Below are 57,671 nucleotides of genomic sequence, written 5' to 3' on the forward strand. Positions count from 1 at the left end.
ATCCCGTACGCCGCGGCCCCCACGGGCGCTCGCCGCTTCCGGGCCCCGGCCCCGGCGGCTCCCTGGCAGGGCGTCCGCGACGCGGCCGAGTTCGGCCCGGCCGCCCCGCAGGACAGGGGCCAGTTCGTCGGCGTCGACCGACGCACGCCCCTCGACGAGGACTGCCTCACCGCCAACGTCCTGGCGCCCCGCGGGGCGCGGCCGGGCGACCGCCTGCCGGTGCTCGTCTACGTCCACGGAGGTGCCTACAGCGTCGGCTCGTCGCGCGAGTACCCGAGACAGGGCGAGACCCTCGTGCGCGACTCAGGGCTCGTCTACGTCAGCATCAACTACCGGCTGGGCGCGCTCGGCTGGCTCGACCTCTCCCACTGGTCGACGCCAGAGCGCCCGGTCGAGTCGAACCTGGGGCTCCGCGACCAGGTGGCGGCGCTCGAGTGGGTGCGCGACAACGTCGCGGCGTTCGGGGGAGACCCGGACGCGGTCACCCTCTCCGGCGAGAGCTCGGGCGGCAACGCGGTGACGACTCTGATGACGGTGCCGTCGGCCCGTGGCCTCTTCGCCCGGGCGATCGCGCAGAGCTCGCCGACCAACGCCGTCTACCTGCCCGCCGTCACGCAGCGCTGGGCGGGCGAGTTCCTCGAGCTGCTGAGCCACCAGGTCGGCGACGACGACCTCGAGTCGACCTCGCTCGACGACGCGGCGCGGATGCTCGAGGAGGCGCCGGTCGCGTCGATCGTGCGGGCGGCGGCGGAGCTGCAGCTGCGCACCCCGGACGAGGAGCCGGGCACGATCTGCTTCTGCCCGGTGATCGACGGCGACGTGCTGCCGGAACGGCCCCTCGACGCCTTCAAGGCGGGCCGGGCCCACCCGGTGCCCCTGATCATCGGCACGAACGACCGCGAGGGATCGGTCTTCACCGGCCGCAGGGACATCCTCGCGACGACGAAGCCGCGCATCCGTGCGATCTTCGCCGCAACCGCGAAGCCGTCCCGCAAGGCGCTGAAGAAGCTGTACCCGGGGCTGCCGGACCGGCCGGCGGCGCTCGACTTCGGCGGCGACTACGCGTTCTGGTTCCCGTCGATCAAGGTGGCCGAGCGGCACGCCCGCCACCAGCCCGTGCGGTTCTACCGGTTCGACGCCGCGCCGCGAATCCTCCGCGTGGCCGGGGTCGACGCGTTCCACGGCCTCGAGCTCTGGGCGCTCTACGACCGGATGCGCACGCCGTTCGGCTGGGCGATGAGCCTCCTCGGCGGCCGACGGGCCTTCCTCCGCACCGCCGCCCGCATGCGCGCCCGCTGGGTCGAGTTCGTCCAGACGGGAGTGGTCGCCGACTGGCCCGTCTACGAGCCGGAGCACCGTCGCACGCTGGTCATCGACGACGTCGACCGCATCGAGGAGGATCCGCGCGGAGACCGCCGCCGCGCCTGGCAGGAGTTCGTGCCGCACGTCTGAGGGGAGCGGGAGAGGACACCGCCCGGCGGAGCGGGTCGCTGCTCGCGCCGCGCGCTCGGCTCGCAGTCGTCGGACACCTGCCGTCCACCTCCTCGATGCGCGCCGTGCACAGTCGAGTTGACCGCCGTTCACCGGGGTGCGAGTGTTGCCCGGTGGATCTCACGCTCATCGTCGTCCTGGTCATCGTCCTGGCCCTCTTCTTCGACTTCACGAACGGGTTCCACGACACGGCCAACGCCATGGCGACCCCGATCGCGACGGGGGCGATGAAGCCCAAGGTCGCGGTGACCGTGGCGGCCGTCCTCAACCTGGTGGGCGCCTTCCTCAGCACCGAGGTGGCGAAGACGGTCTCGGGCGGCATCATCCGCGAGGGCGACGGCGGGGTGCAGATCTCGCCGGAGATGATCTTCGCGGGCCTGATCGGCGCCGTCGTCTGGAACATGTTCACGTGGCTGCGCGGCCTGCCGTCGAGCTCGTCGCACGCGCTCTTCGGCGGGCTGATCGGCGCGGCGGTCGTGGGCGCCGGCCTCAGCTCGGTCGACTTCTCGGTCGTGCTCTCGAAGGTCGTGCTGCCCGCACTGCTCGCACCGCTGATCGCGGGCCTCGTGGGCTACACGGCCACGCGGCTGGCCTACCGGATCACGCGCCGGCGCGACGACAAGAGCGAGCGGGGCGGGTTCCGCTACGGCCAGATCTTCACGTCGTCGCTCGTCGCGCTGGCGCACGGCACGAACGACGCCCAGAAGACGATGGGCGTCATCACCCTGACCCTGATCGCGTCGGGCGCCCTCGGAGCAGGCTCCGGCCCGCCCCTCTGGGTCGTCGTGGTCTGCGCCTTCGCGATCGCGCTCGGCACCTACACCGGCGGCTGGCGGATCATCCAGACCATGGGAGGCGGCCTCACCGAGGTCAAGCCGACCCAGGGCTTCTCCGCCGAGGCCTCCACCACGGCCACCGTGCTGGCGTCGAGCCACCTCGGCTTCGCGCTCTCGACGACGCAGGTCGCGAGCGGCTCGATCATCGGGGCCGGGCTCGGACGCCGCGGCGCCAAGATCCAGTGGAGCACCGCCGGCAAGATCGTCGCCGCCTGGTTCATCACCCTGCCCGCGAGCGCCGCCGTGGGAGCCGTCGCCGCCTTCATCGCCTCCGCGGGCATCGTCGGGCTCGTCGTCGACGCCGTCGTCGGGGTCGCGGTCATCGGCGGGATCTTCCTGCTCTCGCGCCGTCGCCCGCACGACCAGTCGGCCGCCATGGAGGTCGACGTCGCCGCGACCAGCGTGCTGTCACGCCGCCGTGCCCGCCGCGCCGAGAAGAAGGGCCGCGTCGACACGCCCGCCGGGGGAGTGGAGGCGCCGTTCGTCCGGCTCGACGACCCGCCCGCCGCCGCCGCCGCGACGGCGACCGCTGACCGTACCGACCGCACCGACCGCACCGACGACGGGACGACCCGATGAGCATCGACTGGTCCGCCTTCCTCACCGTCGCGTTGGTGTCGCTGTTCTCCGCAGCGGCCCTGGTGGCGGTCTACTCGCTGGGGCTCCGCCTCCTCACGGTCGACGACCGGAGCCCCGTGCGCACGGTCGCCGGCTACGCGTGCTTCGTCCTCTGTGGCCTCGGAGTCCTCTACGGCATCTACCTGATCGTCCCTGCGCTGCACCGCTGACCGCGTCGCGACTCGCGCGTCTGCCTGCCGCACGCCCGCTGCTCGAGTGCCGGTCCCTGACGTCCAGGGCGGGTCGCTCGCGTCGAGGGCGGGTCGCTCGCGTCGAGGGCGGGTCAAACGGGTCGAGGGCGGGTAGCTGACGACCCGCCCTCGACCCGGAACACCCGCCCTCGGCGGCTACGAGGCATCCGGGCAGCACGCTCCCTCAGGACCGTGCGCAGCCGCCTCCTCGCAGACCTCGCTTGATTCAGGACCAGGGCATCGCGATCTCCTGTGTCGTGCACGATTCAGGACTCGCGATCCTGGGCAACGCGTTCTCAGGATCGATGTCCCTGAGAAGGGGAGAGCAGCGGCGGCACCAGGGCGAAGGACCGAGCGGGAGCTTCGCTCAGACCTCGCACAATTCAGGACCCGCGCGTCATGAAGTCCTGAGTCGTGCATCGTTCAGGACCCACCTGCCCCTGCCCGCGCGGATCAGGAGCGATGTTCCTGAATGAGGAGAGCGCAGGGGCGCACACGCAGGGCAGAGCCGAGGAGGCGCGGGTCAGCGCGTGCGCACCGGCCCGGTCGGCAGCGCCGCGTCCGCGTACACGGGCCCACGCCGCGGGATCGCGACGGCGAGCAGCACGCTGAGCAGCGCCACGGCCCCGCCGAGCACGAACGTCAGGCGGAACCCGGCCTCCGTCGGCACCGAGGCGTCCCCGAACGGCATCGAGTTGGCGGTGAGCAGCAGCCCCACGACGGCCGAGGCGCTGGTCGTGCCGAGCGAGCGCATCAGGGTGTTCAGGCCGTTGGCCGCGGCAGTCTCGGTCGCGGGCACGGCGTGCATGATCAGCGTGGGCATGGCCGCGTAGGCGAGTCCGATGCCGAAGCCGATCAGCACCGAGACGAGCACGATCTGCCAGACCTGGTCGAACGCGACCGCCGCGACGGCGTAGCTCACGACGATGATCGACCCTCCGACGACGAGGCAGATGCGGGCGCCGAAACGCGCCGTGGCCCGTGCGGCGACCGGCGCCATCAGCATCATCACGACGCCCGACGGCGCGAGGCAGAGCGACGCGACCATGATGCTCTGGCCGAGGCCCACGCCGGTCTCGGCGGGCAGCTCGAGCAGCTGCGGCAGCGACACGTTGCTGCCGAAGAGCGCGAAGCCGAGCGCGACGGACGCCAGGTTCGTCAGCAGCACCGCGGGTCGCACGGCGACGCGCAGGTCGACCAGCGGGCTGCTGACCCGCAGCTGGTAGAAGCCCCACAGCACCAGCACGGCGAGGCCCACCAGGCCGGAGGCGAGGGTCGAGCTGCTGAGCCAGCCCCAGTCGTTCCCCTTCGAGACCGCGAGCAGCACGCCGGTGAGCCCGACGGCGAGGCCGATCGCTCCCGGCAGGTCGAAGCGGCCCTCGGTCCGGAGCGTGCTGGCGGGCACGAGCCAGGCCACGAGGGCGAAGACGACGACGCCGAGCAGGGCAGCGGTCCAGAAGAGGACGTGCCAGTCGAAGGTGACCGAGATCCAGGCGCTGAGCGGCAGGCCGACCGCGCCGCCGAAGCCGAGGGTGGCGCTGACGAGCGCGACGGCCCCGCCGAGGCGCTCGGCGGGCAGCGTGTCGCGGAGGATGCTGATCGCCAGGGGGATGATGCCGAGGGCGGTGCCCTGCAGCGCGCGTCCGACGATCAGGGGCACGAGCTCCGACGTGGAGGCGGCGACGATCGACCCGACGATCATCACGACGACCAGGGCGAGCACGATGCGGCGCTTGCCCATCAGGTCGCCGAGGCGTCCTGCGATCGGGGTGACGACGGCTCCGGCGAGCAGGGTCGCGGTGATGATCCACGTCGTGTCGGCGGGGTCGGCGTCGAGCAGCTCCGGGAACGACGGGACGATCGGGATGACGAGCATCTGCATCAGCGCCGCGACGAGGCCGGAGAAGGCCAGCACGGCGGTGACGACACGAGGATCGGGCGTCCGCGTGAGTCGGCGGCGGTCGGCGGGGGTGAGCGCCGACGAGCCCCCGGGCGCGGGGTCGCCCTCGGGGGCGTCGGGGCGGGCGTCGTCGTGTGTCGTCGTGGTCATGCGTCTTCTCGGCTGGCGGCCCGGAGGCGGCGGTCGGGTGGGCGGCACGCGGCGCTGCGGTCCTGAGGTGGGCGGTGCTCGTCGAGCGTGCGGCAGCACGTCTGTCGACCGTGCGGCGGGCATCGGTGCAGGGGCTGCAACGCGGGCGGCGTCGAGAAGCTTCCCACGGTCCGGGACGCTGGTCGACACCTGTCGACGATGTGCGCTCGGCCCGGCCTGCGCCTCCTCGGCTCGGTAGGCTCGGCAGCGGCCGACCGTCACGGCTCACGAGGTCGTGGCGGCGAACGACGACGACGACGGAGGCACGACACCGTGACGACCGACAGCACCCGCACCGACGACCACCACGGTGCCGGCACCGACGACCTCGACGGACGGCCCGGTGAGCGGTCGGCCGACCAGACGGGCGAGCAGCCGACGTCGCGCGGGCGACGCGCGGCAGGCCCGAGCACGCGCACCGAGACCGACTCCCTGGGCAGTCGTGAGGTCCCGGCCGACGCCTACTGGGGCATCCACACGGCGCGGGCGCTCGAGAACTTCCCCATCAGCCAGCGGCCGATCTCGGTCTACCCCGACCTCGTGATCGCGCTCGCGCTCGTCAAGCAGGCCGCCGCACGGGCCAACGTCGAGATCGGCGTGCTCGAGCGCCACAAGGCCGACGCCATCGAGCAGGCCTGCGTCGAGATCCGCGGGGGAGCGCTGCACGACGAGTTCGCCGTCGGGGTGATCCAGGGAGGCGCGGGCACGAGCACGAACATGAACAGCAACGAGGTGATCGCCAACAGGGCCCTGGAGCTGATGGGCCACCCCAAGGGCGACTACGTCCACCTGCACCCCATCGACGACGTCAACCGCAGCCAGAGCACGAACGACACGTACCCGACCTCGGTGAAGATCGCGATGGTCCTGACGCTCCGCCGCCTCCTCGACGAGCTCGACCTGCTCGCCACGGCCTTCGCGACCAAGGGCGCCGAGTTCCACGACGTGCTGAAGGTCGGCCGGACGCAGCTGCAGGACGCCGTGCCGATGACCCTCGGCCAGGAGTTCGTCGGCTTCGCCCACACCCTGGGCGAGGACGTTCAGCGCCTCCGCGACGTCGTCCCCCTGCTCGGCGAGATCAACCTCGGCGCCACCGCGATCGGCACCGGCATCACGGCCGACCCGCAGTACGCGGACGCCGTGCGCCGCCACCTCAGCGAGCTGTCGGGCATGGAGCTCGTCACGGCCCCTGACCTGATCGAGGCGACGAGCGACACCGGCGTCTTCATGACGCTCAGCGGCGCGCTCAAGCGAAGCGCGATCAAGCTCTCGAAGATCTGCAACGACCTGCGCCTGTTGTCGTCCGGTCCGCAGGCCGGCATCGGCGAGATCACGCTGCCGCCGCGCCAGGCCGGTTCGTCGATCATGCCGGGCAAGGTGAACCCGGTGATCCCCGAGGTCGTCAACCAGGTCGCGTTCTCGGTCGCCGGCGCCGACGTGACGGTCACGATGGCGGCGGAGGCAGGCCAGCTGCAGCTCAACGCGTTCGAGCCCGTCATCACGCACTCGGTGATGCAGAGCCTCCAGTGGATGACGTACGCCTGCCGCACCCTGCGGGTGAACTGCGTCGACGGCATCGAGGCGAACCGCGCCCGCCTCACGCAGCAGGTCGAGACGAACGTCGGCAGCGTCACCGCGCTGACCCCGTACATCGGCTACTCGGCCGCCGCCGCGATCGCCCACACCGCCCTCACGACGAACGCGCCCATCGCCCGGCTCGTCGTCGCGGCCGGCCTGATGAGCGAGGCGCAGGTGCAGAAGGTGCTGTCGCCCGCACGCCTGTCCGGTCTCGAGGCCGTGACGAGCGCCATCCCGATCATCGACGTCGACGACCCGGCGGCCGCCGTGGCCCGCGCCGCGAACGCGACCGGGGTGCGCAACCCGGGTGACGAGACCGCGGGCTGAGGGCCGGCCCGGGGGCTGCCCCGGGCTGGACCACGGGCGCTTCTCGGCGGGGATCGCCGGCGGTACGGCATGATGCCGGGGGAGACCCCGACAGGGGAGCGACGGGCGAGGGGCCGGACATGAGCGACGACAGAGCGGCAGAGAGCACGGGCGGGGTCGCCCGGCACGGGCGTCTGAAGAGGCGCGGACCAGCTGGCTTCGTCGTCCGCGCGCTCGGTGCCGCCCTGGCCGTGGCCCTGGTCAGCTCGACGTCCGTGGCCGCGATCGCGACGTGGCAGGTGCTCGGCGCCGCGGGGCCGACCGTGTCGCTCGCCGTCCCCGGGACGACGGCCGATCCCGTCCCCGAGCTCACCGCTCAGTCCGGCGAGGTGAACATGCTCCTGGTCGCGACGGACACCCGCCAGGACCAGGGCGCCGGCTTCGACGACCCTGCGAACCAGGCCGCCAGCCTGGGCGTCGGCAACAACGACACGACCGTCCTCGTGCACATCTCCGAGGACCACACGAACATGGCCGTGATCAGCTTCCCCCGGGATCTGATGCTCCCGGTGCCCGCCTGCACGAACGATGCCGGCGAGACGACCCCCGCCTCCTCGAAGGCCATGCTCAACACGGTGCTGGCCCGAGGCGGCGAGCAGTACGGCCTCGCCTGCGTGGCGAGCACGATCAGCCAGCTCACCGGTCTGCAGATCGACTACGCCGGCAGCATCGCCTTCGGCGGCGTCGTCTCGATGGCCGACGCCGTCGGAGGCGTCGAGGTGTGCCTGGCCACACCGATCAAGGACAACGACGTCACACCTGCCCTCGACCTGTCCGCAGGCACGCAGACCCTGACCGGTGCCGAGGCCGGAGCGTTCCTGCGGTCCCGGCACGGCGTCGGCGACGCGAGCGACCTGGGCAGGATCAGCAACCAGCAGACCTTCATGTCCGCGCTCGCCCGACAGGTCGTCTCGGCGGGCACGCTGACGGACCCGACCAAGGTCCTCCGCCTGGCGCGGACCGCGTTCGGGGCCATGACCCTCTCGGACACCCTCTCGAGCCCCACGACCCTCGCGCAGATCGCCATCGCCGTGAACACCGTCGGCCTGTCCGACATGGTGTTCCTGCAGTACCCGGTCGCCGACGACCCGGCCAACAGGAACCGCGTCGTCGTCGACGGGACCGCCGCCGAACTCCTGAACGCGACGCTCCAGGCCAACCAGCCGATCGTGCTCGCCGAGGACAGCCTCGGCCGATCTGCGATCGTGGACCCGAACGCGCCCACGCCTACGCCCGCACCCTCCCAGGACGGCCCTGCGCCCGAGCAGGACCCCGCCACGGGAGACCCCTCCGCCTCTCCCGACACGGCTTCCCCCGCAGCGCCGGCGCCGTCGGCTGTCCCGCTCCCGTCGTCCGTCTCCGGCCAGAGCGCGGACCAGGTCACCTGTGCGGTCAAGAAGTGAGCCGGGACCCGGAGGGCATCGAGGGCACCGCGCTCGACGTGTCCTGATGGCCGGCCCCGGTGGCCGGCGACGCCTCGCAGTCCGGATCGCGGCAGCCGGCCTCTGCCTCGCCCTGACGTCCTGCAGCTCGACGGTGCCGTCACCTGAGCACGACGCCGTGATCGACCTGCTGCAGCAGGACTGGCAGCACGTCCCGGGGATCGTCGCGGACGGCGACGAGCTCCGGGTGACGGCGACCGGCAGGAGCATCGTCGAGCAGGACGGCGGGGGCGGCCAGGCGGACCCGCCGATGGACCTCGCGGGGACTCATCTGGTGGGCGTGGCGGACTTCTCGTTCCGCGCCTCCTTCGCGGACGTCACCGCCGACGCCACCCTGTCCCTCCTCGACAGCCCGCCCGTGATCGCGGACGAGTTCCGACTGGAGCCCGCCGGCCTCCACCTCACCCTGAGCGGCGACGACCTGCGCATCACCGTCTTCGACGGCGCGTCCCCCGACGACGTGAGCGAGCCCCGGCCGGCCGAGGACGAGCACGTCACGCTCTCCGATCCCGAGGCTGAGCTCACCGTGGACCGTCGGGGCGGCCAGCTCGAGGTCGCGAGCGACGGCATGACGCTGTCGACGCTGCCGCTCGGCGACGTCTTCGGCTCGGGCGAGCTCTGGCTGGGCCTGTCGAGCGACGAGGGGACGTTCACGGTCGACTCGCTCACGGCCGCGGGAGGCGCCTCCCTGGCCACCGCAGGACCCGTCGCGGCCGACGCCGAACCGTCCCCGGACGGCCTCCAGGCGCTCGCCGCCCGCTCACGTCCGGACTTCCTCGTCGGCGCGGCCGTGGCACTCGGTCCCCTCGCCTCGGACGCGCACTACGCGGACGAGCTCGTGGGCGAGTTCGGCGCCCTCACCCCGGAGAACGCGATGAAGCCGCAGGCGCTCTCCCCGCGCCAGGGCGAGTACGCCTTCGCGGAGGCGGACGCCCTCCTCGATCTCGCCGAGAGCAAGGGCATCGCCGTGCACGGCCACACGGTCGCCTTCACCGAGGCGATGCCGCGCTGGATGCAGGACCTGCCCAGCGACACCGAGGACGAGCGCGAGGCCAGCGCCGAGGTCCTCCTCGGCTACGTGACGACGGTGGTCACGCACTTCCGCGGTCGGCTGGACTCGCTCGACGTCGTGAACGAGCCGTTCGACGTCGACCAGGGGACGGAGCTGCAGGAGAACACCTGGCTGCGGGTCTTCGGGCAGGACTACCCCGTGGTCGTCTCGCAGGCGGTCCACGACGCCGACCCGGAGGTGCGGCAGTTCGTCAACGAGAACGGCGCCGACGTGCCGGGGCCGCGCCAGGACGCCCTGCGGCAGCTCGTCCTCGACACGAACGCAGCGGGCGGCCACATCGACGGCGTCGGGCTCCAGACCCACATCTACGACCTCGACACGGACGCCGTCTCGGCTGACGACCTCGACACGACGCTCGACGCCTTCGAGGACGCGGGGCTGATCGTGCGCATCTCCGAGAACGACGTCACGGACGCTCAGGGCCAGGCCGCCCAGGCGGAGCAGTTCGCCACGATCCTCGCGACCTGCCTCGCCTCGGAGACCTGCGTCTCGTACACGACGTGGGGCGTCGACGACCGCTACGACTTCTTCGCCGACGACGACGGCCTCGAGCAGGGCCACGACCTGCTCTTCGACGACGGCGAGCCGACGCCCGCCTACGACGCGGTGCGGGCCGTGCTCGCGGACTGACCGGAGCGCCGCACCCGCGCCCGGCGGCGGAACACCCCGTAGTGGACGATGCACCCCGGAACGACGGGGTGCATCGTCCACTCCGGGGTGCAGGGCATGCGCACGACGCGAGAGCCGAGCCGTCCCCCCTAGCCGTGTTTGCGCAAACATCGTAGGGTCGACGAGAGGGTCGACGACGACCCCACGGTCGACGTCAGGGTCGGCCGTCAGTTCGACAGAGGGGCTGCATCGACGATGATGCGACGATCACGATCTGTACGACGCGCTGTGACGCGGCTGCTGGCGGGGGCGAGCGCCACGGCGCTGGTCGCCGTCGGGCTGGCGACGGCGCTGCCGACCACCGAGCCGGCAGGCGCGGCCACGGCGGCCGAGGGGGTGACCCTCACGCCGAACCCCTGGTACGCGGGCGACCCGTTCCAGGGGTGGGGCACGAGCCTCGTCTGGTTCGCCAACGCGACCGGCGGCTACCCCGAGGAGCTCCGCGAGGACCTCTACCAGGCGGTCTTCGGCGAGGAGGGGCTCGACCTCAACATCGCCCGCTACAACATCGGCGGCGGCAACGCGAGCGACGTCGTCGACTACCTGCGTCCCGGCGGCGCGGTCGACGGCTGGTGGGCCCCGGACGCCGACGGCAGCGAGAACACCTACGGGGGCGCCTCCACGGCGTACGCCGACCGCGAGGCCGTGCGCGCGGCCTTCGACCCCGACGACCTGTCTCAGTACGACCTCGACGCCGACGCGACGCAGCGCTGGTGGGTCGACCGCCTCGCGGCCGACGACCAGATCACGCACTGGGAGACGTTCGCGAACTCGGCGCCGTGGTTCATGACCGAGAGCGGCTACGTGTCGGGCGGGTTCGACTCGACGGCGCAGCAGCTGAGCACCGCGTCCGAGGCCGACTTCGTGACGTACCTCACGCGGGTCACCGAGCAGCTCGAGCAGACCTCGGGCATCGAGGTCGAGTCGATCGACCCGTTCAACGAGCCGAACACGAACTACTGGGGCACGACGATCCGCGACGGGCAGCCGACCGGCCGCCAGGAGGGGATGCACGTCTCTCCCGACCAGCAGGTCCGCGTGATCGCGGCGCTGCAGGCCGAGCTCGCCGAGTCCGGCACGACCACCGACGCCTTCATCGCGGCGATGGACGAGACGAACCCCGGCATCTTCGCCACGAACTGGGCGGCGTACCCGCAGGCGACGCGTGACGCGGTCGAGCGCCTGAACGTGCACACCTACGGAACGAGCGGTCGCCTCGGCGTGCGCGACCTCGCGAAGCAGGCTGACTCACCGCTCTGGATGAGCGAGATCGAGGGCAGCTGGGTCGATGGCTGGGACCCCGCGAACATCGAGAACGGCCTCGGCATGGCCGGCCGCGTGATGGACGACCTGCGCGAGCTCGAGCCCGACGCCTGGGTGCTCTGGCAGCCCGTCGAGGACCTCTACAACATGGAGCCGCAGGGCGAGGACCTCAACTGGGGCTCGATGTTCATCGACCTCGACTGCGTCCCGTTCACCGAGGACGGCGCCGAGGTCTGGAAGAGCGAGCGCCGCGTCGCGGACGCCGGGGGCGACTCCACCGCGGTCGAGCCCTGCTCGGTCGAGGTCAACTCGAAGTTCTCCGCGCTCCGCAACTTCACGAAGTTCATCCACGAGGGCGACCGGCTCGTCGCCGTGGACGACGTCGACACCACCGCGGCCGTGCGCCCCGACGGCGACGGCGCCACGCTCGTGCACCGCAACACGACGGACGCCGACCGCACGGTCACCATCGACCTGTCGCGCTTCGGCGCCGTCGACCAGGAGGCGTCGGTCACGCCCTTCACGACCACCGAGGCTCCCGAGGGCGCCGACGTCACGTCCACGGGCGTCGTGCCCGGCACGCCCGTCGCGGTCGACGTCGCCGCCGGCACCGCGACCTTGACCGTGCCCGCGAAGTCGGTCACGACGTTCGAGGTGAGCGGCGTCTCCGGCGTCGCGGCGGACGCTCCCGCCTTCGTCGACGGCCACGAGTACCAGTTCGTGGGCGTCCAGAGCGGCAAGGCGCTGGGGGCCGCGGCCGGTTCGACCGGCCCGGCGCTCGCCTCCTCGGCCACCACGGGGGAGGCGGCGGCCGGCCAGGCCTGGACCGTCCGCGCGGCCCCCACCGCGTCCGGCGACGTCCGCCGGGTGACCCTGCAGGCAGGCGACGGGCGGTACCTCGCCGCGACCTCGCGCGGCACCGAGCTGCGCGCCGTCGACGCCGCCGCGGCTGCGGCCGATCCTGCCACGCGCTGGTGGGTGACGACGACCGACGGCGAGACCTTCTCCTTCGTCGGCGACGGCGTCGCGCAGTCGCTCGACGTGGGCGGCCAGTCGACCGCCGAGGGAGCCCCGGTCGGCGTCTACGGCACGAACGGCGGCGCGAACCAGCGCTGGGCCGTCCGCGACCTGGAGCCGGCCGCGGGGCAGACCGTGGCGGTCCGGACCGACGCGGGCGTGCCTCCTGCGCTGCCCGCCACGATCGTGGCGCGCTACTCGTGGGGCACCGGAGCTGCGGCGCCCGTCACCTGGGACGCCCTCGACGCCTCTGCCTGGCAGGAGCCCGGACGGGTCGACGTGGCCGGCACGGCGACCGACGTGTTCGGGCAGTCGTTCGCGGTCACCGCGCTCGTCGACGTCGGCGGCCTGACGGTCACCGACCCGGTGTCGCTCACGGTCGCCGTGGGCAGCCCGGCGGCGGGAGTCGTCGCGGCCCTGCCCGAGACGGTGCCGGCGCGGGTGGCCGCGTCCGAGCAGACCTTCGACGTCCCGGTCGCCTGGGACGCCCAGGGGCTCACCGACGCCGACCTCGCCGCCGTGGGCGTCGTTCCCCTGACCGGCACGGCCACGGTCGACGGAGGCGCGCTGCCGGCGCGCCTGTCGTTGGTCGTCACCGAGTCGACCCTGCGCAACTTCGCCCCCGACCCTGGAGTCGCGGCCACGGCCTCGTCGACCGAGTCGGGCTACCCCGCCGACCGCACCCGCAACGGGGTGTCGGGCGACAAGGGCTGGTCGAACTGGGTCTCCTCGGGCAAGCCGGCGCAGAGCACGCTGACCTACTCCTTCGACGCAGCGCGTGACGTGTCCCAGGTCGCCGTGCAGTTCTACGCCGACGGCTCGGCCCGCAGCTGGGCCGAGAGCCTCCAGCTGCAGCAGCGCGCGGCCGACGGCACCTGGCAGCCGCTGCCCGGGTACGAGACGCCGCAGACCGTGCCGGTGCCGGCCGGCGGCGCCCCCGTCGTTACCGCGGAGTTCCCGACCGTCAGCACCTCCGGCATCCGCGTCGTGATGAACGCCTTCGCGAACACGCACCTCACCGTCAGCGAGGTGCAGCTCTTCGAGCCCGTCGCCTCCGACTCGTCGGTGAGCACGGCCGCGACCGTGCGCGTCGACGGCGTGGAGGTCGAGGGCTTCAACCCCGAGGTCGGCTCGTACGAGGTGGTCACCGCCGGTGCGCGCTGGCCGCTCGTCTCGGCGATCGCCACCGACACGACGTCGGCCGTCACGACGACGCAGGCCGACGCCGGGAACGGCGGGATCGCCACGGTGCGCATCACGTCGCCCGACGGGTCGACGACGACGGAGTACGCCATCCGCGTCGAGCGTCAGGTCGCGACGAGCTCGGCGGTCGTGGTGGGGGAGCCGCGGGTCGGCTCCGAGCTGCGGGTGAGCGTCGACGTCGACCCCGGTGACGCCGCCGTCGCCGTCGAGTGGTTCGTCGACGACGAGTCGGTCGCCCCGGTCGCCCCGGCGGTCCCGGCTGCCCCGGTCGATCCGTCGACCAGGGCTGCCGTCCTGGCCGGCGCGTTCACCGTGCCGGCGGGTGCCGAGGGCAGCGTCGTCACGGCACGTGTCACGGCGACCGCCGCCGGCTTCGTCGCCGCCGAGCCGGTCGAGACGGCGGGCGTGACGATCCTGGCGGCGCCCGTCGACCCGCCCGTCGGGGGAGGCGACCCGACCGCACCCGGCACCGGCGGAGACCCGACCGCACCGGGCACGGGACCGGGGACCGGCTCCGGCTCAGGCTCCGGCAGCTCTCCGTCGGTCGGGAACGGGCAGTCCGGCACGTCGCCGGTCGTCACGGCCGACGACGGACGACTCGCGTTCACGGGGGCGGGCCCGGCGCTCGGCGTCGTGCTCGCGGCGGGCCTCGGCCTGCTCGTCCTCGGCACGGCCCTGGTGGTCCGGCGACGGGCGAGCCGGAGGAGCTGACGCGACCCCCTCGAGGAGGCGCGGTGCCGGTCGACCGGCACCGCGCCTCCTGCGCGTCCGGCCCTCGGCGAACACCCCTGAGTGGACGATGCACCCCGATGCGACGGGGTGCATCGTCCACTCCGGGGTGCAAGGCCCGCGGCGCCGACAGCTACGGCGCCGACAGCTACGGCGTCGAGGGCTCAGGCGAACGGGCGGCGTCGACCTCGGGCGTCCGGTCGGGCCCGCGGGTGCCGTCGCCGTCCAGGTCGAGCTCGAGCGCGGCCGAGTGCGCGTGGTCGCGGTCGGTGATGTGCAGCCGCTCGCCGCGGACGTGCAGGTGGCGCAGCTCGTCGGCGTCGAGCACGCCGCCGTTCTCGCGCAGGGCCCGTTCACGGAGCGCGCGCCCGACCCTGACGTCCCACGCGCCGTTGCGGGCGAGGATGTGGTTGCGGGCGGTGTCGCGCATGGGCAGGGGGATGACCTCCTCGGCCTTGACCCCCCGGCGCAGCTGACGCATCCGGAGCACCTCGCTGTCGAGCTCGCCGCCGATGACGAGCACGAAGTTGCTGATGTACGAGTAGAGCAGCACGACCACGACGCCGCCGAGCCAGCCGTAGAAGCGGTCGTAGTTCGAGACGGTCGACACGTAGAGGGCGAAGCCGAGGGTGCAGACGGCCCAGATCACGAGCGCGAACATGGCGCCGTACGAGACCCAGCGCAGGCGGGGCGGGCGCACGTTCGGCGTGAAGTAGTAGAGCATCGCGACGGCGAAGACCGCCAGGGCCGCGATCACCGGCCACTTGACCACGTTGTAGAGCGTGAACCAGGGCTCCCCGAAGCCCGCGGCCTCGCCGATGCCCACGAACAGCGTCGGGGTCACGAGCAGCAGCGCCGCGATCACGGCGAACGACACCATCAGCACGAAGGTGACGATCATCATGTGGCCGCGGAACTTCCAGATCCGGCGCCCCTCCTCGACCTCGTAGGCGGTGTTCATCGCCCGGCCGAAGGCGGTCGTGTACGACGACAGCGACCAGAGCGTGAGCCACAGGCCGATGCCGAACGCGACGCCGGGGTTCGAGAGGCTCAGCATCTGCTCGAGCGGCCGACGCAGGGTGTCGATCGCGTCCGCGCTCAGCACGAAACGGGCGACCTCGAGGATGTCGTTCACGGCCGCCTCGCCGTCCTGGAACAGCGCCACGCCCGAGACCAGGGCCAGCGCCGTCGGCAGGATCGCCAGGGTCGAGAAGAACGTCAAGGAGGCGGCGGCGTCGATCGTGCGGTGCCTCAGGAAGTCGTGCCAGACGCGCATGACGACGTACCGGGTCGGCGACGGGTTCTCCGGGAGGGACCGCGTCGCAGACATCCCCCGAGAATACAGCGGCAGGGGTGCGGAGCGCGTCGCCGTGCGCGCGCCGGCCAGAGCGGGGTCGGGCGCTGGCCGGCGCGTCCTCGGCGCCCGGCCCGCGCCTCCTGCAGGCCCGTAGGGTCAGGGGCATGACGTGGCACGACTCCGCACCGCAACACCTGCCCGTCGGGCAGCCCGCACGGGCGCCGGAGCCCGTCTGGTGGCCCGCGCAGCCGGTCTTCGCGCAGCCTGCGCCCCGGCGTCGACCCGTCGCGAGCGGCGTCGCACTCGCCGTCGGCTTCACGGTCATCGGCGTCTTCGTGCTCGCCCTGGTCGTGTACTTCCTGATCTTCCTGTCTCCGGGCGTGATCCTCGCCGCGAGCCTGCTCGCCTTCGTGCCGCTCGCGATCGTGATGGTCGGCATCCGGCTGGTCGACCGCTGGGAGCCCGAGCCCCGAGTCGCCCTGCTCTTCGCGTTCCTCTGGGGCGCCGCCGTCTCGGTCGGCACCGCGCTCATCGTCGACCTCGTCGTCGGCTCCGTCCAGGGCCTCGTCGGCATCGGTGCGGAAGGAGGCGCGGAGGTCTTCGGCGCAGTCGTCCAGGCGCCGATCGTCGAGGAGGTCGCCAAGGGGTTCGGCGTCCTGCTGGTGCTGTGGATCTTCCGCCGGCACTTCGACGGGCCCGTCGACGGCGTCGTCTACGCCGCGACGGTGGCTGCCGGCTTCGCCTTCGTCGAGAACATCCAGTACTTCGCCCTGCAGGTCGTCGACGACCTGACGCTCGGCAGCGACGGGCTGGTCTTCGTGTTCGTGGTCCGCGCGCTGATGTCGCCGTTCGCCCACGTGATGTACACGGCGTGCACCGGCATCGCGCTCGGCTGGGCCGCCCGCCGCACGGGCCGCCTCGGCGCCATCGGCTGGTTCGCCCTGGGGGTCGTGCCCGCCGCGGCCCTGCACGCCCTCTGGAACGGCGCGCTCGTCGTCGTCGGCGACGGCTTCTTCGTCTACTACCTGCTCGTCCAGGTGCCGATCTTCGTCGCGATGGTGCTGCTGGTCGTGTTCCTGCGCCGCAACGAGCGCCGGGTGACGCACGCTCGACTCGCCGAGTACGCCGCGGTCGGCTGGTTCAGCGCCGACGAGGTCGCGATGCTCTCGACGAGCGCCGGTCGTCGCCGTGCCCGACGCTGGGCGACCGCGAACGGGACGGGGCCCGCCATGGGTCGCTTCGTCTCGGACGCCACGCGTCTCGCCTTCACGCGACAGCGGCTCGTCAAGGGCAAGAGAGGGCACGACGAGGGCGCACGCCGCGACGAGGCCGACCTGCTGGCGGCGCTCGCCGCGAGCCGGGCCGCGCTGCAGGCCCCGCCCGCGGCGTTCGTCGGGTGGCCGCAGCAGCCGGCGCTGGCCTGGCAGCAGCAGCAGCAGCCGGCGCAGCTGCAGGTGCCGCCGCAGCCCGTGCAGCAGCAGTACTGGCAGGACGGCCCTCCGACGCACGACCCCTGGGGTCGCCCCCTCCGGCCGCCCGGCTGGTGAGGTCGGCGGCGGTCGCCGCCTGCGGGGCTAGGGCGTCGGGTGCAGCGCGTCGTACTGGCGGAACGACGGCGTCAGCCGCGCCACCACCGCGATCAGCACGACGATCAACGCCCCGCCGAGCAGTGGTGGCCACGCGACGCCCGCCGCGACGACGAGCCCGACGAACAGGTCGCCGACCCGCGGTCCGCCGGTGACGACCACGATGAAGACGCCCTGGAGGCGCCCCCTCATGTGGTCGGGAGCCGCGGTCTGCAGGATGGTCGAGCGGAAGATCGAGCTCACGTTGTCGGCGGCTCCGGCTCCCGCCAGGGCGAGCGCGGCAGCGGCGAGCGCGACGAGGTCGGCCTGCCCCAGCCCCTCCGTCAGGCCGCCGTCGCCCCGGGGCGACGTGAGCGCCAGGACGAGCCCGAACGCCGCGATGCAGATCCCGTAGACGGTGATCGCCCGGTCGACGGCCCTGCCCTGGAGGCGCACGTGGCCGAGTCGACCGGAGAAGACGCTGCTCAGCAGCGCCCCCACGGCGTAGGAGGCGGTGAGCACGCCCACCGTCACCGCACCTCCTCCGATCACCACGGCCCCGACCACGGGGTAGAGCACGCGCGGCTGCCCGAAGGTCATCGCGATGATGTCGACCACGAACGTCGTCCGCACCGTCGGCGCTCGCCGCAGGAACCGCATGCCCTCGACCAGCGAGGCCAGGCCGGGCCGCTGCGCGTTCCCCTCCGGGCGGATCGGCGGCAGGGTCACGATCCCGAGGAACGCGAACGAGAAGAGCACGACGTCGACCGTGTAGGTGGGGGCGAAGCCGATGCCCGCGACGAGCACCCCCGCGAGCGCCGGCCCGACCGTGAGCATCAGCCCGGTGCCGATCCCGCCGAGCGCGGCGGCGGCGGGCAGCAGAGAGGCCGGCAGGAGGCGCGGCACGATCGACGCGCGCGAGGTCGCGATCATCGTGCCCGCGACCGCGTTCACGCAGGTCAGCACGTAGAGCAGCCCCACCTCGTGCAGGCCGAGCCAGGCGTGCAGGGCGATGGCGGCGGTCGAGAGCCAGGCGAACACGGCGGCGACGAGGGCGACCTTGCGCCGGTCGAACGCGTCGGCGAGCATGCCGCCCCAGAGCCCCGCGACGATCATGGGCACGAGCGAGACGACGCCGACCAGCGCGACGGCGACGGTCGAGCGGGTGATGTCGTAGACCTCGAGCCCGACGGCGACGAGGGTCAGCTGCGTGCCGATGCCGCTGACGGTGTTGCCGACGAAGAGCCGCGCGAAGGCAGGGCTCTGCCGCAGGGGAGTGACGTCGACGAGCACGGGGCGGCGGGACGGAGCCGGAGCAGGCGGGGGCGGGGAAGTGGTCAAGGCTCCATCATGCGCGATGCGCACCGTTCCCGGATCGACGCGCGGACGTCGCCCGACGACCCGAGGAGGCGGTGGTTGGATGGACGCATGACTCACGACCCCAGCACCAAGCCCGAGATCGACGCCCCCACCGCTCCTGCTCCCGCCGAGCTCGAGATCACCGACATCACGGTCGGCGACGGCGACGAGGCCCAGTCCGGCTCGACCGTCAACGTCCACTACCTCGGCGTCGAGTTCGACTCCGGAGAAGAGTTCGACGCGTCGTGGAGCCGCGGCGAGCCCATCAACTTCCCCCTCGCGGCGCTCGTCCGCGGTTGGCAGGAGGGCATCCCCGGCATGAAGGTCGGCGGCCGCCGCCAGCTCGTCGTCCCGCCGCACCTCGCCTACGGCCCCGCCGGCGGCGGGCACCCCCTCTCTGGCAAGACCCTGATCTTCGTCATCGACCTCCTCGGCGTCAGCTGATGACGGCCCCCTCGATCGGCCTCGCCGACGGCCGGACCATCCCGGCCCTCGGCCTCGGCACGTACGGGATGGACGGCGACGAGGGCGCGGGCCAGGTCGCCACGGCGATCGAGTCCGGCTACCGCCTCCTCGACACCGCCCTCAACTACGGCAACGAGGCGGCGGTCGGCGAGGCCGTCCGTCGGGTCGACGTGCCCCGCGACGAGCTCGTCGTCACGTCGAAGCTGCCGGGCCGCCACCACGGCTACGACGAGACGCTCGCGAGCTTCGAGGAGACGCGCAAGAACCTCGGCCTCGACTTCGTCGACCTCTACCTGATCCACTGGCCGCTGCCGCGTGTCGACAAGTACGTCGACTCGTTCCGCGCGTTCGTGAAGTTGCAGGAGGACGGCCTCGTCGGCAGCGTCGGCGTCTCGAACTTCACCGAGGAGCACCTGCAGCGCGTCGCCGACGAGACCGGCGTCGTGCCCGTGGTGAACCAGATCGAGCTGCACCCGTACTTCCCCCAGGCGGGGATGCGCGCGGTGCACGAGCGCATGGGCATCGTCACCGAGAGCTGGAGCCCGCTCGCCAAGCAGAGCGAGCTGCTGCAGGAGGCGGTCGTCACCGAGATCGCCCGTGCCCACGGCAGGACGCCCACCCAGGTCGTGCTGCGCTGGCACGTCCAGCTCGGCGCCGTGCCCGTGCCGAAGTCGGCCGACCCCGGCCGGCAGCGCGAGAACCTCGACGTCTTCGACTTCGAGCTGTCCGACGACGAGGTCGCCCGCATCAGCGGCCTCGAGCGCGGCCGGCTCTGGGACGGCGACCCCGAGACGCACGAGGAGTTCTAGATCCGGCTGCCGGCCGGCTCGCTGCCGGCCTCGGCCTCCCTGCGCGACACGCCCGCGTCCTCTCCGGAGGGCGCGGGCGCCGTCGCGTGTGGGGCGGACGAGCGCCCCTGCACAGGTAGACTGGCGTGCCGTCTTTCCCGAGGGGTGGAGCAAACCTGGTGTCATCTGAGCTGGAGCGCGAACGCGCCTACGTGGCCACGCTGTACGCGCGTCTGGACGAGTTGAAGGCCGACGCCCGCGTGCGGCTCGAGAGCACCCGGCGAGAGGCCGTGGGCGGCAACCACCAGAGCCGCAGCGAGCGGGACGCGTTCGCGAAGCTCTACGAGGACACGATCACGCAGCTCGGCGCCGTCGACGAGCGTCTCGCCTTCGGCCGCCTCGAGCTCGAGCGGCCCGACGAGACCGGCAGCGCGCTCCGCTACATCGGCCGGGTCGGCCTGCGCGACCGGCAGCACCACCCGATCCTGCTCGACTGGCGGGTGCCCGGCGCGAGCGCCTTCTACCAGGCGACCGCGGCCACGCCCATGGGCGTCCGAGCCCGCCGTCACCTCACCCTCGCCGGGCGTGCCGTCACCCGCCTCGAGGACGAGGTCTTCGACCCCGACCTGCTCGACCGCGACGACGTGCAGCTGCAGGGCGAGGGCGCGCTGATGGCCGCCCTCACGGCCCAGCGCACCGGTCGGATGACCGACATCGTCGCCACGATCCAGGCCGAGCAAGACCGGATCATCCGGTCCGAGCTCGACGGCGTCCTCGTCGTCCAGGGCGGGCCCGGCACGGGCAAGACCGCCGTCGCTCTACACCGCGCGGCCTACCTGCTCTACTCGCACCGTGACCGTCTGCGCGGCTCCGGTGTGCTCATCGTCGGCCCGTCGCGGTCGTTCCTGCGGTACATCGAGCAGGTCCTGCCGTCGCTCGGCGAGAGCGGCGTCGTGCTGTCGAGCCTCGGCGGGCTCTACCCCGACCTCGAGACGCAGGTCGACGACGCCCCCGACGTCGCAGCGCTCAAGGGCTCGGCCGAGATGGCCGAGCTGATCAAGCGTGCGGTCCGCTCGCGACAGGTCCGGCCGAGCCACGCGACGACGATCGACATCAACGGCGAACGGCTCGTCGTGCAGCCCGAGCTGATCGGCGACGCCATGCGGCGGGCGCAGGAGCGGGGCAAGCAGCACAACCTCGGCCGCGTCACCTTCAACAAGGCGGCCCTGTCGGCCCTGACCCGCCTGCTCGTGTCGCAGATGCGCGAGCACGGCACGACGGTCGACGAGTCGGACGAGGCGGTGCTCCGCGAGGACATCCGGCAGTCGCACGACGTCCGGGTGCTGCTCAACACCGCGTGGATGCCGCTGTCGGCCGAGAAGCTGATCGAGGATCTGTTCGCGCGGCCGAACTGGCTCGCGACGATCACCCAGCGCTGGACGCCCGAGCAGCGGGCCCTGCTCCAGCGTCCGCGCGGCTCGCAGTTCACGATCTCCGACGTGCCGCTGCTCGACGAGGCGGCCGAGCTGCTCGGCGAGTTCCAGGCGGGTGTCGACCCCGACAAGCTGGCCCGCAAGCAGCAGCGCAAGCGCGACATCGAGAACGCCGAGCGCGCGATCGAGAACATGGGCGTCGAGGGCATGGTGTCGGCCGAGCAGATCGCGGGCGGGTTCGCCGAGCGCGCCGCGTCGATGACCACCTCCGAGCGCGCCGCCGGCGACCGGACCTGGGCCTTCGGCCACGTCGTCGTCGACGAGGCACAAGAACTGTCGCCCATGCAGTGGCGGCTGCTGTCCCGCCGCTGCCCGCTGCGCTCGTTCACCGTCGTCGGCGACATCGCCCAGGCGTCCAGCCCGGCCGCCGCCTCCTCGTGGGACAGGGCGCTCCAGGCCCTGCTCGGCCGTCGCCGCGGCTCGAGCGTCGCCGGCACCACGGCGCCCTGGCGCCTCGAAGAACTCACGGTCAACTACCGCACGCCGAGCCAGATCGTCGAGCACGCCGAGCGCCTCGCCGTCGAGAACGGCCTGACCATCACGGCGAGCCGGTCGGTCCGGTCGAGCGAGTGGCCGGTCCGTGAGATCGCGGTGCCCGCCCTCGCCGCCTCGGGCGACAGCCGAGGAGGCGCCGCGCGCGACGCCCTCGTCGCCGCGGTCGTCGAGGCGGTCGCCGCCGATCGCGGGGTCGACGCCGACGGCACCCTCGCGGTCATCGCGCCGCAGCACCTCGTGGCCGATCTGGTCTCAGGGCTGGACCCGCTGTTCCCGGGGCAGGTGGCGCCGGGCACGGCGTCGCTGACCCGCCCGATCTCGGTGCTCAGCCCGGCGACGTCCAAGGGGCTCGAGTTCGACAGCGTCGTGCTCGTCGACCCCGAGGGCATCCGCACCGGCGCCGCGCGAGGCGCGGCCAGCCTCTACGTGGCGATGACCCGGCCGACGCAACGCCTCACAGTCGTCGGCTAGCGCCGCGCCGCCGCCGCATGGTCGCAAAGCGACGCGGAGACGACAAGACGACGCGATGTCCCAGGTCGCTTTGTCGCTATCGCGTCGTTTCCCGGCGGCCGGCGGCCCGCGCCGCTGCCTCGACCCGGTCGTGGTGCGCTCGCCAGCCCTCGTCGTCCAGGATCGGCACGTTCGGGTCGGCCGGTCCGTTGCCGAGCCTGCCGTCGACCAGCTCGCGGACGAGGTCGGCGTGGCCCGCGTGACGCGCCGTCTCGACGCACAGGTGCACGAGGACCGAGTGCAGCGTCACGTCCCGTCGGTCGGCGGGCCACCACGGCACGACGCCGGGGGAGTCGAGGTCGAGCGCCGCGACGGTCGCGTCGGCGTGCTCGGCGGAGTGGCGGGCGAAGGCGACGATCGCCTCCCGCGTCTCGTCCTCGGTCGCCCAGAGGTCCGCCTCCGGCTCGCTGGTCTCCGTCAGCCACGGCATCTCGCGGTCCGACGGTCTGCCGAAGACCTCGCCGAGGTAGCCGAGCTGGACGCTCGCGACGTGCTTGACGAGGCCGAGCAGGTTGGTGCCGCTCGGCATGAGCGGACGCCGTACGTCGTACTCGTCGAGCCCGTCGAGCTTCGCCAGCAGATCGGCGCGCTGCTTCGACAAGTAGCGCTGCAGGGTCTCTTTCTCGTCCATGTCCCCAGGGTGCCGCCTCCCTGCCTCTGCCGCCACCACCTGCCGCGCCGCCGCCGCCCGCGCCTCTGCCGCTTCCTCTCCTCCGCACACCTCACCTCCTCTTCCTCGAGCAAGGCCGCTCAGGCTGGATCGTCGACACCCGTCGAAGCCGCGCGGGCCCCTCGGCGCGCGGCAGGGTGCGCGCGGGTCCTGCGGGTGTCGACGCCGACGCGCTATCGGTAGTCGGGCGGCCAGGCGAACGCAGGAGGCGCGGTGACGACCTCGCCCCGGGGCGCGAGCACGAGCGCGACGTCCTCGAAGTCGCTCAGCCGGATGCCGGCCGGGTCGCCCGACCAGCGACTCCCGTCCACGAACGTCGTCAGCTCGAGGCCGTCGTCGGGGCCCAGCGAGCCGATGCTGACGGCGTCGAGGTGCACGTCCCACTCGGTGAAGAGCTGGCCCAGCACGAACGACTCCCGTCGGGGCGACTCGACGTGCACGATGCCGGACGTGTCGTGGGTGTGCAGGGGAGCGGCGAGCTTCGTGTCGGCGTCGTGCCCGATGTCGCCGGGGATCGTCACGGCCTCGCCGTCGACCGTGATCGAGAGGTGCGCGTGCACGTGCATCGCGAGGTCCTCGCCCCAGACGTTCTGCATCCCCGCGAGCTCGGCGCGGCCGAGCCGGTCGCCCACGGCGGGCACGGGCCAGGGCGGGGCGCTCTCGGCGCCGACGACGCGGGACGGCTGTGCCGATCCGACCAGGCCGATCCCCACGGCGCCGCCGACGACGACGACCGCGGCGACGGACCCGAAGAGGACGTCTCGGGAGGGCACGTGGCTAGCCCTCACGTCCGGGCGCGTGCGAGTCGGGCCGGGTGCCGTGTCCGTCGGCTGCACGCTCGGCGTCGCTCACCTCGCGCACCCGATCGACCAGCTCGCGCCAGGGCCCGGTCACCTGCTGCTCGGGCAGCTTGGCCTTCTTCGCCGGCGTGGTCTCCGCAGAGATGACCCACACGAAGCGGTCGGGCTGCACCGGCTGGGTCGGCGTCGGCGCGTCCGACCAGGGCACCAGTTCGAGAAGCACGAGCCAGGACTCGGTGTCGGGCTCGGCATCGACGTCGACCTGCCAGGTGCGAGTGAGCCCGGCGAAGCCGCCGGACCTCTGGACGGTCACCATCATGGCCGCGATGCTACTCCGCGGCGCCGTGCGGCCCGGCTGCCGAGCGGCCGAGCAGCAAGCGGCCGAGCGGCCGAGCGGCAGAGCTCAGGCTGCCGGTTCGACGCCCACGCCCTGCCAGCCCGCGGTCGTCGCCCGTGCCTCCTCGGAGTCCGCACCGTACCGGGCGGCGGCCGCCGACACCGTCGCCGCGGCGAACTCCGCGAAGGAGGCGGTCGGCGAGATCTGCCCGCCGACGAGAGTGTCGTACCAGACCTGCCCCGCGCGCTCCCACGCGTGGCCGCCGAGGGCGTCGGCGACGAGGAAGAACGCACGGTTGGGGATGCCCGAGTTGAGGTGCACGCCCCCGTTGTCGTCGGTCGTCTCGACGTAGTCGTCCAGGTGGGCCGGCTGAGGGTCCTTGCCGAGGACGTCGTCGTCGTAGGCCGTGCCGGGCGCCGACATTGAGCGGAGCGCCCGGCCCTCGACGGCCTCGGTGAACAGCTCCTCGCCGATCAGCCAGGTCGCCTGCTCGACCGTCTGGTCGAACAGGTGCTGCTCGACCAGTGCGCCGAAGACGTCGCTGACCGACTCGTTCAGCGCGCCCGACTGCCCCTGGTACTCGAGGTTCGCCGTGTACTGCGTCACGCCGTGGGCGAGCTCGTGGCCGATGACGCTGACCGAGGCGGTGAACCGGCGGAAGACCTCGCCGTCGCCGTCGCCGAAGACCATCCGCTCGCCGTTCCAGAAGGCGTTGTCGTAGTCCTGTCCGTAGTGCACGGTCGCGTCGAGGGGCAAGCCGGCGCCGTCGATGCTCGACCGCCCGTAGGCCTCGAGGAACAGGGCGTGGGTCGCGCCGAGCGCGTCGTACGCCTCGGTCACCGCGACGTCGTCGCCCGCGGGTTCGCCCTCGCCGCGGACCCGCACGCCGGGCAGCTGCTCGGTGCCCTGCGCGTCCGAGATGGTCCGCTCGACCTCGGGCCCCCGGGCGACGGCGCCCCGTCGCACCGGCGGTGCCTCGCTGCGCGCCGCGCGCACCTCGTCGATCTGCAGGAGCCCCTGACGGGCCGCCTCGGGAGCCCGCGTGAAGCGGTCAGTGTCGGCCGCGGCGAGGTGGGCGAGCAGGTACGGGGGAACGATGAAGCGGGTCATGTCCAGACTCTGGCACCTGCCTCCGACATCGGGGCCGTCCGTTCACACGATCGTCACGAGCGAGCGAGCGAGCGAGCAGGTCGGCCGCCACGGGCGGGCTCTGGTCGCAGGAGGTGCGGCGCGACCTCGGCGAGCCGGTAGCGTCGACCGGATGACCGCCTCCGACGCCTCCGCCCTCGTCGACCGCATGATCGCCGTCGTCCCCGACTTCCCCGTCCCCGGGATCCTGTTCCGCGACGTCACGCCGCTCTTCTCCGACGCGGACGCCTTCGCGACCGTGACCGCCGCCCTCTCCGAGCCTTTCGACGGGGCCTTCACCGCCGTGGCCGGCATCGAGGCCCGGGGCTTCGCGCTCGCCGGCGGCATCGCGATCGAGCAGGGCGTCGGCGTCCTCACCGTGCGCAAGGCCGGCAAGCTGCCCGGCGAGGTCCTGAGCGAGAGCTACGCGCTCGAGTACGGCGAGGCGACGCTCGAGCTGCGGCCGAGCCAGCTGCCCGCGGGCACCCGGGTGCTGGTCGTCGACGACGTCCTCGCCACCGGCGGCACGGCCGACGCGACCGTCACCCTGCTCGAGCGCGCGGGCTACGAGGTCGTCGGCATCGCCGTGCTGCTCGAGCTCGAGGGCCTCCCCGGCCGCGAGCGCCTCGCGTCGCGCATCCCCGTGCACGCCCTCGGCAGCGCGCCCGCCTAGGGCGCCAGCCACCCCGGGAACAACAGCAGCGACGCCGCCACGAGGCACGCCGCCGCGACGCCCACGAACACGGCGACCCAGAGGACGCCCGGCAGGTGCGTCAGCCGCGCGAGCTGGTCGGCGTCCGACTCGGTGCGCCCGCCGTGGCGGGCCGCCCGACGACGGCTCGCCTGCAGCTCGACGGAGGCGCGCAGGGCCCCCAGCCCGAGCACGCTCACCAGCACGAGCCCGAACACCTGCTGCCACTCGACCGGTGCGAGCCACGTGACGCCCGCGACGACGGCCCCGCCGACGAGCACGACCCACAGGCCGAACCAGTTGCGGATCTGGACGAGCATCAGCGCGAGCAGCAGCAGCAGCGCCCAGAGCAGGCCGGCCGCGAACCCCGCGCCGAGCAGCCAGGCGGCGCCGAGCGAGGCGAGCGCCGGGGCGGTGTAGCCCGCCAGCAGGGTCAGCACCATGCCCGGCCCCGACCGCGGACCGCGCGAGACGGTCAGCCCGGACGTGTCCGAGTGCAGGCGGATCCCGGTCAGCCGCCGACCGGTCAGCACGGCGGCCAGGCCGTGGCCGCCCTCGTGCACGACGGTCACCGCGTGCCGCACCGTGTGCCAGGTGCCCGGCAGCAGCACGAGCGCGGCCCCGGCGGCCACGGCGAGCAGCATCCACGAGAGGGGGAGCGGGTCGGCGCGCTGCGCGACCCGGGCCCAGAGAGCGGCCAGGGAGGCGGTGGTCTCGTCCATCCCGTCAGCCTAGGAGGCGCCTCCCGGTCCTCCCTCCCCAGGCCCGACCTCCTCAGCCGAGAGGATGGTCCTCGGCTCCGGGCAGCGACTTCCGAGCCGGCGTGCCCCACCATGGACGGATGCGCCGCGCCGTCCTCCTCCTGTTCACCCTCGCCTACCTCGGCCTGGTGGCGTGGATGACCCTGCGTCCCGAGGTCTACGGCGACCGCACCAGCAACCTCCTGTGGCGGGCACTGGGCTTCTTCTCGCGACACGACGAGACGGCGTGGATCACCTTCGACCGGGTCGAGTTCGCCTCGAACGTGATCATGTTCCTGCCGATGGGCGCGCTCGTGGTCCTCCTGCTGCCCCGTCGGTTCTGGTGGCTGGGCGTCCTGGTCGGCTTCGCCGCCTCGTGGGGGATCGAGTCGTACCAGAGCGCGTACCTCGACGGCCGCGTCTCGGACGTGCGCGACCTCGTCTCGAACACCCTCGGCGCGACGATCGGGGCCGCGTTCACGGCGCTCCTGCTCCCTCGGCGCAGGCGCAGGAAGGGCCGCCGGCCGCAGCCGTCCGCCCGTGCCAGGGTCGCCTCCTGAGAGCAGCCCGTCTGGTAAGCTCGTCAGGTTGCCGTCTGAACGGCCGCGGAACAAGAGAGCTCGCACATCCTGTGACGGGCGCCGCGCAACGAACTGGAAGGGGATCCTGAATGGCACTCGCACCTGACGTCAAGACCCGGATCATCGAAGAATACGCGACCCACCCCGGCGACACCGGATCCCCCGAGGTCCAGATCGCCGTGATGACGCAGCGCATCCTCGACCTGACCGAGCACCTGAAAGAGCACAAGCACGACCACCACTCGCGTCGTGGCCTGCTCCTCCTCGTCGGCCAGCGCCGTCGTCTCCTGGGCTACCTGTCCAAGGTCGACATCGAGCGCTACCGCACGCTGATCGGTCGCCTCGGCCTGCGTCGCTAGTCGACCCAGCGCCGACGACCTCCGGGTCTCGACTCCGGCCCCCGTCCTGCTCTGCAGGCGGGGGCCGTTCTCGTCCGCGGCACCGCCTGCGTCGAGGAGGGGACCGGGGCGGTCGGCTCAGTACCAACCGGGGCGGTCGGCTCAGTACCAGTTGTTCCGCACGAAGAAGCCCCAGGCGCCGCACGGCGTGCCGTACCGCCCGGCGATGTAGCTGAGGCCCCAGTTGACCTGGGGCCGGTAGTTGGTCCGCCAGTCGAGCCCGGCCGAGGCCATGAGGCTGCCGGGGTTCGCCTGCGGGATGCCGTAGGTGCCGCTCGTGGGGTTCTGCGCGTTCGTCCGCCAGCCCGACTCCTTGTTCCAGAGCTGGACGAGGCAGCCGTACTCGGCACCGGTGCCGATCTTGGTCGCGGCGTAGGCCTGCGCGCCGGCCGGGTCGTTGACCACGCCGGCCGGGGGAGCAGGGGCCGGGGCAGGTGCGGGGGCCGGTGCGGGTGCCGGTGCCGGTGCCGGTGCCGGTGCCGGTGCCGGTGCGGGTGCCGGCCCGGGCGCGGCAGGTGCCGGAGCGACGACAGGCGGTGCCGCCGTCCCTGCCCCGCCGCCCGAGGCAGCCCCCCGGTCCGCAGCAGCCGCCCCCGCCTGCTCGACGCTGGCCTGCACCGCCGCGTCCTGCCGGGCAGCCCGCTCGGCGTCGGCGGTGCTCTGCCGCAGCGTCGCGAGCTGCGAGTAGAGCACGTCGGTCCGGCTCGTCGCCGACGCGACCGCGTCGTCGGCCGCCGCCTGTGCCGAGGAGGCGGCCGACGCCTCCTGCGCCGCCTCCGCCGCGAGGCGCTCGCGTTCCGCACGAGCAGCCTCCGACTGGTCGCGAAGCGAGGCGAGCTCGTTGCTGCTCGTCGTGGCGTCGGCCAGCACGACCTGCCAGCGGTCTCCGAGCTGGGTGAGGGTCCCCATCTGCCTCAGCACCTGGTCGGGGCGGTGCGAGGTCAGCAGGACGCTCGTCGTCGAGGCGCCGTTCCCGACGCGCGCCAGGTGCGCGGCGAGCTGTCCCGCCTGCTCGTGGGCCGCCTCCTCGGCCGACGCGGCCTCCGCGGACCTGGCGTCGAGCTGGTCCGAGAGCACGGCGGCCCGCGCGAGCGCGTCGGCGGCCCCGGTGCTCACGCCCTCGGCGGCGACCGCTCTCTCGCCGGCGTCCGCCGCACCGGCCTCGAGCTCGTCGAGCGAGCTCACGACGGCGTCCACCTGCTGCTGCACCGATGAGGCGTCCCCGGTCGGTGCCTCCACGGCGGCCGTGGGCAGGGCCGAGGTCAGCACGATCGCCGCGGAGCAGGCGACCGCGACCGCGGTGGCGGCCCCGACGCTCCGGCCGGTGCGCCGAGTGCGGCGAGGTGCGTGCATCTCTCGACCCTAGCGGCGGTGCGCGCGCCGGTCGCCGCCCCGAAGAGGGGGCACTTCCCCGGTCTCGGAGGGCCCGGGTGCTAGCATCGCCCTCGGAGCAGGCCGGTCTGGCTGCTGGTCGCCGGTGGTGACAGGCGGAACGCCCCGACACGTGAACGCCGCGAGGGCGCACTGGTCGGGAGGTGGATCCGACCGTTTCTTCCGCTGACCAGACGTGCCGCCGCCTCCGTCGCGTTGCTGCACGTGCGTGTCCTCATGCCGTCCCCGCCGCCCGCTCCCGCTGCACATCGATGCCCACACGGGGCCTCGATGCAAAACAAAGAGGAGTAGCCCCCACATGGAGGGTCCAGAGATCAAGTTCGGCGAAGCCGTCCTCGACAACGGCAAGTTCGGCAAGCGCACCATCCGATTCGAGACCGGCCGTCTCGCCCAGCAGGCTCAGGGAGCCGTCGCTGCGTACCTCGACGAGGACACCATGCTCCTCTCGGCCACCAGCGCGAGCAAGAAGCCGAAGGACAACTTCGACTTCTTCCCGCTCACCATCGACGTGGAAGAGCGCTCGTACGCCGCGGGCAAGATCCCCGGCTCGTTCTTCCGTCGCGAGGGTCGTCCCTCCACCGAGGCCATCCTCGTCTGCCGTCTCATCGACCGGCCCCTGCGCCCCTCCTTCGTCGAGGGCCTCCGCAACGAGGTGCAGGTCGTCATCACCGTCCTGAGCATCGCGCCCGACGAGTTCTACGACGCCCTGGCCATCAACGCCGCCAGCGCCTCGACCCAGATCTCCGGCCTGCCCTTCTCCGGCCCGATCGCCGGCGTGCGCCTCGCGCTCATCGGCGACCAGTGGGTCGCGTTCCCCAAGGCCTCGCAGCTCGAGGAGGCCGTCTTCGACCTCACCGTCGCCGGCCGTGTCGTCACCGACGCCGCGGGCAACGAGGACGTCGCCATCATGATGGTCGAGGCCGAGGCCACCGAGCACGCCTGGGGCCTCATCCAGGGCGGCGCCACCAAGCCCGACGAGGCCGTCGTGGCCCAGGGCCTCGAGGCGGCCAAGCCGTTCCTCAAGCAGCTCGTCGACGCGCAGTCGGCCATGGCCGCGCAGGCCTTCAAGGAGATCGCCGACTACCCGGTGTTCCTGCCCTACACGGACGAGGTCCTCGCGGCCGTCACCGAGGCTGCCGGCACCGAGCTCGCCGAGGTCTACAAGATCGCCGGCAAGACCGAGCGCCAGGACGCCGACGACGTGCTCAAGGGCAAGGTCAAAGAGGCGATCTCGGCCAAGGTCGACGCGGGCGAGCTGCCCGCCGAGGCCACCGGCCAGGTCTCCGCCGCCTACAAGTCGGCGACGAAGAAGGTCGTCCGCGACCGCATCCTCACCGAGCAGGTCCGCATGGACGGTCGCGGCCTCGCCGACATCCGTCCGCTCGACGCCGAGGTCCAGGTCATCCCGCGCGTGCACGGCTCCGCCATCTTCCAGCGCGGCGAGACCCAGATCATGGGCGTCACCACGCTGAACATGCTCAAGATGGAGCAGCAGATCGACTCCCTGAGCCCGGTCACGAAGAAGCGCTACCTGCACCACTACAACTTCCCGCCCTACTCGACCGGCGAGACCGGCCGCGTTGGTTCGCCCAAGCGTCGCGAGATCGGGCACGGCTTCCTCGCCGAGCGCGCCCTCGTGCCGGTGCTGCCGTCGCGTGAGGAGTTCCCCTACGCCATCCGTCAGGTGTCCGAGGCCCTCGGCTCCAACGGCTCGACGTCGATGGGCTCCGTCTGCGCCTCGACCCTGTCGCTGCTGAACGCCGGCGTGCCGCTCCGCGCGCCCGTCGCGGGCATCGCCATGGGCCTCGTGTCCGACGAGGTCGACGGCCAGACGCGCTACGCCGCGCTGACCGACATCCTCGGTGCCGAGGACGCCCTCGGCGACATGGACTTCAAGGTCGCCGGCACGTCCGAGTTCGTCACGGCCATCCAGCTCGACACGAAGCTCGACGGTCTGCCGACCGCCGTCCTCGACGCCGCCCTGAAGCAGGCCAAGGAGGCGCGCACCGCCATCCTGAGCGTGCTCAACTCGGCCATCGACGCGCCCGACGAGATGGCCCCGACCGCGCCCCGCGTGATCTCGGTGCAGATCCCGCAGGACAAGATCGGCGAGCTGATCGGCCCGAAGGGCAAGACGATCAACTCGATCCAGGACACCACGGGTGCCGACATCTCGATCGAGGAGGACGGCACGGTCTACATCGGCGCCGTCGACGGTCCCTCGGCCGAGGCCGCTCGCGCCCAGGTGAACGCGATCGCGAACCCGACGAACCCCGAGATCGGCGAGCAGTTCCTCGGGACCGTCGTCAAGATCGCGTCGTTCGGCGCCTTCGTCTCGCTCCTCCCCGGCAAGGACGGCCTCCTGCACATCAGCGAGGTCCGCAAGCTGGCCGGCGGCAAGCGCGTCGAGGCCGTCGAGGACGTCCTCGGGGTCGGACAGAAGATCCTGGTCGAGATCACCAAGATCGACGACCGCGGCAAGCTGTCGCTCGCGCCCGTCGTCGCCGAGGAGGCGGACACCGACTCGAGCGGCGCCGCCGAGCAGTCGAACGACGAGTCCGTCGAGGTCTAGTCCCCGACGAGCAGCAGAACGGAGCGCCCGTCCCGACCACGTCGGGGCGGGCGCTCCGTCGTCGCGCCGGCCCTCCCGGGGCAGCCCCCGAACTCGGGGTGTCGGATCTCGTAACGATCGGGTGCGGCGGCAGGCGCGCGACGACCGCAGCACGTACGCTTGCACCAGGAGCGAGCACGGTGCTCCCGGGCCATCTCAGGCGGCACATCGAGGTGGTCGTCCGGCGTACCCACGCGCACGACGCCACGACCACGAAGGGCACGGAGTGACGAACACGTCGGCGGGCACCCCCGGTCCCACCACGCCCTCCGCTCCTCCCGTCGACCTGCCCGCGCGCATGTCCGAGACGGTGGGCGACGCCACGGTCCCCGTCGACCTCGGCATCATCCAGCCCCGTCGTCGGCTCGGCGTGTCCGACCTCCGCGTGTTCCCCGTCGCGCTCGGCGGCAACGTCTTCGGCTGGACGGCCGACCAGACCGACACCATGTCCGTCCTCGACGCGTACTACGACCACGGCGGCAACTTCGTCGACACGGCCGACAGCTACGCCGGCGGTCGCAGCGAGGTGATGATCGGCTCGTGGATGCGCTCGCGCCGCTCACGGGACGACATGGTCGTCTCCACGAAGGTCGGCAAGGGCGCCGACGCTCCCGGCCTGTCGCCGCGCTCGATCGAGCGTGCCGTCGAGGCTTCTCTGGAGCGCCTCGGCACGGACCACATCGACCTGCTGTACCTGCACGTCGACGACACCGAGGTCGCCTTCGAGCGCACACTGCTCGCCGTCGACCACCTGATCCGCGCCGGCAAGGTCCGATGGTTCGGCGGGTCGCACCACTCGGGCAACCGCCTCTACGAGGCGCGCATCGCCGCGGGCATGCTCGGAGTGGCCCCGATGGTCGCCCTGCAGAACCAGTACAGCCTCATGCACCGGTCCGAGTACGAGAAGGGCCTGGCGCGCGTCGCCGCTCAGCTGCGCCTCGGCGTCATGCCGCGGTTCGCCCTCGCCGGCGGCTTCCTCACCGGCAAGTACCGGTCGCGTTCCGACTTCGCCGGCACCAGGCGCGGACGCGGGGTCTCGGGCTACCTGACCAAGAAGGGCCTGCGGGTGCTCCACGAGCTCGACAGCGTCGCGTCGGCGCACGAGGTGTCGACCGCGGCCGTCGCCCTGGCCTGGCTGCTGGCCAAGCCGCACGTGGTCGCACCGGTGGCGAGCGCCACGAACGCCAAGCAGGTCGTCGAGCTGGCCCAGGCGGCGACCGTCAAGCTCACGCGCACGCAGGTGCTCGAGCTCGACCGCGTCTCCGCCTAGGGGCGACCGCCCCCGATCGTCGCGTGCCGGCCCTCGGGCCTCCCCGGCTCTGGGGCTAGGCCGGGAGGAGGCGCTCGGCCGTCCGGCGGAGCGCCGCGGAGGTGGCGATGGCGTCGCCGCAGTAGGCGCCCGTGAGTGCGCCGTCGAGCGCCAGCAGGAAGTCGTCGGCGGCATCGCCCGGCATCGGGTGCCCCGCGCCCTTGAAGAGGTCGACGAGGGCGTCGGTGAGCCATTCCTGGTGCTCCGCCACGGCGGCGCGGACGGGGTGTGTCGGGTCGCTGAACTCGGCGGCGGCGTTGGCGAAGGCAGAGCCGCGGAACCGAGGGGACTGCATCTGGGCGACGACGTCGTCGACGACGGCGAGGACGGTCGCTGCCCCGCCGGGGGAGGCGGCCACGACGGCCGCGAGTCCCGCGACGGCGCGCTCGTGCCTGACCCGGAGGTACTCGAGCACCAGGGTGTCCTTCGCGCCGAAGTGCTTGTAGAAGGTGGCCTTCGTCACGGACGCCTCGGCGATGAGCCGGTCGACGCCGACGACGCGGACGCCCTCGTCGTAGAAGAGGCGGTCTGCCGTCGTCAGCACGCGGTCCCGCGCGCCGGGCGTCGTCTGGTCGGCGCGGGGCCGCCCCGGGAGACGCTGGACGGCCGGAGGGGGGGATTCGACCGTCACAGCGTGGCTCCTCGAGGCATATCGGCTTGGAGCGACGCGGGGGGCGTCCGCTCCGGACCGCCGGATGACCTCCGACCAGCCGCCGACGACGGGGCAGGGGGGTGACCCGCCGTCGGTCCCATGACCATATCATCGACGAGGACAGACCGAACCGTCTGTTTGTCCGCAGGGACGTGCCCCACTTCGGGTGCCATCGACGACGGTCGGGTCGTGCCGAGGCGCGGTCCCGTAGGCTCGACGCGATGAACGGCCCGGTCTCCCTCCCACTCGACTCGGTCGAGCTCTCCTTCCGCGCGACGGGCGACGCACTCGTGCGGCGCACCCTCCTCCCCACGGGCGTCCGCGTCCTCACCGAGCAGATGCCGGGCGCCCGCAGCGCCACCGTCGGCTTCTGGGTGGCCGTGGGCTCCCGGGACGAGCAGCCGGGCGAGCGCGGCTCCACGCACTTCCTCGAGCACCTCCTCTTCAAGGGGACGGCGACGCGCTCCGCGCTGGACATCGCGGTGGCGTTCGAGTCGGTCGGCGGCGAGCACAACGCCGCCACGGCGAAGGAGTACACCTGCTACTACGCCCGGGTGCGCGACGTCGACCTGGACGACGCCGTCGACGTCCTCGCCGACATGCTCACGTCCTCGGCCCTCGAGCCCGGCGAGTTCGAGACCGAGCGGGGCGTCATCCTCGAAGAGCTCGCGATGGCCGACGACGACCCCGCGGACGTGGCCGGCGAGCGCCTCTTCGAGTCCGTCTTCGGCGCTCACCCGCTGGGCCGCCCGATCGGGGGATCGCCCGAGAGCATCCGGGAGGCGCGGCGCGACGACGTGCACGCCCACTACCTGACGAACTACCGGCCCCGCGACCTCGTGGTCACGATCGCCGGAGCAGTCGACCACGACCACGCCGTCGAGCGGCTCGAGCAGGCGCTGGCCAGGTCGCCCTGGTCGACCGAGGCGGCGCCTCCCGTGCCGCGACGCTCGACCGAGCTCGTCGTGCCGACGCCGAGCGAGCCGGTCGTCGTCGTGCGCCGTCCCCTCGAGCAGGCCACCGTCCTGCTGGGCATGCCCGGCATCTCCGCGACCGACGACCGTCGTCCGGCCCTCGCCGTCCTCAACTCGGTGCTGGGAGGCGGCATGTCCTCGCGCCTGTTCCAGGAGATCCGCGAACGGCGCGGCCTGGCCTACTCCGTGTACTCGTTCGCGCCGAGCTACTCCGACGCAGGCCTGTTCGGGCTCTACGCCGGCTGCACGCCGAGCAACGTCGAGACGGTGGGGCAGCTGATGCTCGACGAGCTCGACCGCGTCGCGGACTCGGGCGTCACCGAGCTCGAGCGGGAGCGGGCGCTGGGCCAGCTCGGCGGTGCCGCCGCCCTGGCCCTGGAGGACAGCGACACGCGGATGAACCGCCTCGGCCGTGCCGAGCTCTCGACCGGCGAGTTCGTCGACCTCGACGCCTCCCTCGCCCGCCTCGGCCGTGTCCGCCTCGACGACGTGCGCGACCTGGCCCGTGAGCTCCGTTCGGGTCCCCTCTCGACCGTGATCGTGGGCGACGTCGAGGCATCCTCCTTCACGCCCCCGACGACGACGTCGGCCGCGGTCACCCCATGAGTCAGGAGACGACGGTGTCCCACTACCTGTACCTGGTCCGGCACGGCGAGCAACAGGACGCCGAGCACGGGCTCCCCGACGGCCCGCTGTCCGAGCGCGGCAAGCGACAGGCGCGGCTCCTCGCCGAGCGCCTCGGGGGAGTGCCCTTCTCCGCCGCGTGGCACTCGCCGCTCGAGCGCGCGGCCGAGACCGCGCGCATCATGACCGAGCGGCTCCCCGCCCTCGAGTCGCAGCCGTCGACCCTGCTCTTCGACTGCGTGCCCTCCGGCCCGACGGCCGACATGCCCTCCGCCTACAAGCCGTTCTTCGGCGGCGTCACCGAGGACGAGATCGAGGCGGGCCAGGCACAGATGGCCGACGCGGTGTCCGAGTGGCTGACGCCCTCCCGCGAGGATCGCCACGACCTGCTCATCACGCACAACTTCGTCATCGGGTGGTTCGTGCGCGAGGTCTTCGGGGCTCCCGACTGGCGCTGGATGGGCGTGAACCAGGCCAACGCCGGCCTGACCATCATCCGCGTCCGCTCGGCGAAGCCGCCGGAGCTCGTGACCCACAACGACCTGGGGCACCTGCCCGTCGAGCTGCGCACCGGGCTGCCGGTCGAGCAGCCGATCTAGCTGACGGGCGCGCGGGGCGCCACCGGCTTGGCGAACCAGGTCGTCGCGTTCGGGTTGTCGTTGTAGGGCTCGACCTCGCGGTAGCCGGTCGCCCGGTAGAGGGCCCCGGCCGCCAGGAGGCTCTCGTTCGTGTCGAGGACCACCAGGTCCGCGCCCAGGCCGGCGGCCACCTCCTCGAGCTCGGCCATCAGCAGGCGGCCGAGCCCTCGCCCGCGGGCCTCGGGCCTCACGAAGACGTGCTTGACCTCGTACCGCACCAGCCCCTCCGGCGTCGGGTCGATGCGGCGGACGCCGCCGCACGCCAGCGCGCCCACGGTGCCCGGCTCGGGGACGGAGTCCGAGGAGGCGTCGTCCTCGACGAGCAGGAACGACCCGGCCGGGGGAGTGAAGCTGACGTCCGACGGCGACGCCGTGCGGTAGCTGCCCTTCCCCGACGGGAAAGTCGCTCGGCGCTCGGCGAAGTACGCCTCGAGCAGGTCGGCGGCGGCGGGGGACGACACGGGGACGGCGCGGAACCGGGGCATGCGCACCATGCTAGGTCGGGCGGGCCTCCGGGCGCCGCCGGGTAGGTTGGAGCCCATGACCTCCCAGATCGCCGTCGTCGGAGCCACGGGCACGCTCGGCTCGTTCGTCGTCGACCTCGTCCGGCGCACGCCGGGCCTCGAGCTGCACGCCGGCCTCTCCTCCCGTGACGACCTCGACGACGTGCGCGGGGCCGATCTCGTCGTCGACGTGACCCACCCGGCCGTCAGCCCGGGAATCGTCGAGCACGTCGTCCGGGCGGGCCTCCCCGTCCTCGTGGGCACGTCGGGCTGGAACGCCGAGCGGGTGGCGAAGCTCCGCACGGTCGTCGCCGACGTCGGCGGCCCTGGCGTCCTTGTCGTCCCCAACTTCTCCCTGGGGTCCGTCCTCGCCACGCGGTTCGCCACGATGGCGGCGCGCTTCTACGAGAGCGTCGAGATCGTGGAGGCGCACCACCAGGGAAAGGTCGACTCGCCCTCCGGCACGGCCGTCCGCACCGCGGAGCTGATCGCCGAGGCACGCCGCGAGCTCGGCCCGGTCTCCGCGCCCTTCTCCGACCAGCGCGCCCGAGGCCAGCAGGTCGCCAGCGTCCCGGTGCACAGCATGCGCCTCCGCGGCGTCGTCGCGAAGCAGGAGGTCGTCTTCGGCGGCGAGGGCGAGACGCTCACCCTGACCCACGACACGATCTCGCAGCGCGCCTACGAGCAGGGCCTGCTCGTCGCCCTGGCCGAGGCGCCGCGGGTCGAGGGCGTCGTCGTCGGGCTCGACAGCGTGCTCCCGCTCGACTGATGAAGGGCCGCACTGCGGCGCTCGTCATGGCGCTGTTCCTCCTCCTGTACGTCGTCCTGGTCGCACAGCGGGCGTACCTCTTCGTCATGACCGGCGAGCCCGTCGCCGTCGTGCTCGGCGTGGCCCTGCTCGTCCTGCCGGTCCTGGGGATCTTCGCCCTGGTCGCCGAGCTGCGCTTCGGGGTGCACACGCAGCAGATGGTGCGCGAGCTCGAGGAGGCGGGCGAGCTGCCGGTCGACGAGGTCCCACGCCGCGCCTCCGGCCGGTACGAGCGCGCCGCGGCCGACGCGGCCTTCCCGCGGTGGGCGCAGGCCGTCGAGGACGCCCCCGACGACTGGCGCGCCTGGTTCCGACTCGGCCTGGCCTACGACGCGTGCGGCGACCGTCGCCGTGCCCGTCAGGCGGTCCGCAAGGCGTCCCGGATGCGCGGCGGCGCGACGGCCTAGGCGCCGAGCAGCTCTGCGGAGCGGCGGGTCACAGGCTCGCGGTGAGCGCGTCGACGGCCTGGTCGACCGTGCGGTGACGGAACGCGAAGCCGTCCGCGAGCAGCGCCTCCGGCACGACCTGCTGGCTCGGCAGCAGCATCTCGCGGCCCGCCTCCTGCATGGCCGTGCTGATGACGACCTCGGGAACCGTGAGCGCGTAGGGGCGTCCGAGGTCCTTCGCGAGGCGGCGGGTGAGGGCGTCGCTGGTGGCGGGCGTGGGGCCGGCGAGGTTGACCGGGCCGCTGAGGCTCGACGTCAGCAGGTGCACGATCGCGGCGGCCTCGTCGTGCAGGCTGATCCAGGGCCAGAACTGGTCCCCGGTGCCGAGGCGCGAGCCCAGGCCGAGCTTGGTGAGGGGCAGCAGCGGAGCCATGGCGCCGCCGGGGCCCACGACCACGCCGGTGCGCAGGTGCACGACGCGGGTGGCGTCGGGCGTGGAGGCGGTCGCCGCCTCCCAGTCGGCGACGACGTCGCTGAGGAATCCGCTGCCTCGCGGGCTCTGCTCCGTCAGGCGCTCGCCCGGACGGTCGCCGTAGATGCCGACCGCGGAGCCGCTGAGGAACACGGCAGGCGGCTGCTCGGCGCCGGCCATGCCGTGCGCCAACGTCGCGGTGGCCGTCACGCGGGAGTCACGGATCTCGCGCTTGTAGCCGGTGGTCCAGGGCAGGCGGCCGAGGGAGGCGCCGCTCAGGTTCACGACGGCGTCCGCCCGGTCGAGCAGGGTGCGGTCGATGATCCCCGCCGCCGGCACCCACGTCGCCTCGCCCTCGTCGCGGGCCTCGCGCCGGACGAGCGCGACGACCGTGTGGCCCGCGGCCACCAGCTGGCGTCGCAGCTCGGTGCCGACCAGGCCGGAGGCGCCGGAGACGAGGACGGTGAGGGAGTCGGCGGTCATGGGCCCTGGCTTTCTCGAGGAGGCGCGGCGCAGGGGAGCTGCGCCTCCTCGGGAGCGTAGCCGCGCCTCCTGCCGGTCGCCCGGGCGTCGGACGCTCCAGGGACCGGTGCCGGGCCGGGGCCGGACGGTCGTCGGAGGTAGAGTCGTCGCCGTGACTGATGCCGACGCCGTGACCCCCGCCTCCTCGTCTCCCGACACCGCTGCCGACCCCGTCGAGTTCCGCAGCGACGTCACGGTCGAGCTGGTCCGCTCGAGCGCACACGACTCCGACGTCCTCTTCGCGGCGCGGGTGTCGACCATGGGCGAGCTGACGCTCGAGGGCGCCCAGGCCTCGGCCGACGGGGCCCAGGCGACCAAGGGAGCTGGCCTCATCAACTACCTGATGCGCGACCTTCTGTCGACGCGAAGCAGGTATAACCCGGCTTTGGGTAAGAAAAGTCCAGTCCAACTGGCTCTTTAGTCAGAACGCCGTCCGGCTAGCAAAAGTATACTTTTCCCCAAGAGGCAGTCGTCGGCATCGGCGGCGCAGAACATGGAGCAAGCAATGAGCGATACCCGGAGCCAAGTCAAATTCCGAAGCGATGTCGACGTGACACTCGTCAGGGCAGCAGCTCAGGACTCCGATGTTGTTTGGGCCGCGCGTGTCTCGACCGCAGGCGAAGACTCTATTGACGCAGTTGGTTCAGACGCCGCAGACTCCGCATTTTTGATTAAATATTTGGCCCGCGAGCGGCACGGTTCACCGTTCGAGCACAACTCGATGACTTTCATGGTTACAGCCCCGATCTTCGTCTTCCGAGAATTCATGCGTCATCGCGTGGGCTTTTCGTACAACGAGGAAAGTGGCCGGTACCGAGAGCTAAAGTCCGTCTTCTACGTTCCCGGACCCGAGCGCAGGCTTGTCCAGGAGGGACGGCCTGGGCGCTACAACTTCGTCGAGGGGACTCAAGAGCAGTACGAGATCGTCGTGAAGCAAACGCGTCAAGCGGCCGAAGTTGCCTACAGGGCGTACCAAGAGATGCTCGAGGCGGGCGTTGCGCGAGAGGTAGCCCGCGGCGTCCTTCCGGTCGGCATCTACTCGACCATGTATGTCACCTGCAACGCTCGATCGCTGATGTCGTTCCTTAGCCTTCGCACGAAGAATGAGAACTCCAAGTTCCCGTCCTACCCCCAGCGAGAGATCGAAATGGTGGCGGAACAGATGGAGGAGTACTTCGCAAAACTCATGCCCATCACGTACGAGGCTTTTCAGGCATCGGGGCGCGTCTCGCCCTGATCACGTGTCTTCATTTTCGTGACGTTCGTCTGGGACGTTGTCGCTGGCCTTTTTCTTAGGATCCTGACCTGCTCCTCGAGGAAATCGTTTGTGAGGAGCAGATTGGCGTTCACCTGGATCGTATATTCCGCGCCACGCCGCCAATACTCGCTTGATTCTTGGGCTCGCTGCTTGATGCCGCGTTCCGTCTCGAGTTCGGCTTTGAGCCCTGCGATGATCTCCGCTTGGGCTCGTTCAACAACCGACTTTGGTCGCTTCGCTTCGCGGAAGAGTTCGCCGATGTCCTTAAGCCGACCTTGCTTAAAATGGTGCTCCTTGAGATCACATCCAGACTCCTTGATGAGTGCCGTTAGTGTGAGCGTCCCAACAGCAACAACCTGAGGGGTGCCTGCAAGCATTCTGGCGATTGCCGCGACAAGGACGGCTCTTTCCGCGGCGTCCTTGGATGCGCGCCTCGACTTTGCGTCAGTTGGTTTTGGCACAATGTGCACCCTCCGTGGCACTCAGCGTCTTCCTATCCGCTTCGTGCTGCTCTATTCGGTGCTTGAGGTCACTGACCTTGTTCTGTTTTACGATGCGCATAGGAACTGGATCGAACGGCATCGACGCTTTCAGCGCCTTGATCTCTGCGCGCGCCTGCACGATCGTGGTGTCCGTGACGAGCCTGAGGCTGCAGTCCGAAACGCAATGGACAGGATCTGGGGAACTCCGAGATGTCTGACCAGAGCGGATAAGGCATGCAGACCGGGCGGGATCATCCAGGCACATGGAACTTTGTTTTGGATTGTCATGAACGGGGACGATGAGGGCGTCCTTCTTCATCCGTCGCTCTTGGTTAATTCCCACAGCGCTCATGCGGAATAGGAATTCGCTTGCTGCTGGCCCCGAGACCCCCATGCCGTTTGTCATTCCTTGGCGGAGTTCAGCGCCGGCGGCGAGCTTTGAGGTTCGGACCTCGTCGTCGATTTCGGCGGTTAAGCCGTATTTGCTCGAGGCGCCGTAAGCGGTGTGCATCTTCATGAGGTGGTCGTACGTGAGGGCCCCTGTGATCACTCCGTCGGGAAAATGCACCAAGTGCCAGGCGAGCGTTTTTCTGAACCGAGACAACGTGATCGGCCCATTGCGGTCGTTCGGAATGCGGAGATGCTTCTTGCCGGCAGCGTCGCTGATTTCATTGCAGTGCTGGACGAAACGACGGATCCAGTCAGCAGCAACTTTTGCTGACACACCGGCTTCTTCTCCGAGGTTGAGGAGGCTATGGCCGCCGGGTCTCAGCGCCTGGAGAATGCGGATTGCCTGGGTTGCAGGACCAAAGACCGGCCATTCATGTTGGTGGCCCTGGAGGTCGCTCGCGCCATCTGGGGTTTGACGGTTTTTGGTGGTCGTGGCTCGGACGACATCGATCGGATGGCCGTCTTCGTCTGCGCTCACACGCAATACATCGAAGGGGAGGCCGAGGACTTCATGGGGGCGCATGCCCGTGAAGTACGCCAACACGACCAGGCAGGCTGTAGTGAGGCTCTCGATGTGCCTGCTGATGTCGCAGAAGTCGATCCGTTCGATCCAAGGAACGCCGAGTAGCCGGCCTCGGACTTCAACGCCTACAGGTTGCGGCGCAGTCACGTCGAGGTCGAATCCTCGGGTGTGCCAGCCTTTCATCAGGTGTCCATTCCGGTGCCAGGGTCCCGCGCGGCCTACGGCTTGGGACATTTGTGTTGGTGAGCAACCTCCGCCAGCGGATGCCACGAGGTAGACACCCGCGAGGGATAAACCTCGATTTAGCTGCGTTGCGGGAAGTGAGAGGCTCGGGTCTCGCGCTCTAAGAATTTCCCGTGCTCTTTGGCTCCCCTTTTCGATGGGGGCGTCGAGGTTTCCTAGAAGCCTGGCTTTGGCGTCCTTAGCGGCGAGAACGTCGTTCGAGATCGAATCGATCCAAGCAATGCTCATCACGCACAGGGGACTCATGGTGGCGGCGCTGATGGGTGCAGTCGCTGTTTCTGGCACAGGGGAGTCGTGCGCTCTTTGGGGAGCACGAGCCTTGGTGGGCGCCGTCGAGTCTTGAAGCCGGTTGTCTTCATCTAGCCAAGGGGGTTTTGGGAAAAAGTGAGCTGGGCCGCAGCGCAAGCTCACGATGTGAAGCCGAACAAGAGATTTTCTAATGCTGCGTGCGCGGTCGATGGTCAATTCGCCACGTCTCGTTCGGGCCTCGATGTCCGTCGCGTAGGCCTTGAGGAGCGCAGAACTGCCATGGTTTTGAGCCCCAACCTGTTGTGGCTCCAAGTCGCCCAAGGTGTCCGCGACGCCGACGTCATCTAGCCACCATGAGAATCTCGACCAGTCGCCAACCATCTGAACGACGGTCGTGGCGGCGAGCCATTTTCGTGGTTTCTGGCCGCTTGTGGGAGTGCCCGAATCGAGAAATGGCTCGTTCATCAACGTCCATGCCGCCCGCTTGAAGCCCCTGCGAAACTGCACGGGAAACCCCTTTGCGCCTCGACTGCCGGAACTGAACCTCAACGCGTCGGGTTTGGTGGATGCGTTCGTTCCCAAGGCAGTGGTGGGCCAGCGGTCCGATGCGAATAGGGCAATGTCTTGAGCCCCGGCCCGATTGCGAGACGGAATAATAGAAGGGCCCCTTTCGACGAGCGTCCATCGGTGCTCCTCCCTTTCCTCGAGGCTGCCCGCTGTGGTCGGTACCAAATTGGCGGGTTTCACGCGGCGATCTCGAATCCGTTGTGTCTGTTTGATTCGTCTAGCAGCATGCGAACGAAGTCGGCGTCGTCTTCCGTTGCGTCGTGGCGGAGTTGACCAAATTCTTCAGGGGAGACGTTGTCGGCGAGGAGGCCTCGTATGAATGCGTGCTTGGGGGCGTAATAGCGGTCCCATTGCCTTGGAAGAAGGGGCCGAAGAACTTCCATTTCGTGCACTAGGAGCCCCAGGCGCGGAAAGTGCCTCGGCGCTGCCACGGCAAGGGGGCACTCTAGGCAGAGCCAGAAGGACAGCAGAGCGCACGTCTTCCCTGTGCGGGGGTGGTGGAGCACGTCCAAACAGCCTGCCAAGGCTGTGTCGTTTTCCACCTCGACGCTGTCGACGACTGCAAGGGCCATGCGGGAGGCGTGTGCCTCGGCGACCAATCCCTGGAAACCGACCATCCTTCCCTTGTGAGTCGCGATGAAACGCGCGTCCGTTTCTAGATAGTCCTTTTGGTGCGTCGTCGTCGAATTGTGGACAGGTGACACCTTGTACGTTGTCTGGAAGGACCTGTGGAGGCGGTCGTAAGCCAAGCTTGGTAGCCGCGAAGGCCACCACCCAAGTTCTCCCTGTTTCTTCAGTCGGAGAATGTTCGGAATAACGCCGACCTCAAGCCTGTAAGAGCCCAGTTGCGTATAAACAAGGAGTCGATTAGTTGGCGTTCCGGCCTGCGCGAGAGCTTGACGGCCCGGTTCTGTCGCTCTGCGAATCAGGCTGAACGCTTCAGCCTCGGTCCCTCGCTTGATGCCGTCTAGATTCGTCCGGTGGTGCTGTTTGCCCTTTCCCCTGCGAGGCTTGCGCGAGTGAAGCGTGACAACTTGCGTCTTGCCACCCAGATTCGCGGCATCCGAGGTGATTGTTAGGCGCGCGACCGTGGACGGGTTGTATCCAAAATGGGCAATGAGAAGTGCGGTGCACGCAACGGCCTCGTCACGAGTCATGAATACAGCCGTTCTCGCGACCGCGTGAAAAACTGGCCCCCGGGGTCTACCTGCCGAATTAAGCGTGGCCTTCGTCACGACGCCACTGGGGAGTGGCGCGGACGCTCTTCCCGTCACGATTAGCTCCCGAATGAACCCGCTGGCCGGGCTCCGACTTCTGCCGTCCTGACCGAGAAGAGCCAGGTTGGTCTCTATGCGTTCAACCGTCCGGCGTACCTGCTTTGTAAGGGCACTGCGCATTCGAGCCTGTTCGAGGTGTGTGTAGCTCGCTGTAATAGCTACCGGCCTGACTTCGAAGCGGGTAGTCCGACTTAGTGTCCGAACGTCCCGATTGATGTCTGGAAGCGCCCGAAAGAGCGTCGCGAGAGTTCCTGTTCGATATGCATTGGTCGCAGCTGCCCACCGCGTCTCGGAGTACGCCACCCACTTGATCCAAGTAAAGGGGTCGAGTTCTGACAGGGAGGCAATCTGCCCGTGCGATGTGCACCACCTCGCAAAGGCCCTGACGTTGTTTAAGGCCCCAATGCAGGTCGCAACCTCGCGCCATGTTCCGAGGGTGCTGTTTTGGTATCGAAAGGCGCGCGCCAGCTCACTCTGCATTTGCCGACTACACGGCAGTCGCCCAAAGTCGGATACGGATAGCTCGTCGCCCTTTTCGTTGCTGAACTTGACCAGGAGCGATTGGGTCGAATCCGCTGCGGTTTCCATAGCGCTACTGAACTTCTGTCAGATGGTCTCGAACGCGGGCGTCGCGTTGAGCCAGGTTCGTTAGTGCTTCCGCGAACTCCACTGCGTGCTCGAGTGACAGGTCACTGCCGAAGTTGCGGACGGGGTCCACGTATGTGTTTTCTGTCGTCTCGCGGGAGGCATGTCCTAGCAGCTCCTGAACGATCGTGAAGCACTGGGCGTAGACGCTCATGTCGTGGCTCATCGCTCTGCGGCCGTCGCGCTGGTCTCGAGCCCGAAGAAGGGCAAGCAAGAGAGCAAGGGCAGCGCTGAACCTAAGGCTCTGCGGCGACAGGTAAATCGGACTGCCTTCGTAGCCGGCCAGGCCCATGGCGCGAGCGAACCTGGCGTTTGCATCCGAGAAGATCCTGTCCCAGGTCCGATGGTCCAGGGGAAACCCCCCTTCCGTTAGCCAAACTGCCATGGGCTCTGGTAGCCCGTCTCTTAACGTTGTGAAGAGCCGGCTTCGCTTCCCGGCATCGATCTCTTGCAACTCGTGTTCGACTCCGGCGGAATCGATCAATGCAATTTTCCCCTTGGAAAGAAGCCGCTTTCCGACAATCCAGATCGCTTCGGATAAATCTGCGTAGGCGTTCCGCGCTCTTGCCCTTTTGACGTGGGCGTTACGCATGGTGTTGATGTAGTCCCAGGTGGCGCCCAGCCCACCCGACAAAGACGACCAGGCGCGTTGCTTGCCGAACTTCGCGACAGCCCGAGCGAGGCTTGCTTCGTCACCCTCCAGGTCCGGCAGCTCAGAAATGAGAAGGGTTCCGACTTCTTGACGGCGCAAGGCCGTCGAGTACGTCAGAAGCAGGTAGGCAGCGTTTCTCTCGTCGGTGCGCGATCGCGTGTAGTTTTCCTTGCCGGCGCGCCAAACCCCGTCGCGGAGCACTGGCGTGCGGCCTAGGAAGGCAACGTCGCGGTAGAGACGTAGGGCTGACGGGGTGACCCACCGGTCGCGATCGTGGACAGAATCGCTGCTCCTTGACACCCGACCTCCGAAACGGCCCATGGATTGACTTCCGTCGAGCGGCGCGTACTCCACCAAAGAGTGGCCTCGCGCCCACGCGTATAGGGGGGACATAGCGGCGCCAAATTTGCTCCATGTGGCACCGGAAATAGGCCGGGCCATCCCGTCTCGTCCACGGCGTTTCATTTCGAACGCGATGACGTGCGCGCGCTGAGCCTCAAGCCAGGACACGTCGTTCTCGAGGAGGTTGTTGCACCACATCACGATTTCCCGGGCATACGTTTCTGCGGCAGACGGAGCAAGAGCGAGGAACCCGCTGGATTGCGTGTAGTCGAAAAGATCCCGGTCGATGTTCCACTCCGCGTCGACAATGACTGGCGTCCCAGGAACGAGCAGCCAGGCTCTCTCGGCTTCCGGCTCAACCTTGAACCATCCGGTAGGGGGTGTCAGCCACGCGGACCCGGAAAACACGCTCCGGAAACGAGGGGGAAGGCTGGGGGGCAAGGAAGGCCCGGTACTTGGACTCGTCAGCTCTGCCATGGAGCGACCTTAGCCGGTTTCGGCATGAAATATATTACAGTAGCAGGTGGCCATTAGTCGTTGGGGTGCCGCGCGTACAAAGCGGGTAGTTCGTAGGCCATCGTGAGCCACGACTCGGGGCAGGGCTTTCGGCAGTGTTGCGGGGACCCGATTCCTCCCTCGCGACCATTCCTGCGCAGCTGCTACTCATCGACTCCGGCGCTGCTGATGATCCCAAGGTCGCCCTCGTCAAACGGGACGTCCGCCTGGGTCAATGCTCCAGAAGCCCCTGGCGCCCCGTCTGCCGCAGTCGCTCTTCGCTCGGCGGACTAAACGCCCCCAAGTCGTGCATGCGTGAGTCATGCGGCGTCAGCAGGGTCCTTGGTCCGCGGAGAGCGGGTTGCGTTGCGGCGGTGACTTGGCTTGATTTGGCACCGATTGCGACTGTGCTGAGGTGCCATGCTTTGAAAGTATGAGCGAATGATACTCTGCAGGCATGAGAGGTGCTTCGGTTGGTCAACGCGTAGCTGATATTGCCGCGGCCCAGTGGGGCATGATCACGACCGCGCAGGCGCGCGCGCATGGGGTCGCCAGGGCCAATATTGCGTACAGGGTTCGCGTGGGCGAGCTGGAGCGGACCGACCACTACGGGGTCTATCGTCTCGCGGCTCTTGGCTCGAGTCCCCTGGATGACCTGCGTGCCGCATGGCTGTCCACAAACCCTGGACAGCTTGCGCCAGAACGAACTGGAAGGTCGATATGTGACGCCGTGGTCGCTTCTGCCGCCGCCGCCCTAGTCCACGGCATCGGTGACGTCTACCCGTCCCCGTACTCAATCATCGTTCCTAGCCGGCGCCAGAGCACGAGGGGTTCCATCGCCTATTCGTGGCGCCATCTCGAACCGCGGGACGTCGAGATCGTCGATGGCCTGCCCGTCACCACGCGCGAACGGACCATTGTGGACCTATTGCACGACGAGGGCGATATCTCGATCGCGGCTGATGCCCTCCGAGATGCTGTCCGTGACCGCGCCGACCTCAACGAGGCGCGCTTCGCCGAGCTGCTCATGCCCCATGCGGAGCGACTCGGTCAGGCTCGAGGCGACGGCCTCAGTGCCCTCGCCTACCTCAAGGTGACGGCAGAAGTGGACGTAGCGTCAGAAGCTGCGACGTCACTCGAGCGACTGCTTGAGGCCAAAGTGCTGGCAGGAAGCACCGACCCCGTCCTGCGCAAATTTGCCGAAGAGCTACCGGCTTTGGCCGCCGCGCTGCGGGCTTCGCCGAACGCCCCGTCGGGCTACGGTCGTCAGCTTTAGCCCCGGGTGCGACGGGCGATTTGCGGCTACGTCGTGCCGGCTTGACGAGGCTCTGTGTCGTTTCCTTAGTCACCCCGGGCAGAACGCGGCCGGCGTCGACAACGGTGCAGCCGCAACCGCGACGGGATCACGCCCGCTGAATGCGAGGTACTTTCGTGTAACGATGTGGGCAGGCCGCACCGTGTGGGTGACTGCCGAACGTAGCGAATAGGGGGAGCGCACTTGAGCGCCAACATCACCAGTACTCGCGTCGCTTATCCCCTTTTCCTTGACGAGCCGACAGATGTGGACCTTCTGTCTTTCGATGCGGTCGCGTCGACCGTCGTTGACGCGCTCCTTGACCCGCGGCTCGACCCGATCGCTCTTGGTCTGTCCGGCTCGTGGGGCAGCGGGAAAACCTCCGTGCTTCGACTCATCGGCAAGCAGCTACATGAGAGCGCGCAGACGCTCGTCGTAATCGAGACTGATCCCTGGCGCTATGACCCGCAACTCGGCATCAAGGAGTCGCTCATCAGCGCAATCCTGACGTCGCTCGAGAACGCGATTCCAGACGACAGCATTGGGGAGAAGACACGCTCGGCAATCCAGCGACTCGCTAGGCGCATCGACTGGGCTAAGGCGCTCAGGCTCGCAGCGACCTCGGCTGTGACGGTCAGCGTTCCCTCGCTCCAGAACGTCTTCGACCTCATCAAACCGAGGGAAGAAGAGAGCGCGCCAGACCCCATCACCGACATGGCGCAGTTCCGAGAGGAATTCGCTTCTCTGCTTACCTCCGATGCGATGAACCACATCTCGAATGTCGTCGTGCTCGTCGACGATCTCGACCGGTGTCTTCCGGAAACTGTGGTCGACGTCCTTGAGACCATCCGTCTGTTCCTCTCCGTGCCGAAAATGTCCTTTGTCCTCGCCGCGGACGAGGAACGCGTTGCAGAGGCGATTGCTACGCGCTACCCCAACGGGGGCGCGGCGACTGGGGAGGAGAGCCCAGCGCGTCTCTATCTACACAAGATCGTCCAAACTTCCGTCCCGGTGCCTGCTCTGAGCGACTTCGACGCCGAGGCCTACCTGGTGCTCCTACAGATCAGAAGCATCGTTGGCGACGACGAGCAGTACGCCGCGATCATCAGCGACGTGGCCGCTGCACGCAGGGGCGGGCAGCCGCTCGATCAGGTCTCAGCACTCCAGGACGCGAGGTTCCAGGACTATCGGAACGTGGCGGCTCGAATCCGGCCGATCGTGCACGAGAAGTCAAAAGGTAATCCAAGGCGCATCAAACGATTCCTCAACGACCTATCCGTCCGATTGAGCATTGCAGCTAAGCGAGGCATCACTCTCGACGCGGCGACAATCGCAAAACTCATGGTCCTCGAGCAGTACTTCCCGGCGGACTTCGCGACCGTCACCGGCTGGCTGCGGGAGCAAAACCTCCGGAAGAACCTCACCGCCCTCGAATCCCAGGTCGGCACCCCCGTGTCCACCATCGAAGACGAAGCGCCGACAGCGTCCGAAGAGTCACTCCGCAGTGGTGGTGAGACGATCAAGACCGACGGCGCGTCCAAGACCATCCCCGAGCATCAGGCACCTGCTAGGCCGCCACAGACCGATGACCAGCGCTTTAGCGAAGGTCTTCTCCGATGGGCCCGCCTATCGCCTGCTCTGAGCGGGAAAGAGCTTGCTCCGTACCTTGTGCTCGCGGCCAGCTTCACCGATGTCTTCCTGGCTTCAGAGGGCCTGCCCGAATCCATTCGCGACGTCGCGGCGCAGCTCCTTTCCCGCTCACCTGCACAGGCTCGGAAGGTCTCGAACACGGTTCTCGCCGCCCTGACTCGGGATGAAACGAACCAGTTGATCGCTCACATCGCGGGCGTCATGATCGACGAACCCGCGCAGCACCAATCCAGCGGATTGGGTGCGATGCTCAGACTCGCCAGGCTCAGAACGGACGCCATCCCTCCGGTCGTCAACGGGTTGAAGCGCATGAGGGCAACCGACCTGCGGGTCGGCCCGCTTGCGCAACTCCTGGCCTCCGATCCAGCGCCCATCATGGAGCAGCTGACGGGCATGGCGGACGCGAGCGGAAATTCTGCAGTTGTCGGGGCCATGCAGGCCGCGAAGGAGGACAGCTGACTGTGGGCACCAGCTCGTCCTACAAAGGCTCGACAGGCAAGGCGTCGCGTGCCGTACGCGACGGAGTCGACCAGTGGTCATCGGACCGATCAAGTGGATCAGGGGCCGGCTTGCCGCAGAACGTCGTCGCCAACACATTGCGCATACCAGCCTTCCCCCGTGCCGCCGGCGGTGGGATCAGTGGAGGCGGTGGCTCATCGTCAGGGCGACAACAATCGCCCCGCCGAAATGCCCGCGAGTACGCCGCAACAGCTGGTCGAGCCGCAAACCTCGCTCGGGCCCTGCGGGCAGGCGACCGGGAAGCGCTCGAGCGCGCAGGGCTCGACTTCGACGCACTACAGGCGATGCCATCTCGGGCTGAGATGGTGCGGACCATTCTCGAGGTGGTCTGCGAAGCACACACCAGCAGCGACATCCCCTCCGAGGAGCAGCGGGAAATTGCAAGCCGTCTCCTGGACTGGATGCTGGACGAAGAACAGAACCCCACGCCGCCGACCCCCAGCGAAGCTGCTGAGTACGCCATCGGCATCATGATCGCCGAGATGTTCCTCTCCGAGGCAGGTGAATTCACCTCTAACGGAAGTGTCAGCCGGGAGGACTTCGTGAACGAGGTCTACGAGGCAGCGGCCAACCTCGCAAGCCGAGCGGAACTCACTGGGACCACGACCGGGGCGGAAGCCATCGAGGCCGCCATCACCCGCGGACTTCGATTCCTCCGCCGCACCTACGCCAGCGAGACCCAATGATTCACACCTTTCATCTGACGGTTGATGGCCCCCCAAGAGACACCACGCGCCCTGACGTCACAGACCGCACCTTCTACTGGCATGACGCGTCCACGCATCCGTGGTTCCGAGCGAACGTTGGGCCGCTGCTGGGCGCGCTGGGCTGCACTGAACCACGCAATATCGACCTAGTCCGTATCGCCACTGCGGTGCTGGCTGCTGATCGATCAGCGTCTCGATCGGGCACACTGTCTCGCTGGAACCAAAGGGAGTTCAAGCTCACCGTCGACGTCATAGACGCCGAGCCTTGGGCTGCTCATGCTGAAGCGGTCGAGTCGCTCCTTGCCTTCTTGACGGGCGACATTTGGCACCTGCACTTTCGGTCGCGTTTTGGAACGCCAGAGCCGGTGGCCGTTGTCGGGCTGGAGGCGTCGCGCGTCGTCCTACTGAGCGGCGGCGCAGACTCAGCCTCGGGAGCGCTGTTGAGCGGGCTTGAACTTGCCGCCGCCCATCAGGGGCAGGTGCTCATCTCCCATTGGTCATCGCCGAATCTTGCTCCTCTTCAGCGAGTGGTCGCTTCGGAAATCGAGAAGCTTGCCCCCCGCAGCACAACCGAGCACCTGCAGGTGCACATCGCGCGAGGGAGGCAAAGCCCCACAGGAACGGGCTACGGCAAAGAGGATTCAACTCGATCGCGGTCTCTGCTCTTCATCGCGCTCGGCCTCGCCGTGGCTTCGGCCCAGAGGTTGCCTCTCTGGCTTCCCGAGAATGGCTACGCGTCTATTAATCCTCCGCTGTCAAGGAGCCGTCGAGGAAGCCTGTCGACCAAAACAACCCACCCTAAGTTTCTCGCGGACTTGATGACTCTGCTGGACGACGTCGGCGCCCACGGCAAGATCGTGAACCCATACGCGTGGTCGACCAAGGGGGAGATGTTCAAAGCAGTTCGCGAGAGCACAGACGCGAATACCGCGAGCCGCTTCCTCAGTGCAACCTCGTCGTGCTCTCACACGGGAACTCGCTCGTGGGGCCTTCCACCGCATACTGCCTGTGGAGAATGCTTCGGCTGTGTCCTGAGGAAGGCCTCATTCCAAGCAGCTGGGTTGAACGACACGACGGCCTACTTCACTCCCATAACGGAGAAGCAAACGACTTGGCTGAAGGAAAAGTCGGTGGTGCCTGCGATGCGAGACTTTCTTCGGGAGCCGTTTGGTGAGTACGACCTCGCACGCCTGCGCATACCGGCAGGGCTTGCTCTTGCTGACGTGGAGGCCTTGTGCCGACGAGGACGCGCCGAACTTGCTGAGGCGATCCTGTGACTGGAATACGGGCGCGAACCCGACGTGATGGTCAGGCGAAGGTGCCACCGCCTCTCGACGTCCACGCGCACATCGAGGCGGAGATTTCATCTGAAGCCGTTCGCGGTCTCGGTGCATTTGTGTTCGCCATGACTCGGTCACTGGACGAGTACGCCCTTGTCTCTCGTCGTCGCGACACACGCATGGTTTGGGGCGTTGGAACGCATCCCGGGGGGCAGGACTATGTCGCATCCTTCGACGAGGATCGATTCGCGAGGGCAATAGAAGGAACTCCGCTCGTGGGTGAGATAGGTCTCGACGGTGGCAGCGCCGTGCCCATGGCGGAACAAACTAGGACGCTTAGGAGCGCACTTGGCGTTTTGCAGCAAACGCCACGGCTGATCAGCCTGCACAGTGCCGGCGCCCACCTACAGGTCATCCGAGAGCTGCACCGCACACCAGTAGAAGGGATCGTCTTGCACTGGTGGACCGGCTCGGCAGACCTAACCGACGAAGCACTACGACTCGGCTGCGCCTTCTCCATCCCGCCTGTCATGGCGTCAAAATCTCTTATTCTTGACCGCATACCCTCCGATCGACTCTTCTTCGAGACCGATCATCCGTTCGGTGATCGGGGAACGACGGGGCGTCGCAAGCCTGGGAGAACAACCGACGTTGAAGAGCGTCTCGGCGAGCGGCTAAACAGTACGACGATCGAGATGCGACATTTGCACTGGGCCAATCTGCGAAAGCTGGTGCTCACCCTCGGTTTGCTCCACTTGTTCCCCGAGGACTGGAGGGGCGTCCTTAGCGACGATTCGCTTCGCGGGCGAAACGCCTCATAGACGGTCGTTCATCGGGACACCTTCCCGGGCCCGTCTTGACCGGCAGAGGTCAAGTGCGGCCTGGCCTGCGGATTCCCGTATACCTGTCCCGCAAAAATGCCCGGTGATGGGGGTCTGAACGCTACAGTCATCGGATGCTCATCGGTTACGCCCGCGTCTCGACCTCGGGACAGGATCTGGCAGCACAACGTGACGGTCTTGCAGCACTGGGCGTTGACGATCAACACGTGCATGTTGACCACGGCTTGTCGGGCACGACTCGAGCGCGGCCGGGGCTTCGCGAGGCCCTGGCCGCGTGCCGTGCCGGCGACGTCCTCGTGGTCACGAAGCTCGACCGCCTGGCCCGCTCACTGCGCGACGCGACCGACATCGCGGACGAGCTGACGAGGAAGGGCGTCGCCTTGCACTTCGGGGGAGCGGTCTACGACCCCACTGACCCGGTCGGCCGGCTCCTGTTCAACGTCCTCGGCATGGTGGCCGAGTTCGAGGCCGACCTCATCCGTGCCCGCACCCGGGAGGGGATGGCGATCGCCAAGGCCGCCGGCAAGCTTCGCGGCCGCAAGCCCAAGCTCACGTCCTCGCAGGAGAAGCACCTGCTGCAGCTGCACGACACCGGCGAGCACGCGACAAGCGAGATCGCGGAGCTTTTCGGCGTCGCCCGGTCAACGGTCTACCGAGCCATCCAGCGAGCGGGGTGACCAACGCCTGAGTGGGTTCCAGCGGCGGCTTGGGCTCGATTGGGCTACTGGATTTGACGCCAAATCACTATTTGGCAGATGTTTACGTATTCTTGAGGCATGATCACCAGCGGTGTGTACCCTCGCAGTGTCTTCGTAATCCATGGGAGGAACGAGGCCGCGAGAAAAGGGCTTTTTGAGTACCTTCGGGCCATCGGTCTGCTCCCCATCGAATGGTCCGAAGCTTTGGCCATGACCGGAAGCGCTTCCCCTTACATCGGAGACGTCCTAGATGCGGCGTTCGAACGGGCGCAGGCCGTAATCGTGCTTCAGACACCCGACGATGTGGCGCACCTTCACGAATCGCTGACCTACCCAGGGGACCCGGAGACGGCCCCGCAGATGCAACCGCGGCCGAACGTGCTTTTCGAGGCTGGCATGGCCATGGGGCGAAACCCAGATCGGACGCTCATCGTCGAGCTCGGACAGGTCAAGGTTTTCAGCGACATTCATGGCCGCCACAGCGTGCGGCTCGACAACTCAGTAGCAAAGAGGCAAGACCTCGCTAACCGTCTTCTGACGGCAGGGTGCGACGTTCGGATGCAGGGCACTGATTGGCACGAGGCGGGTGATCTAACCCCGCCTGGTCCGCCTGGAAATGGGCTGCCGCTAGGGCGCAAATTGCCTTCTTCTGAGACTGCCGGGCTGCCGCGACTGTCGGCTCGTTTGTTTGAACGGGGCGGTAATAAGTTTGCTGATGTCATCGTGACTAATCAGGGTCCCGGCTCGGTCTACGGCCTGACGGCCGCCGCTTCTGAGGACGACGACACTCTTCGAACGTCGGATGAGCTGCCAGTGCCCGAGTTGCCCGTCGGCAAGTCAGTTCGAGTCCTCCAGCGCCTGCCCGCGTCCTTCAGTCAGGTTCAGCGCTCCTACTTCACCGTCACACTGCGTGCTCGAACGGCTGACGGAGTTCCAATCGAGCAAGACGAATTCGTGAGTGGGGACTAGTGAATATTCCGATTTCAATTCCTTTGGACAACGACGGCTTCATGCGCAGGGAATGCCCCAACTGCTTGAAGCAGTTCAAATGGCACGACGGGCCCGCAAATGAGGATGCTGAACATCAGCCTTCGGCGTCTGCTTACTACTGCCCGTTCTGTGGCCAGCCTGCTGGACTTGACCAGTGGTGGACGACGGAGCAAGTCGAATACACCAGGGGCATGGCCGCGCCTGCCGCGATGCAACTTATGGACGATGAGCTGTCAAAAGCCTTTCGCGGGCTAAACAGCAAGCACGTCAAGATCACGAAGAAGGGGAGTTTCGACAAGCCGGCGGAACCTGATCCCATGGTGGAGCCGGACGACATGATTATTCTCGCGTCCCCTTGTCACGCCTGGGAGCCGATCAAGGTCCCAGCTGACACCCAAGCTCCCGTTCACTGCCTCGTATGCGGTCAAGCCTTCGCTTTCTAGGAGTGTCCGCCCGATAACCGATTAGACACGGGGCGCGTCAGGAGCAAGCACTTGTGGACGCGGTGTCGGCCGTAGTGCCTATGCTCAATTCATGAGTTAGCCTCGTAATCTCTACTCAGGCCCGGGCGGAGGGCTCTACACCGGCGCGGGCGGCGGCATGTCTACGTCTCGCGGCGGCGGTGCTTCGACGCTCAGTGGCGGGGGCCTCTCCACGCTCAGTCGAGGGGGCCTCTCGACGCTGAGTGGCGGGGGCCTCTCGACGCTGAACGGAGGAGGCCTCTCAACACTGCGCGGTGGCGAACTATCGACACTGCGGGGTGGGGGACTATCAACATTGCGCGGTGGCGGCCTCTGGGACGGTTCGGACGACGAGCCAAACATGAGCAACGTTCCGCCGTAGGTGAGCCCTCACTGAGCTGGGTCTCAGATTGATCAGTCAAAGCCGATAAACTCACACGGCTAAGGGGAGCCGTCAGTTCTCGCGGCAAGCGAGCGCTGCATCTATCCGCGAAGCGGCACCAAATGCTGCCTTTGGGCGCTTTAGTCGAATTGGCTAAAGCACCCAAAGGCTCCAAAGGTCGATGACCGCAAAGCCCTCCCAGCTGCGTCCAGATAGCCGATCGATCAGCCCTCCACTTCGAACCCGGTTTGCAGACGGAGGGGAGCGCACCTCTGCACATCCTTGGGCGACGAACGAACATGCCGATCTCATCGAGGTCGCTCGAGCCCTTATCGCGCCGCACCGCGTGGGCGATCGCCTCTTCGGCGATGTCGCCGCTGCCCTCGAGACGACCACCGGGGCGATCCACACGGATGTCTGCATCGACACAGGTTCGGGGACCGGCTTCTGCGCCGAGCACGCCGCCATCGCCTCGATGGTTACCAGCGGTGAGAATGCGATCGCCCGCATCGTCGCGGTGTGGCGGGACCATGACGAACGCGTGACCGTTCTTCCACTTGCGGCCGCTGCCGCGAGTTCATCAAGCAGATCGACGACTCCAACCTCGGGGCGACGGTCGTTCTCGGGCACGGCAAGACCGCACCGCCCCGCGACCTGCTGCCGGAGTGGCGCTGGGCCCAGCCGGAGAAGCCGACGTCGTCTCAGTGCCTAGCCGGGACAGGCGCGCTGTGACTATGGGGATCAGTCTTCGGACGCGGTTGCGCCAGAATGGCGGGGTGGACGGGAACGCGGTTTGGCAGAGCATTGACGTCGAGCGGACGGCTCTCGTCGACGACCTCGCGCAGGTGGAAGAGTGGCAGTGGTCGACATCTTCGCTGTGCGTCGGCCTGACCGTTCGTGAGGTGCTCGCGCACCTCACGGTCAGCGGAGTCGTGTCCGGGCCTCGCTGGTTCGCCGGCGTTGTGCGTGCGCGCTTTGACTTCGACAAGCAGATGGACGATCGCCTGCGCGAGCAGCTCGGAGCGTCCTCGTCAGAGACGCTGAGCCTGTTCCGGGCGACGATCGGCAGCCGTACCTCGCCGCCTCTCCCGCGCCTGGCCTTGCTGGGCGAGATGGTCGTCCACGGAGAGGACATCCGTCGGCCCCTCGGCCTCGCCCGGGACTACCCGGAGCAGACCTTGAGTTCGGTGCTCCGCTACTACGCGGGCACCGACCAGGTGGTCATCGCCAAGAAGCGGGTTCGCGGCTTGCAGCTGGAAGCCGTCGACACCGGCATCACCCTTGGGGAAGGCAAGATCGTGCGCGGCAGCACCCTTGCGCTGGTCATGGCCATGACCGGCCGCGGCGCGTACTGCGCCGAGCTAACTGGAGCCGGCGTCGGCGCACTGTCCGCCCGATCGAGCTGACGACCGGCCCCTCAGGTCAGGCGTTCGATCAGATGCACGGTGACCAAATCTTCGAGATCCTTGCCAAGCTTCTTCCGCAACTTTGCGCTGATCGAGAGCATGTGCCCGCCGTCGCCGGTCGGCATCAGCCCCGTGGTCACCGGCTCGCCGTCAACGGTCGCAACAACCCTCACTGACCTTCCTGTGCCAAACAGCTCGACCGAGCCAGGCACTTCCACGCACGACCAGAGGTCACCCTTTACCGTGACCCCGATGGGCGCAGTAAAGGTCTTGTCCAGCGAACCAGGGATCGTGCTCACGGTGTGCTCCTCACGTTAACAACGGGTCCATCTGTCCTAACGGTAGCGAGAACCAACACTTTTACTCGAGACTGCTTGCGGTCAGGGGATCGGTCACCGAGCGTGGCTCCTGGAAGAATGACGGCGTGCGCACCTCTCCATGGCCCGCTCGCAACGGCGCTCTCCTCCTCCGCGATCCTCAGCCTGATGATGCAAACCAGGTCGTCGCTCTGCGCTTTAACCCCGTGGCCAACCGATTCACGCTCCGCACGCACGTGGACCAGGACGCCTACGCAAGAGAGTGAGCGAGTATCGCCGACAGCGACAGCGACAGCGACAGCGACAGCGACAGCGACTTGTCGTGCATCGCTGAGCTGATCGGCCGGCTCGCCGGCTTGGGGTTCCTCGACCTCCCCGATGGTCTGGGGCAACCAGGGATGCCCCAAGGCACGCAAGGCGTCATCGGCTTCATGCTGCAACCCGACCTCGCCGGACGAGGACTGGGAACAGACCTGGCCCGCGGCCCCTGACCGCAGCATTCGACGCGCTCAGGCTCCGGCGCGTCACGGCGAGCTGCAACGCAGGCAACATCGCCATGGCCGCGTCCTCGAAAAGAACGGCATGCGACGCGAACAGTACGGCCTTCGAGGACTCCCGGCACACCCACCGGGGCTGGGGCGACGGCTACCAGTACGCCATGCTCAATCGCGAGTGGGCCGTCGCTCGGACTGTCCGCCAGCACCGGAGAAAACGGTGCGATCGTGCCCGTGAACTCGAGGGACACCAGCATCAACGCTGAATACGACCGTGTCCAGCGTGGTGCGATGCCTCTCGGAGATGGCGGCTTCGCAACCCGACGGCCACTTGCTCCTACCGCAAGCGTCTCTTGCTGATTCCCCATCGCGGGGGGTCCTCAACAGGTCAGCAATCAATTCCCGTCGCTTCGCGCGAGACAGACCATAGGCGACTCATAGATCAGCCAGTGGAGGCTCATTGACTCAATTCCTAAGTTGAGCAACATGACGAAAAACACGGACACCCCTAAGCGACCGCGCCATCGCCACGTCCTCCTCGGAACGACGTTGTTTCTGGTTGGAGGGCTCACGCTCGCAGGTTGCGCGGCCGGCACTACCGAGTCCGATGACTCGACCAGCACCAGTTCAGTCTCGAGAAGCGCTACCGGTGGCCTCACGGTGACTGACGCGGCCG

General features: G+C 69.3%; 49 protein-coding genes (2 of these 49 running past the window's edge). 32 read left to right on the forward strand and 17 right to left on the reverse strand.

All coding sequences use genetic code 11. The features are described 5' to 3' along the window. The 3 genes from ES689_RS11965 to ES689_RS11975 all read left to right on the forward strand — a co-directional run. Nucleotides 1–1,452 carry the 3' portion of a carboxylesterase/lipase family protein gene (locus ES689_RS11965; protein ID WP_146904676.1) on the forward strand. It extends 96 nt beyond the left edge of the window, so only the last 1,452 of its 1,548 coding nucleotides appear in the window; the start codon falls outside the window, past its left edge; it ends in the stop codon at nt 1,450–1,452. A gap of 152 nt (nt 1,453–1,604) precedes the next feature. Continuing rightward, entirely contained in the window at nt 1,605–2,906 is a 1,302-nt protein-coding gene (locus ES689_RS11970; protein WP_146904679.1) for an inorganic phosphate transporter, read from the forward strand. Continuing rightward, nucleotides 2,903–3,115 carry a hypothetical protein gene (locus tag ES689_RS11975; RefSeq protein ID WP_146904682.1) on the forward strand — a complete coding sequence of 71 codons (213 nt, stop codon included), beginning with the start codon at nt 2,903–2,905 and terminating at the stop codon, nt 3,113–3,115. The genes ES689_RS11970 and ES689_RS11975 overlap by 4 nt, the downstream gene beginning before the upstream one ends. Nucleotides 3,116–3,659: 544 nt before the next feature. Here ES689_RS11975 and ES689_RS11980 read toward each other — a convergent pair. Continuing rightward, the gene (locus tag ES689_RS11980) at nt 3,660–5,186 is read right to left on the reverse strand and encodes an MFS transporter (RefSeq protein WP_146904685.1); all 1,527 of its coding nucleotides are present in this window, start codon (nt 5,184–5,186) and stop codon (nt 3,660–3,662) included. 312 nt (nt 5,187–5,498) lie between these two features. Between ES689_RS11980 and ES689_RS11985 the strand changes: the two genes are divergently transcribed. From ES689_RS11985 to ES689_RS12000, 4 genes are all read left to right on the forward strand, one after another. Next, entirely contained in the window at nt 5,499–7,130 is a 1,632-nt protein-coding gene (locus ES689_RS11985; RefSeq protein WP_223269567.1) for an aspartate ammonia-lyase, read from the forward strand. 119 nt (nt 7,131–7,249) lie between these two features. Further along, a complete protein-coding gene (locus ES689_RS11990; protein WP_146904690.1) occupies nt 7,250–8,572 on the forward strand; it encodes an LCP family protein in 1,323 nt (440 codons plus the stop codon). A 157-nt stretch (nt 8,573–8,729) separates the two neighbouring features. After that, nucleotides 8,730–10,313 (forward strand): endo-1,4-beta-xylanase, encoded by a 1,584-nt coding sequence (locus ES689_RS11995; RefSeq protein ID WP_223269568.1) that lies wholly within the window; start codon nt 8,730–8,732, stop codon nt 10,311–10,313. 267 nt (nt 10,314–10,580) lie between these two features. Continuing rightward, nucleotides 10,581–14,546, forward strand: a complete 3,966-nt coding sequence (locus ES689_RS12000) for an Ig-like domain-containing protein (RefSeq protein WP_146904696.1) — start codon at nt 10,581–10,583, stop codon at nt 14,544–14,546. Nucleotides 14,547–14,712: 166 nt separating this feature from the next. Here the strand turns inward: ES689_RS12000 and ES689_RS12005 are convergent, their stop codons facing one another. Next, the gene (locus tag ES689_RS12005) at nt 14,713–15,894 is read right to left on the reverse strand and encodes a YihY/virulence factor BrkB family protein (RefSeq protein ID WP_146904699.1); all 1,182 of its coding nucleotides are present in this window, start codon (nt 15,892–15,894) and stop codon (nt 14,713–14,715) included. Between the two features lie 131 nt (nt 15,895–16,025). Here ES689_RS12005 and ES689_RS12010 point away from each other — a divergent pair, with 131 nt between their 5' ends. Continuing rightward, on the forward strand, nt 16,026–17,408 hold the full coding sequence (locus tag ES689_RS12010; RefSeq protein ID WP_146904702.1) for a PrsW family intramembrane metalloprotease: 1,383 nt from the start codon (nt 16,026–16,028) through the stop codon (nt 17,406–17,408). Between the two features lie 27 nt (nt 17,409–17,435). Here ES689_RS12010 and ES689_RS12015 read toward each other — a convergent pair whose 3' ends face one another. Then, nucleotides 17,436–18,767, reverse strand: a complete 1,332-nt coding sequence (locus ES689_RS12015) for an MFS transporter (RefSeq protein ID WP_146904705.1) — start codon at nt 18,765–18,767, stop codon at nt 17,436–17,438. 87 nt (nt 18,768–18,854) lie between these two features. Here ES689_RS12015 and ES689_RS12020 point away from each other — a divergent pair, with 87 nt between their 5' ends. The 3 genes from ES689_RS12020 (at nt 18,855) to ES689_RS12030 (ending at nt 22,497) form a co-directional block, all read left to right on the forward strand. Next, the gene (locus ES689_RS12020) at nt 18,855–19,229 is read left to right on the forward strand and encodes an FKBP-type peptidyl-prolyl cis-trans isomerase (protein ID WP_146904708.1); all 375 of its coding nucleotides are present in this window, start codon (nt 18,855–18,857) and stop codon (nt 19,227–19,229) included. Continuing rightward, nucleotides 19,229–20,059 carry an aldo/keto reductase gene (locus tag ES689_RS12025; RefSeq protein WP_223269569.1) on the forward strand — a complete coding sequence of 277 codons (831 nt, stop codon included), beginning with the start codon at nt 19,229–19,231 and terminating at the stop codon, nt 20,057–20,059. Before ES689_RS12020 ends, ES689_RS12025 begins: the two co-directional genes overlap by 1 nt. Nucleotides 20,060–20,214: 155 nt before the next feature. Beyond that, a complete protein-coding gene (locus ES689_RS12030) occupies nt 20,215–22,497 on the forward strand; it encodes a UvrD-helicase domain-containing protein (RefSeq protein ID WP_146904976.1) in 2,283 nt (760 codons plus the stop codon). Nucleotides 22,498–22,573: 76 nt separating this feature from the next. Here the strand turns inward: ES689_RS12030 and ES689_RS12035 are convergent, their stop codons facing one another. From ES689_RS12035 to ES689_RS12050, 4 genes are all read right to left on the reverse strand, one after another. Then, entirely contained in the window at nt 22,574–23,167 is a 594-nt protein-coding gene (locus tag ES689_RS12035; protein WP_146904712.1) for a DinB family protein, read from the reverse strand. A gap of 212 nt (nt 23,168–23,379) precedes the next feature. Continuing rightward, on the reverse strand, nt 23,380–23,979 hold the full coding sequence (locus tag ES689_RS12040) for a hypothetical protein (RefSeq protein ID WP_146904715.1): 600 nt from the start codon (nt 23,977–23,979) through the stop codon (nt 23,380–23,382). Between the two features lie 4 nt (nt 23,980–23,983). Continuing rightward, on the reverse strand, nt 23,984–24,325 hold the full coding sequence (locus ES689_RS12045; protein WP_146904717.1) for a protealysin inhibitor emfourin: 342 nt from the start codon (nt 24,323–24,325) through the stop codon (nt 23,984–23,986). 84 nt (nt 24,326–24,409) lie between these two features. After that, nucleotides 24,410–25,453, reverse strand: coding sequence for a M4 family metallopeptidase (locus ES689_RS12050; protein ID WP_146904720.1), 1,044 nt, complete (start codon nt 25,451–25,453; stop codon nt 24,410–24,412). A gap of 151 nt (nt 25,454–25,604) precedes the next feature. On the opposite strand from ES689_RS12050, the gene ES689_RS12055 reads away from it, so the two are divergent. Then, the gene (locus tag ES689_RS12055; protein WP_146904723.1) at nt 25,605–26,144 is read left to right on the forward strand and encodes an adenine phosphoribosyltransferase; all 540 of its coding nucleotides are present in this window, start codon (nt 25,605–25,607) and stop codon (nt 26,142–26,144) included. On the opposite strand, the gene ES689_RS12060 is transcribed toward ES689_RS12055, so the two are convergent. Then, nucleotides 26,141–26,884, reverse strand: a complete 744-nt coding sequence (locus tag ES689_RS12060; RefSeq protein ID WP_146904726.1) for a M50 family metallopeptidase — start codon at nt 26,882–26,884, stop codon at nt 26,141–26,143. The genes ES689_RS12055 and ES689_RS12060 overlap by 4 nt on opposite strands. Before the next feature lie 119 nt (nt 26,885–27,003). On the opposite strand from ES689_RS12060, the gene ES689_RS12065 reads away from it, so the two are divergent. Next, the gene (locus tag ES689_RS12065) at nt 27,004–27,462 is read left to right on the forward strand and encodes a VanZ family protein (RefSeq protein ID WP_146904729.1); all 459 of its coding nucleotides are present in this window, start codon (nt 27,004–27,006) and stop codon (nt 27,460–27,462) included. Between the two features lie 110 nt (nt 27,463–27,572). Then, the gene (gene rpsO, locus ES689_RS12070) at nt 27,573–27,842 is read left to right on the forward strand and encodes a 30S ribosomal protein S15 (RefSeq protein ID WP_056262814.1); all 270 of its coding nucleotides are present in this window, start codon (nt 27,573–27,575) and stop codon (nt 27,840–27,842) included. Nucleotides 27,843–27,983: 141 nt separating this feature from the next. On the opposite strand, the gene ES689_RS15930 is transcribed toward rpsO, so the two are convergent. After that, nucleotides 27,984–29,234 carry a hypothetical protein gene (locus tag ES689_RS15930; RefSeq protein WP_223269570.1) on the reverse strand — a complete coding sequence of 417 codons (1,251 nt, stop codon included), beginning with the start codon at nt 29,232–29,234 and terminating at the stop codon, nt 27,984–27,986. Nucleotides 29,235–29,571: 337 nt separating this feature from the next. On the opposite strand from ES689_RS15930, the gene ES689_RS12090 reads away from it, so the two are divergent. Then, entirely contained in the window at nt 29,572–31,845 is a 2,274-nt protein-coding gene (locus tag ES689_RS12090; protein ID WP_146904740.1) for a polyribonucleotide nucleotidyltransferase, read from the forward strand. A 265-nt stretch (nt 31,846–32,110) separates the two neighbouring features. Continuing rightward, nucleotides 32,111–33,154 (forward strand): aldo/keto reductase, encoded by a 1,044-nt coding sequence (locus ES689_RS12095; RefSeq protein WP_223269571.1) that lies wholly within the window; start codon nt 32,111–32,113, stop codon nt 33,152–33,154. 55 nt (nt 33,155–33,209) lie between these two features. On the opposite strand, the gene ES689_RS12100 is transcribed toward ES689_RS12095, so the two are convergent. Then, a complete protein-coding gene (locus ES689_RS12100) occupies nt 33,210–33,824 on the reverse strand; it encodes a TetR/AcrR family transcriptional regulator (RefSeq protein ID WP_146904743.1) in 615 nt (204 codons plus the stop codon). Between the two features lie 242 nt (nt 33,825–34,066). Between ES689_RS12100 and ES689_RS12105 the strand changes: the two genes are divergently transcribed. Together ES689_RS12105 and ES689_RS12110 are read left to right on the forward strand one after the other, a co-directional pair. After that, complete coding sequence (locus ES689_RS12105) at nt 34,067–35,425, forward strand: pitrilysin family protein (protein WP_146904746.1); 1,359 nt, start codon at nt 34,067–34,069, stop codon at nt 35,423–35,425. 14 nt (nt 35,426–35,439) lie between these two features. Beyond that, nucleotides 35,440–36,042: a histidine phosphatase family protein gene (locus ES689_RS12110; protein ID WP_123548739.1), complete on the forward strand. Its 603-nt coding sequence runs from the start codon at nt 35,440–35,442 to the stop codon at nt 36,040–36,042. Here ES689_RS12110 and ES689_RS12115 read toward each other — a convergent pair. Next, on the reverse strand, nt 36,039–36,566 hold the full coding sequence (locus ES689_RS12115) for a GNAT family N-acetyltransferase (RefSeq protein ID WP_146904749.1): 528 nt from the start codon (nt 36,564–36,566) through the stop codon (nt 36,039–36,041). The two genes, ES689_RS12110 and ES689_RS12115, sit on opposite strands and share 4 nt — an antisense overlap. A gap of 55 nt (nt 36,567–36,621) precedes the next feature. On the opposite strand from ES689_RS12115, the gene dapB reads away from it, so the two are divergent. Continuing rightward, complete coding sequence (dapB, locus tag ES689_RS12120) at nt 36,622–37,353, forward strand: 4-hydroxy-tetrahydrodipicolinate reductase (protein ID WP_146904752.1); 732 nt, start codon at nt 36,622–36,624, stop codon at nt 37,351–37,353. Then, entirely contained in the window at nt 37,353–37,799 is a 447-nt protein-coding gene (locus tag ES689_RS12125; RefSeq protein ID WP_146904755.1) for a tetratricopeptide repeat protein, read from the forward strand. Before dapB ends, ES689_RS12125 begins: the two co-directional genes overlap by 1 nt. A 28-nt stretch (nt 37,800–37,827) precedes the next feature. Here ES689_RS12125 and ES689_RS12130 read toward each other — a convergent pair whose 3' ends face one another. Beyond that, a complete protein-coding gene (locus ES689_RS12130) occupies nt 37,828–38,733 on the reverse strand; it encodes a TIGR01777 family oxidoreductase (RefSeq protein WP_146904758.1) in 906 nt (301 codons plus the stop codon). A gap of 151 nt (nt 38,734–38,884) precedes the next feature. Here ES689_RS12130 and ES689_RS15935 point away from each other — a divergent pair, with 151 nt between their 5' ends. Both ES689_RS15935 and thyX read left to right on the forward strand, forming a co-directional pair. Continuing rightward, nucleotides 38,885–39,193, forward strand: coding sequence for a hypothetical protein (locus tag ES689_RS15935; RefSeq protein ID WP_223269584.1), 309 nt, complete (start codon nt 38,885–38,887; stop codon nt 39,191–39,193). A gap of 84 nt (nt 39,194–39,277) precedes the next feature. Then, the gene (gene thyX, locus ES689_RS12140) at nt 39,278–40,009 is read left to right on the forward strand and encodes an FAD-dependent thymidylate synthase (protein ID WP_146904761.1); all 732 of its coding nucleotides are present in this window, start codon (nt 39,278–39,280) and stop codon (nt 40,007–40,009) included. On the opposite strand, the gene ES689_RS12145 is transcribed toward thyX, so the two are convergent. The 4 genes from ES689_RS12145 to ES689_RS12160 form a co-directional block, all read right to left on the reverse strand. Next, entirely contained in the window at nt 39,982–40,407 is a 426-nt protein-coding gene (locus ES689_RS12145) for a hypothetical protein (protein WP_146904766.1), read from the reverse strand. The two genes, thyX and ES689_RS12145, sit on opposite strands and share 28 nt — an antisense overlap. 67 nt (nt 40,408–40,474) lie before the next feature. Continuing rightward, nucleotides 40,475–42,484, reverse strand: a complete 2,010-nt coding sequence (locus ES689_RS12150; protein WP_146904769.1) for a hypothetical protein — start codon at nt 42,482–42,484, stop codon at nt 40,475–40,477. 236 nt (nt 42,485–42,720) lie between these two features. Next, complete coding sequence (locus ES689_RS12155) at nt 42,721–43,701, reverse strand: hypothetical protein (RefSeq protein ID WP_146904772.1); 981 nt, start codon at nt 43,699–43,701, stop codon at nt 42,721–42,723. A 712-nt stretch (nt 43,702–44,413) separates the two neighbouring features. Continuing rightward, nucleotides 44,414–45,937 (reverse strand): hypothetical protein, encoded by a 1,524-nt coding sequence (locus ES689_RS12160; protein ID WP_146904775.1) that lies wholly within the window; start codon nt 45,935–45,937, stop codon nt 44,414–44,416. 475 nt (nt 45,938–46,412) lie between these two features. Between ES689_RS12160 and ES689_RS12165 the strand changes: the two genes are divergently transcribed. The 9 genes from ES689_RS12165 to ES689_RS12210 all read left to right on the forward strand — a co-directional run bounded on the left by ES689_RS12165 (nt 46,413) and on the right by ES689_RS12210 (nt 56,184). Continuing rightward, nucleotides 46,413–47,231 carry a type IV toxin-antitoxin system AbiEi family antitoxin domain-containing protein gene (locus ES689_RS12165; RefSeq protein WP_146904778.1) on the forward strand — a complete coding sequence of 273 codons (819 nt, stop codon included), beginning with the start codon at nt 46,413–46,415 and terminating at the stop codon, nt 47,229–47,231. Nucleotides 47,232–47,453: 222 nt separating this feature from the next. After that, nucleotides 47,454–49,358, forward strand: a complete 1,905-nt coding sequence (locus tag ES689_RS12170) for a P-loop NTPase fold protein (protein ID WP_191330397.1) — start codon at nt 47,454–47,456, stop codon at nt 49,356–49,358. 110 nt (nt 49,359–49,468) lie between these two features. Further along, on the forward strand, nt 49,469–50,104 hold the full coding sequence (locus tag ES689_RS12175) for a hypothetical protein (RefSeq protein WP_146904784.1): 636 nt from the start codon (nt 49,469–49,471) through the stop codon (nt 50,102–50,104). Further along, the gene (locus ES689_RS12180; RefSeq protein ID WP_146904787.1) at nt 50,101–51,402 is read left to right on the forward strand and encodes a hypothetical protein; all 1,302 of its coding nucleotides are present in this window, start codon (nt 50,101–50,103) and stop codon (nt 51,400–51,402) included. The genes ES689_RS12175 and ES689_RS12180 overlap by 4 nt, the downstream gene beginning before the upstream one ends. 41 nt (nt 51,403–51,443) lie before the next feature. Next, on the forward strand, nt 51,444–52,226 hold the full coding sequence (locus tag ES689_RS16140; RefSeq protein ID WP_223269583.1) for a TatD family hydrolase: 783 nt from the start codon (nt 51,444–51,446) through the stop codon (nt 52,224–52,226). Nucleotides 52,227–52,360: 134 nt separating this feature from the next. Continuing rightward, on the forward strand, nt 52,361–52,924 hold the full coding sequence (locus ES689_RS12190; RefSeq protein ID WP_146904793.1) for a recombinase family protein: 564 nt from the start codon (nt 52,361–52,363) through the stop codon (nt 52,922–52,924). A gap of 99 nt (nt 52,925–53,023) precedes the next feature. Further along, nucleotides 53,024–53,914: a TIR domain-containing protein gene (locus tag ES689_RS12195; RefSeq protein WP_146904796.1), complete on the forward strand. Its 891-nt coding sequence runs from the start codon at nt 53,024–53,026 to the stop codon at nt 53,912–53,914. Beyond that, entirely contained in the window at nt 53,914–54,378 is a 465-nt protein-coding gene (locus ES689_RS12200; RefSeq protein WP_146904799.1) for a hypothetical protein, read from the forward strand. The genes ES689_RS12195 and ES689_RS12200 overlap by 1 nt, the downstream gene beginning before the upstream one ends. 1,176 nt (nt 54,379–55,554) lie before the next feature. Then, the gene (locus tag ES689_RS12210; protein WP_223269572.1) at nt 55,555–56,184 is read left to right on the forward strand and encodes a maleylpyruvate isomerase family mycothiol-dependent enzyme; all 630 of its coding nucleotides are present in this window, start codon (nt 55,555–55,557) and stop codon (nt 56,182–56,184) included. A gap of 11 nt (nt 56,185–56,195) precedes the next feature. Here the strand turns inward: ES689_RS12210 and ES689_RS12215 are convergent, their stop codons facing one another. Next, nucleotides 56,196–56,483, reverse strand: a complete 288-nt coding sequence (locus tag ES689_RS12215) for a DUF1905 domain-containing protein (protein ID WP_146904802.1) — start codon at nt 56,481–56,483, stop codon at nt 56,196–56,198. Nucleotides 56,484–57,481: 998 nt separating this feature from the next. On the opposite strand from ES689_RS12215, the gene ES689_RS12220 reads away from it, so the two are divergent. Continuing rightward, nucleotides 57,482–57,671: the beginning of a DUF3500 domain-containing protein gene (locus tag ES689_RS12220; RefSeq protein ID WP_146904805.1), read on the forward strand. Its footprint extends 1,079 nt past the window's final position; only the first 190 of its 1,269 coding nucleotides appear in the window; it begins with the start codon at nt 57,482–57,484; its stop codon lies off the right edge, out of view.

The organism is Frigoribacterium sp. ACAM 257 (genome assembly GCF_007954365.1).
In the GTDB taxonomy this organism is placed as follows: Bacteria; Actinomycetota; Actinomycetes; order Actinomycetales; family Microbacteriaceae; genus Frigoribacterium.

Coding starts and splice junctions, on each gene's coding strand:
- ES689_RS12105 (WP_146904746.1), top strand. CDS start 34,067: ATGAACGGCCCGGTCTCCCTCCCACTCGACTCGGTCGAGCTCTCCTTC.
- ES689_RS12010 (WP_146904702.1), top strand. CDS start 16,026: ATGACGTGGCACGACTCCGCACCGCAACACCTGCCCGTCGGGCAGCCC.
- ES689_RS12180 (WP_146904787.1), top strand. CDS start 50,101: ATGATTCACACCTTTCATCTGACGGTTGATGGCCCCCCAAGAGACACC.
- ES689_RS12050 (WP_146904720.1), bottom strand. CDS start 25,453: ATGACCCGCTTCATCGTTCCCCCGTACCTGCTCGCCCACCTCGCCGCG.
- ES689_RS12005 (WP_146904699.1), bottom strand. CDS start 15,894: ATGTCTGCGACGCGGTCCCTCCCGGAGAACCCGTCGCCGACCCGGTAC.
- ES689_RS11990 (WP_146904690.1), top strand. CDS start 7,250: ATGAGCGACGACAGAGCGGCAGAGAGCACGGGCGGGGTCGCCCGGCAC.
- ES689_RS12055 (WP_146904723.1), top strand. CDS start 25,605: ATGACCGCCTCCGACGCCTCCGCCCTCGTCGACCGCATGATCGCCGTC.
- ES689_RS12160 (WP_146904775.1), bottom strand. CDS start 45,937: ATGGCAGAGCTGACGAGTCCAAGTACCGGGCCTTCCTTGCCCCCCAGC.
- ES689_RS12115 (WP_146904749.1), bottom strand. CDS start 36,566: ATGCCCCGGTTCCGCGCCGTCCCCGTGTCGTCCCCCGCCGCCGCCGAC.
- ES689_RS12125 (WP_146904755.1), top strand. CDS start 37,353: ATGAAGGGCCGCACTGCGGCGCTCGTCATGGCGCTGTTCCTCCTCCTG.
- ES689_RS12035 (WP_146904712.1), bottom strand. CDS start 23,167: ATGGACGAGAAAGAGACCCTGCAGCGCTACTTGTCGAAGCAGCGCGCC.
- dapB (WP_146904752.1), top strand. CDS start 36,622: ATGACCTCCCAGATCGCCGTCGTCGGAGCCACGGGCACGCTCGGCTCG.
- rpsO (WP_056262814.1), top strand. CDS start 27,573: ATGGCACTCGCACCTGACGTCAAGACCCGGATCATCGAAGAATACGCG.
- ES689_RS12130 (WP_146904758.1), bottom strand. CDS start 38,733: ATGACCGCCGACTCCCTCACCGTCCTCGTCTCCGGCGCCTCCGGCCTG.
- ES689_RS15930 (WP_223269570.1), bottom strand. CDS start 29,234: ATGCACGCACCTCGCCGCACTCGGCGCACCGGCCGGAGCGTCGGGGCC.
- ES689_RS12165 (WP_146904778.1), top strand. CDS start 46,413: ATGAGAGGTGCTTCGGTTGGTCAACGCGTAGCTGATATTGCCGCGGCC.
- ES689_RS12045 (WP_146904717.1), bottom strand. CDS start 24,325: ATGATGGTGACCGTCCAGAGGTCCGGCGGCTTCGCCGGGCTCACTCGC.
- ES689_RS11980 (WP_146904685.1), bottom strand. CDS start 5,186: ATGACCACGACGACACACGACGACGCCCGCCCCGACGCCCCCGAGGGC.
- ES689_RS12155 (WP_146904772.1), bottom strand. CDS start 43,701: ATGACTCGTGACGAGGCCGTTGCGTGCACCGCACTTCTCATTGCCCAT.
- ES689_RS11975 (WP_146904682.1), top strand. CDS start 2,903: ATGAGCATCGACTGGTCCGCCTTCCTCACCGTCGCGTTGGTGTCGCTG.
- ES689_RS12060 (WP_146904726.1), bottom strand. CDS start 26,884: ATGGACGAGACCACCGCCTCCCTGGCCGCTCTCTGGGCCCGGGTCGCG.
- thyX (WP_146904761.1), top strand. CDS start 39,278: ATGAGCGATACCCGGAGCCAAGTCAAATTCCGAAGCGATGTCGACGTG.
- ES689_RS12190 (WP_146904793.1), top strand. CDS start 52,361: ATGCTCATCGGTTACGCCCGCGTCTCGACCTCGGGACAGGATCTGGCA.
- ES689_RS12195 (WP_146904796.1), top strand. CDS start 53,024: ATGATCACCAGCGGTGTGTACCCTCGCAGTGTCTTCGTAATCCATGGG.
- ES689_RS12090 (WP_146904740.1), top strand. CDS start 29,572: ATGGAGGGTCCAGAGATCAAGTTCGGCGAAGCCGTCCTCGACAACGGC.
- ES689_RS12025 (WP_223269569.1), top strand. CDS start 19,229: ATGACGGCCCCCTCGATCGGCCTCGCCGACGGCCGGACCATCCCGGCC.
- ES689_RS12145 (WP_146904766.1), bottom strand. CDS start 40,407: ATGCTTGCAGGCACCCCTCAGGTTGTTGCTGTTGGGACGCTCACACTA.
- ES689_RS12020 (WP_146904708.1), top strand. CDS start 18,855: ATGACTCACGACCCCAGCACCAAGCCCGAGATCGACGCCCCCACCGCT.
- ES689_RS12065 (WP_146904729.1), top strand. CDS start 27,004: ATGCGCCGCGCCGTCCTCCTCCTGTTCACCCTCGCCTACCTCGGCCTG.